Here is a 57,671-nt window from a genome sequence, read left to right as displayed (position 1 = left end):
GGGCCGAGGTGCAACGGCCTTGCCGGGGTGGGTTCACGTTCAGCTGCCGGAGCTCGCGGCTGATGCGAACACGATGTCTTCGGCCTGGTGAAGCCATACCTGAGTTTCGAAGAGGGCCGGCTGAGCGCGGCCGGTGTAGCACAGGGCTTCGCCCGGCTGCAGCTGCAGCAGCAGGCCCCCGCACCAGTCGACCCGTGCGCCACCACCACGGCTCCGACCACCACGACCACGACGGCGGCCCCGTCGACCACCACACCGGCGGCGCCGACCTCCTGCGCCGAAGTGCCGACACCGGCCCCGGCCACCTCGCAGGCACCCACCACAGCGTCCGAGGCACCAAGTGTCGTTGACGCCCCGGCACCCACCCCGGCGGGAACGACGACACCGACCACCTCGAACTGATGATGGAGCTCTTCATCGTCGAGGCCTGAGCACAGTCGATGACTCCTCACGGCTTACTGGCGCACGTCGTCCGTGAGCCCCGCACTCATTTGTAACCGAGGGTGGAAGGAGACCACCTAAGGTACGGACGCCAGAACACACAGCGTGGCCACGGTGACTCATTACCGTGGCCACGTTGTGCTTGCTGCACGATGTAAATCGCGTCCGCGTGGTCGAACCTTGCGGGTTACGGTGGTGCAGCTAGTCACGGCAAGCCAGAGCACACTGCGCGTGGCTACCACCGAGCCGAACGGTTCGCTCTTGAGAACGCCAGCCAAATTGTGCCCGCACCGGTCGCCAAGTTGGTCGCTGGTCCGGTCCCGATGCATCAACCGAACTTTTCTCACAGCGCCGCTGGCGGAATCACTATTGCAGTGGGGAGAAACCAACGTCCGAGAATGTAAGGCTTCCAGCTACGTTCAGCACGTCTTGAATAGGCCTATAGAACGCGAAGTTATGCGGCACCGCGCTCACCGCATCTTCACACGGGATATCAAAATTGCGGCCTAGGTCGCCCCGGTTACCAACGTTTCCCAGATTCATTCCGACTAGTTTATCGTTGAAGTACACCGGGGCGCCGGAGTCTCCTGGCAGCGAGCAATAATTTGCAAGCACACGCCTTTCTATCTCGTCGATTCCACCAACAAAAGAACAATTCGTACCGGTTTCCGGTGAGACTTGGCACACTGTGTCACCGACCGCAGGTGCCGTTGCTGCTAATGCGGACACAGAGGCGGCGTCGGGAGCAGAGAGGACACTGCCGTCAAACGTTATCAATCCAACGTCGATCAATAAATCGCTCGCCGACAGTGTTCCCAACGCACGACCCGGGATCGCTGACGTGAATACGGCTGATCCGACTTTTCCACAATGGCCCGCTGTCAATCCCGCGAGACGTCCGTCGCTGGTTTTGCCGAGCAACGCGAGGCTGCACGTCTTACCACCATCTATACGAATCTGTGTGGACGGCGCAATAGACTGCTCGTACGAAGCGCCTTTGTCGTGGTAGGTCACCGGCAACGACGTATCACCGCATCCAGCCAGCAGCAGGAGCGAGAGGAAGCCGGCTCGTCTCGCTCGCAAAACGGATCCTACCCCCCGTTCTCGGTTTCAAGCTCGGCAATCTCTGCCCTCAGGCTGCTCTTCTCTGCTGCCGAGAATCTCCTGACCTGCATTGCAAGTACAGCTCGCGCCTGAAGTTCGTCAAAATCGAAGTGCGCCTGAAGTGCGCGTACCGCATCGTGATCGTCAACCGAGTCGGCCACCAGCGTCATGACCTGAGCAGTGCTGTTCAGACACGTATCCAGGGCACGAAGGATCCTCAGTCGTTCCGACTCCCGACTTTCGTTTTCGGGCAAAGGGTGTCCCTTCCTCTTGGCGAAGATTAAGACGCCATCCAGTTGATAGTACGCCCGGAATCCGATGCAAAGTTCTGCGACTCGTAGTTCAGATTCTTGGGAATCTTCAATACAGCATTGGAGTTTCCTGTCCCTGGCATCAGCACGACATTAATTCTTATGTAATCGTTTGTTCGTGCCAGATAAGACGAACTCGATGATTCAAGTATCTGGTAGCTAGCTGCATCCGTAAAGGTCTGACAAGAGGAGAAAAACCCTACTTGCGGATCCACGAAGTACGGAATGTCTTGATATACTTCACAACTGTGGTTTGTTACCGTGACTTTTTTACCGCCTTGCGACGCAATTTGGCCGGCAAGCAAAAGCTCACCAGTTCGGTATCCGCTAACCCGGTACTGAATTGACACCGTATCAATAATTGTACAGGTATCGAAACAGACCTGGAGATCTTCCGTTGTATTCAGGTTCCATTCACGGGAGTTAATTGGCGTCCCATCCGAGCCGCCGTTAAAGTGAACAGTCAGATCAGCCGTCAACAAACTTTGCAGCTCCGCCTGAAGTGCTGGCGTGCGACTGCTCGCGTAGCGTTGAACATATTTCAGTGCGGCGTCGGCGTATCCCCCATGATCGCGCTTTTCACCACAGCAGCTTCCGGACTTTCCCCTGGACTGACATACCCCACGAAGCACTCACCCGCGAGTGATTGCGCCTCCGAGCACTCGGTAGCGGCTGACTGCGCACCCGCACTTGGTGCTGCTGCCACAGATGCAGCTAGGACCGTCAAGCCGACTGACGCGATCAACTTTTTCCAGTTTTGCATTACGCAAACCCCTCCCATGGAAATCCGGATTTTCCGGTCCCATCGGTTCATCGTCAACTTACAGGCGGGTGTTACTCAGTTGCGCCCTTTTGCCAGGACAGGAGACCCAAGCTCGCGACACGATTGGATCTAGCGTTCTGCGCCGGGGGATCGGACCGGGCAATCCGACCAAACGGGGCGTTCGAACCCAGCGTGTGCGTTCAATTCGACTGTCAAACAGTCGGATAGCGCGAAATAAAAGCGGCTAGCTGCCGCTGAGTTTGCCATGCCCCGACGATTCGGTAAGCCTCAGCTGCGCTGGGCAGATAGTTCGTCATGGCGGTCCGCGCCCTTCTTCACTAGGCCACCCGCGCCTGCCGGGTGTGTTCGCGATTGCTGGCACTTGTTCCTTACATTCAGGATGGTCCGATACGTGCAGGACCGTCAGGATGCGGTAGATGGACCCGTGCCCCTGATGGGTGCGAAGGTCGTACCAAGTGCGTGGACGGCGAACTCAAGACCGCAGAGCAGTCATCGAAGACGCACCCGCGGCCACGAGGGCTACCGCAAGAGCTAGGAGTGGGCCCCGCCATGCGCGGCGCGCAAAGGCGCTAGATCCGGCCGGAGGGTGGTGGTGGCGACGTTGAGCCACTGGGTGTACGCGCCAGCGCTTGAACAAGACGTCAAGGAGCAGGCTCCGGCTTCCTGCCACCGTCGATAGCTACCCACACGATGCATCTCGGATGCTCACGAGAACTGATCTGCCGATAATTTATATTATGACATAGTTGCTGCTAGAAACGTGATCGTTGTAATCGCTCTGCCGGTGGCGGGTACCCCCCTCGCCGATCGGTCCCGAGAACGGTTCCAGCGGCGGCAGGACGCCGTCAGGTGCGGGTGCCGTCGACAGCGAACGCGTAGGTGACGTCGGTGGGTTCCGCCGCGGCAGCGAGACCGGGAGTGGCGAGGGCCAGGGGAATCGCTGCTGCAGTGCCGAGAAGGGTTCGGGTGAGTTTCCGCACGGCATGTCCTCTTCGTCGTCGATGGTCGCTTCCAGGGGAAGTGTGCAACGGAAGCGGACCGTTCGGCACCTTTCGTACCGGGTGCCCCCGTGGGGGTGTGGTTCCGGGCGAGACCACGGTTTCCGTCGACTTGCCGCCGGAGTGGAGGTGGTGGTCCAATGGGAACATACGTTCGAACACAAGTTCTCCAGCAAGCGGACGAGGGTGCGTCATGGGATGGAACGACGGACCGCCCACGTGGACCGAGATGGAGCGGTTGCTCTCGGGCAAGCCTCGTGTCATCGATCCGCTGGCGATGGGTGACGGCGGTGACAGTCCGGCCTGGTCGCGCAAGCGTGATCCCTACGAGGGTGCGGTGGTGCGGCCGCGCGACACCGTTCCCTACGCGGAACTGCACGCCCACTCGTCCTTCAGCTTTCTCGACGGCGCCTCCCAGCCCGAGGAGATGGTCGAGGAGGCCGTACGGCTGGGTCTGGACGCCATCGCGCTGACCGATCACGACGGCATGTACGGCGTCGTGCGGTTCGCGGAGGCGGCACGTGAGTTGGAGATGAAGACCGTCTTCGGGTCCGAGTTGTCGCTCGGTGATCCAGGTATGCCGACCGAATCACGCACCGGCGCAGCCGATCCGGACGGAACGCATCTGTTGGTGCTGGCGCGCGGACAGGAGGGGTACCGGCGCCTGTCCCGCCAGATCGCCGCCGCGCATCTGGCCGGTGGGGAGAAGGGTCGTCCCAGATACGACATCGATTCGCTGGCCGAGGCGGCCGGGGGGCACTGGCAGATCCTGACGGGGTGCCGCAAGGGCAGCGTGCGTCGCGCGCTGAGCGAGGGTGGTCCCGCGGCTGCCGAGCAGGCGCTGCGCGACCTGGTGGACCGGTTCGGCGCAGACCGTGTGACGGTGGAACTGACGCGGCAGGGCGTCGCCGAGGACGACGATCGCAACGACACCCTGGCGGACATCGCCGCGCGCCTCTCGCTCCCGGTCATCGCGACGACGTCGGCACACTTCGCGCGGCCGAGTCGGCGCCGGCTCGCGATGGCCATGGCCGCGGTCCGTGCGCGGCGCAGTCTCGACGACGCGTCGGGCTGGCTTCCGCCGCTGGGTGGGACGCACCTGCGCTCCGGCGCAGAAATGGCACAGCTGTTCTCGGCGTATCCCACTGCCGTGTCCCATGCCGCGGCACTGGGGGAGGACTGCGCGTTCGACCTGCACCTCATCGCGCCGCAGCTTCCGCCCTTCGATGTCCCGGAAGGCCATACCGAGATCACGTGGCTCCACGAGTTGACGATGCGCGGTGCCGAGCGGCGCTACGGTCGACGCGAGGACGAACCTGCGGCCTACGCCCAGATCGACCGCGAACTCACCGTCATCACCGAGTTGGATTTCCCCGGGTACTTCCTGGTGGTCCACGACATCGTCGACTTCTGCAAACGCGCCGACATTCTGTGTCAGGGGCGAGGATCCGCGGCCAACTCGGCGGTCTGTTACGCCATCGGCATCACCAACGTCGACCCCGTGCGCAACGGGCTGCTGTTCGAACGTTTTCTCTCCGTCGAGCGCGACGGCCCACCCGACATCGACGTGGACATCGAGTCCGACCGTCGTGAAGAAGCCATCCAGCACGTCTACGCCAAGTACGGGCGCGGGTACGCGGCGCAGGTGGCCAACGTGATCACCTATCGCGGCAAGTCCTCCGTGCGGGACATGGCCCGAGCGCTGGGTGCATCGCAGGGGCAGCAGGACGCGTGGAGCAAGCAGATCACCCGCTGGTCCGGCGTGCCGGGCCGCGACCTGTCCGCCGAGGCCCGCGAGACCACGATCCCGCTGCCGGTGCTGGAGCTGGCCGCGCAGATCGAGAACTTCCCGCGACATCTGGGCATCCACTCCGGTGGCATGGTGATCTGCGACCGACCCATCGCCGACGTGTGCCCCGTCGAGTGGGCGCGCATGGAGAACCGGACCGTCCTGCAGTGGGACAAGGACGACTGTGCCGCAGTGGGTCTGGTGAAGTTCGACATGCTCGGTCTCGGCATGCTCTCGGCGCTGCATTACATGATCGATCTGGTGAAGGAGCACAAGGGACTGCACGTCGACCTCGCCGAACTCGATCTCGGCGAGGCCGCGGTCTACGAGATGCTGCAGCGCGCCGATTCCGTCGGTGTCTTCCAGGTGGAGTCGCGGGCCCAGATGGCGACACTTCCTCGCCTCAAGCCGCGGGAGTTCTACGACCTGGTCGTCGAGGTCGCCCTCATCAGACCCGGTCCCATCCAGGGACATTCGGTGCATCCCTACGTCCGGCGCCGCAACGGACTCGAGCCCGTGACGTTCGACCATCCGTCGCTCGAACGGGCTCTCGAACGCACACTGGGTGTCCCGCTGTTCCAGGAGCAGTTGATGCAGATGGCCGTCGACGTCGCGGGGTTCTCGGCCACCGAGGCGGACCAACTGCGTCGGGCCATGGGGTCCAAGCGCAGTCCGGAGAAGATGGACCGCATGCGTCAGCGTTTCTACGACGGCATGCGCGACCTGCACGGCATCACCGGCGCCAAAGCCGACCGCATCTTCGACAAGCTCTACGCCTTCGCCAATTTCGGCTTCCCCGAGAGTCATTCGCAGAGCTTCGCGTCACTGGTCTTCTACTCGTCGTGGTTCAAGCTGCATCACCCGGCGGCGTTCTGTGCCGGGCTGCTCCGCGCGCAGCCGATGGGTTTCTACTCGCCGCAATCGTTGGTGGCCGACGCTCGACGGCACGGTGTCCTGGTGCACGGGCCCGACGTCCGTGCCAGTCTCGCCCATGCCACGGTCGAGAACGACGGCACCGAGGTGCGCCTGGGATTGTCGGACGTGCGGTCCATCGGGACGGCGTTGGCCGAGAAGATCGTGGCGGCGCGGGAGTCCGGCGGGCAGTTCACGTCTCTGCTCGATCTCACCGGACGTGTCGAACTCTCCGTCACGCAAGCAGAGTCGCTGGCCACCGCCGGCGCCCTGGCGTGTTTCGGTGTGACACGTCGAGAGGCGCTGTGGGCAGCCGGGGCCGCCGCAGCCGAACGCCCCGATCGACTCCCGGCACTGGGTGCGTCCACCCGGGCTCCGTCGCTGCCGGGAATGAGTGCGTGGGAGTTGGCCGCCGCGGACATCTGGGCCACCGGTGTCTCACCCGACAGCTACCCCACCCAGTTCCTGCGCGAGCGGCTCGACGAGATGGACGTGGTCCCTGCCGACCGCCTGCTGTCGGTGGCCGATGGAGATCGGGTGCTCGTGGCCGGGGCGGTCACCCACCGCCAACGTCCGGCCACCGCCGCGGGAGTCACGTTTATCAACCTCGAGGACGAGACCGGGATGATCAACGTGGTGTGCTCGGTGGGACTGTGGCAGAAGTACCGCTCCGCGGCGCAGTTGTCGCAGGCCCTGTTCATCCGCGGCATCGTGCAGAACGCCGAGGGGGTGGTGACGCTGGTGGCCGACAAGCTCGAGACGCTGGACCTGCGAGTGCTGCTGCGCTCCCGAGACTTCCGCTGATCCTGTGGTCTGTCCAGGAGGGTCAGACGCTGCCCTCGAAGTCGCACTGACGCCAGGCCTCGTAGACGACGACAGATGCGGCGTTGGTGATGTTCATCGACCGGCGCCCGGCGAGCATCGGGATGCGTAGGCGGTCGGTCACGTGCTCGTCGGCCAGTACCTCCGGTGCGAGGCCGGTGGGCTCGGGCCCGAACAGCAGCACGTCGCCGGGCCGGTAGGACACCGACGCGTAGGACGTGGTGGCATGGGCGGTGAAGGCGAAGACCCGCTCGGGCGCGAGGGTGTCCCACGCCGCCTCGAGGTTCGGGTGCACCGTGACCGACGCCAGGTCGTGGTAGTCGAGACCGGCGCGCCGCAGCTTGGGCTCGGACAGGTCGAAGCCGAGCGGTTCGATCAGGTGCAGCTCACACCCCGTACCGGCGACGAGGCGGATGGCGTTTCCCGTGTTCTGCGGGATACGCGGTTCGTGGAACATCAGACGGAACACCTGATCAGACTGCCACGTCCCACCCGCCTGCCCGAGCGTGGGAAACTGTGCGGTGTGACCGCAACGCGACTGGACGGCAAACTCACCCGCGACGAGATCTTCGTCGACCTCACCGCGCGGGTCACCGCACTGCGCGAGCGTGGGATCACCCCCGGCTTGGGGACGGTGCTGGTCGGTGACGATCCGGGCTCCGCTGCCTACGTGCGCGGCAAGCACAACGACTGCGCGAAGGTGGGCATCGCCTCCATCCGGCGCGACCTCCCGGCGGACGTGTCCAGCGACGAGCTCGACGCCGTCATCGACGGGCTGAACGCCGACCCGGCCTGCACCGGCTACATCGTGCAGCTCCCGCTGCCGAAGCACCTGGACGAGAACCGCGCTCTCGAACGCGTGAACCCCGAGAAGGACGCCGACGGCCTGCATCCCGTCAACCTCGGCCGACTGGTCCTGGGCGAGGACTCCACCCTCCCGTGCACTCCCCGCGGCATCGTGCACCTGCTGCGTCGCTACGACGTCCCCATCGCCGGTGCCCATGTGGTTGTCGTCGGACGCGGCGTGACCGTCGGCCGGCCTCTCGGGCTCATCCTCACGCGCCGCTCCGAGAACGCCACCGTGACGCTGTGCCACACCGGTACCCGTGACCTGGCCACCGAGGTGCGGCGCGCGGACATCGTCGTCGCCGGTGCCGGCGTCGTCGGACTGATCACCCCGGACATGGTCAAGCCCGGTGCCGCGGTCATCGACGTCGGCGTCTCACGCACCGACGACGGGCTGAAGGGCGACGTGGCCGACGGTGTCGACGAGGTCGCCGGCTTCCTGTCCCCGAATCCCGGCGGCGTCGGACCCCTCACGCGCGCCTTCCTGCTGAGCAACGTCGTCGAGCGCGCGGAGCGCATGCTGGCCGCATCGGAGTCGGTCTCGTCATGAGCGGGAAGGCCGGAGGCCGGTCGGTGACGGGCGGGAAGGCCGGAGGCCGGCCGTTCGTGAGAAAGCCGACGCGGCGGAGGCCGGCGCGGGACATGTTCCGGCGCAGCATTCCGGTGGTCGCCGTCGTGCTGGTGATCGTCGTCGCCGTGGTCCTGGTGCTCGCCGACCGGTGGCGCCGCGGTGCGTTCGTGTTCGGTGTCGCGACCCTGATCGCCGCCGCGTGCCGGTTGTGCCTCGGAAGTGAGCGTGTCGGGATCCTGGCCGTGCGGTCGCGCGCCTTCGACACCTTCTCCCTGGCTGCTGTGGGCAGCGCGGTGGTGTGGCTCGCCGTCTCGATCGATCCGCTCGGGACGGACTAGCCCTCGCGTGAGCGGGTCACCCGCAATGTCAACGGGACGAAGATCGCGAGGATCAGCAGCGAGACGATCACCGAGTACAGCATCGGGTGTGTCGACGCCCAGTTGATCGGTTCGCGGATCGCGACGGACGGTGCGGTGGGATTGCCGAACGACTCGCGCGTCGACCGGGCCACCGAGGTGATCGGATTCCACTGTGCGACAGCGCGGAGCGGACCCGGCAGCGTCGAGGACGGCACGAACGCGGACGAGATGAACGTGATCGGGAACAGAATGATCATGAGCGCGCTCTGGGCACTCTCGGCAGTGCTGGCGACGGATCCGACCACGGCGCCGATCCACGACATGGCGAAGCCGAAGAACATCAGCAGCAGTACGGCGCCCAGCGCGTCGAGAGCGCTCCCGCGGATACGCCACCCGACGGCGTAGCCCGCGCCGATCATCACGGCGATGCTCACCACCGACACGAGCATGTCGGAGAGAGTGCGCCCCAGCACGATGGACAGACGCGACATCGGCAGCGAGTGGAACCGGTCGACGATGCCCTCCTTGCTGTCGGTCGCGAGCCCGATGGCGGTGAACGCGGCGCTGAACACGACGGTCTGCGTGAAGATGCCGCCCATGAGGAACTCGCGGTAGGTGGCACCGCCCAGTGCTCCGCCGAAGACGTAGCTGAAGAGCAGGACGAACATGAGGGGCTGAATCGTCGCTCCGAGCAACAACTGTGGGACCCGCAGGATGGTCAGCAGGTTGCGCTGGGTCATGGTCACGCAGTCGACGAGGAAGCTCGAGGCGTTCTGCTCCCGGACTCCGCGGGGACCGACCAGTTCGGCGGTCATGCGGTGGCCGTCGCGAGGGCGGCGGCGGGGGACGCGCTACCGGTCGACTGGAAGAAGACGTCGTTGAGATCGGGCACGTTCACCCGCGCGTCGCCGACACGGATACCGGTGCCGTGCAGGCGACTCAGCACGTCGACCATGGATTCGCTGCCCCACGGCGCATCCACCGTGAACCACCCGGCAGACGCAGAGGCGCGGTGCACGCGGAAGTTCATCCGCGGGAGCAGATCCGCTGCCAGGCGCAGGTCACGAGGGTCGGCGAGGCGCACCTCGACGGACGGCGGACGGACGCGCGACTTCAGATCGGACGGGGTGCCCCTGGCCACGACGACACCGCCGTCGACGACGACGATCGCGTCGGCCAGTCGGTCGGCCTCCTCGAGATACTGGGTGGTGAGCAGCACTGCCGTTCCGTCCGCCTTGAGGTCGGTGACGATGTCCCACATGTCGTTCCGACTGCGGGGGTCGAGACCGGTGGTGGGTTCGTCGAGCACGATGAGGGGTGGCCGCGCCACCAGCGCGCCCGCCAGATCGAGACGACGGCGCATACCGCCGGAGAATGTGGAGACCGAGCGGGTTCCCGTGTCGTCGAGGCGGAACCGGGTGAGGAGCTCGCGCGCCCGCGCGCGTGCGTCTCTGCTGCTGAGCCCGTAGAGCCGCCCGAGCATACGGAGGTTCTCGTAGCCGGTGAGCCGACCGTCGACGGCGGCGTACTGGCCGGACAGCCCGATGAGTCCACGCACGGTGCGCGGGTCCTTCACGGCGTCCACGCCCGCGACGTGGACGGAACCCGACGTGGGCCGGATCAGCGTCGCGACGATCCGCACCGTGGTGGTCTTGCCGGCGCCGTTGGGGCCGAGTACCGCGGTGACCTGTCCCGTAGCGGCCGTGAGGTCGACGCCGTCGAGGGCCCGGTGCGTGTTACGTCGTCCCGTGTAGTCCTTGACCAACGATTGGACGTCGACGGCGAGAGTCGCTCCTCCGGAGAGTCCGGCGGTCACCGGGCACCGGCGAGCAGCGCCGGACGCACACCGCCGAGGCGACGTGCGACGGCGGCCAGCGCGTCCGGCGTGCCCATCGCGTTGTGCGGGACGTCGACGGGGTAGTCGGTGATCGACCCGGCGATGTAGCGCCGCCATGCCCACGGCGTGAGGGTGGGATCGGAATCGACGGTTGCGGAGAAGAACTGGAGATCGCCCGAGAACCGGGCCGGGGTGTGGTCGTGGCCGAGGTCGACGAACAGCTGGTAGCGCTCGTACAGCCGTCGCATCTGCCCCTCGTCGAGATGGGCGGTCGGTCCCCCCGCGCCGCGGATCATGGCGATGGCCTCGTCGAGATCGATGTCGTCGTCGACGGTCACATCGAGAGGAAGAAACTCACGCATCAGCGACGCCACGGACATCTCGGTGCGCGGGCGGTCGCTGCCGGCGAGGGGATACGCGTCCATGACGAACAGTTCGACCTCGTCGCCGAGCTTTTCGATCTCCACGGCCATCGCGTGGGCGATGAGACCGCCGAGTGACCACCCGAGGAGTCGATAGGGGCCGGTGGGGAACTGGGCGCGCACGGTGTTGACGTAGTCGCGCGCGATCTCCGCGACCGACGCGGGCTCGGGTGCGGGGATGCCGATGCCGCGGGCCTGCAGACCCAGCACCGGGATCGACGGATCGAGGTGTGGCAGCAGTCCGGTGTAGCTCCAGGAGAGCCCGATCGCCGGATGCACGCAGATGAGGGGAGTCACACCGTCGTCGCCGGCACGCAACGGCAGCACCGCGTCGGTGCTGGTGCGGCGGACCGGCGGCTTCGGGGTGCGAGCGGACGGCTCGGCGACGGGCGGGGGTGCCGCGTGTGATCCGGTCCTCGTGGCGGTTCCGTTGGCTGCGGACCCGTTCGTGCCCGAGCCGTTCGTGGAGGAACCGTTCGCGTGGCTGCCGCCGTCGCCTCGGGTGCCGTGATTGTCGTCGAGCATGATCAGCTCCTGTAAGCGAGCGGACAACGCAGCCGGGGTGGCTGCGTCGAAGAACCAGGTGACGTCGATGGAATCGGGGTCGACGTCGGTAGCGATGTCGGCACGGAGGCGCTCACGTAGGACGTCCATGACCCGCACCGCGGCGAGGGAGTTCCCGCCGAGAGCGAAGAAGTCGTCGTCCGGGCCGACGGCGTCCACCCCGAGCACGTCGGCGAAGACGCTCCGGACGGTGTCGAGCAACGACCGGGCGGGCGCGATCGCCGTGGCGGTGGTCGCCCGGGCAGGTGCGGCACTCAGATGATCCGGAGCCAACGGTTCGAGCCGGCCCAGGGGGATGAGCAGTGCGCGTCGGTCGACCTTGCCGTGCGGGGTGCGCGGCAACGACGAATGCACGGTGACCGTCGCGGGGACGAGGGCACGGGGGAGCTTCTCGGCGGCGAAGCTCCGCAGGGCGGCGGAGTCGACGGTGCCGTGCACCGTGACGTGTGCCGCGAGCGCCGCGCCGACGGAGTTCTCCTCGACGACGACGGCCACCGACGTCACGGCCGGATGTGCGGCCAGCACGGCCTCCACCTCGGCGGGTTCGATGCGGACACCGCGGATCTTCCTCTGGGTGTCCGATCGGCCCGTCATCTCGACCATGCCGTCGGATGCGACCCGCACCAGGTCGCCGGTGCGGTACGTCCGGCCGCCCGGGCGGCCGGACGGGTCGGCCACGAATCGTGCCGCCGTGAGCCCCGGGCGTCCCGGATAGCCCTGTGCCACTCCGGGTCCGGAGACGTACAGCTCACCCACGTCGCCGTCGGCGACCTCGGCAAGTGTCGTGTCGAGCACGCGCAGGGCGGTCCCGGGCACGGCGAGTCCGATGTGGGGTGCGCGGCCGGCGCGCTGGACGCCCGTCGTCGCCGCCACCGTGGTCTCGCTGGGGCCGTAGGCGTTGACCATGCGGCGACCCGGGGCCCACGCCTCGAGCAGAGCCGCGGGAAGCGCCTCGCCGCCGGTGCCCACCGACCGCACGCCGGACACGGTGTGAGGATCCAGGGTCGCCAGCGCGGCAGGCGTCAGGAACAGCACGTCCACGCGCTCACGCTCGATCAGGGCCTCGAGCGCCCTGCCGGCGTAGGCGGCGGGCGGCGCGACCACGGACGTCGATCCGCGGATCACCATCAGCAACATCTCGAGGATCGCCGCGTCGAACCCCGGTGACGCCGCGTGCAGGACGCGAGACGTCCGGTCGGTGTCGAACGCGGTTCCGAGGGCGACGGCGAGGCTCTCGATGCCGCGATGGGTGACGCCGACGGGTTTCGGGCGCCCGGTCGTTCCCGAGGTGTAGACGAGGTAGGCGACGTCGTCGAGGCTGCGCCGGACCGCGGCCGGCAGGGCCGCGTCGGGCGTGGAGGGGTGATCGGGCGTTCCGTCGGTGTCGAGGGTCCACCACCTGACGGCGTCCGGCGCGACCACGGGATCCGAGTCTGCTCGCAATGCCAGGACGGGTTCCGCGTCGTCGAGGATGTAGCTCAGACGTTCCTCGGGATATGTCGGATCGAGAGGGAGGATCGTCGCGCCGGTCCTCGCGACGGCCCAGAACGCCGTCACCGAGGACGCGGACCGGCTCATCGCGAGCGCCACGGTGCGTCCGGGCCCGGCGCCGGCCGCGCGGAGGCGGTCGGCGAGAGCGTCTGCAGCGGTGAGGAGTTCACCGTAGGTGCGGGTGCCCTCGGGAGCGACGACGGCCACGCGCTCCGGGGAGTCGCGCGCGACACGCTCGACGAGTACGTCCAGGAACTCCGTCTCGGACGGGAGGCGGGACGGGCCCGTGAGGCTCGCGATCGACAGTGCGGGATCGGACGTGGCGCGGTCCAAGGTGTCCACCACGGCGTCGGCCAGGTGACGAGCGGTGCTGGGCAGGAACAGGTCTCGGGCATAGGTGACCGACACGTCGGCACCACCGTCCGTCCGGGCGCGGACGGTCACGACGAGATCGAAGGCGGATCGCTCCACGGGCAGGCGGAGCGCGGAGACTGTGCGCCCGCCGAGATCGAGGTGCAGCGGCGGTGCGGCGTGGACCGAGAGCATGATCTGGACGATCGGGTGGCGTGCCGGATGACGTTCGGGCTGCAGTGTCGACACCAGCGTCTCGAACGGAACCGCGGCATGGTCGAGCGCCGCGAGATCGCGGTCCCGCACCAGCTCGACGATCTCGTCGAAGGTGGATGCCAACGACACCGGCACCCGGAGCGCGAGGGTGTTCACCGCCATGCCGACCATCGACTCGGCTCCGGCGCGGTCCGCGTAGGGGGTGCCGACGACGACGTCCGCCGTTCCGAGCAGCGGGTCGATCCCGGGGGTGTGCGCGGCCAGCACGGCGGCCAGTGCTGCGTGCACCACCATGAACTCGGTACCGCGGTGATCGGCCGCACAGGCGAGCACGCGTTCGCGGACCTGCGGACTCAGGACCGCGTCGACGACGTCGGCGCGGCCGGTGGGCCGGTCGGGGCGCGGGCTGTCCGGCGGTACCGAGTGCACGGGGGGAGCGCCGTCCAGGGCGGAGCGCCAGAAGTCGACGGCGCGGGTGTGGTCGGCGCTGCCCACCGAGAGTGTGAGTGCCAGCGCGTGATCGATGTACTGCACCGGCTCCGTCGGCCACACCGGTGCGACTCCCGTGCGGCGAGCCTCGTAGGCCAGCAGCAGGTCGGTGGTGAGCGGCGCCACCGATTCGCCGTCGGCGGCGATGTGATGGACCGCGACGCCGACGACGTGGCTGTGCTCCGACAGGCGCACCACGACGGCACGGACGGGAGCCTCGGTCGCGAGATCGAACCGTCGCCGGGCGACCTCGTCGAGTGCCGCCTGCACCTCGGGCGCCGACGGATCGAGGTCGGAGTCGGAAGGTGTGACCAGCTCGACGGAGACGGGAGCGGCGTCGAGGACCACCTGCACCGGCTCGCCCGCGACCGTGGGATACACGGTGCGCAGCGATTCGTGCCGCGCGACCACGTCGTTCACGGCCGCACCGACGGCGTCGACGTCGAGCGGACCCTCCACGAGCAGTCCGGCCACGATCGTGTACGCCGTGGCGGTGCTCGCCACCTTCGACGAGAACCACATCGACAGCTGCGCCGGCGTCAGCGGGACGGGATCGGGTCGCTCCGCGGGTGTCACCGCGGCGGCCGATGGGAGGGTGCCCGGATCTGTTGTCACGTCGGCGAACTCGGGCAGTTCGGCGAGCTCGGCGACCGTCGGTCGATCGAAGATGGTGCGCACGGCGACGGGCACACCGGTGACCTCGGTGATGCGCGCGGCGTAGCGCGTCGCGGTCAGCGACGTTCCGCCGAGCGCGAAGAAGTCCGCTGTGACACCGACCCGCTCGACACCCAGGACCTGCGCGAGTACACCCGCGAGGGCTGCCTCCGCGGCGGTTCCGGGAGCGCGGTCGTCCTCGTCGACGAGGACGGACGGCATCGGCAACGCCGCACGGTCGAGCTTGCCCACCGGTGTCAGCGGAAACGCGTCCACGACGACGATCGCGGTGGGCACCATGTGACGCGGCAGCCGAGTGCGGGCGAGGCGGAGCAGATCGTTCGATCGCAGGGCGGCCGGCTCGTCGACGACGGGATGGACGAAGGAGACGAGCAGGGTCTCGCCGGTCGGTCCGGGCGTCGTCAGCGTGACGGCTCCACCGACACCCGGTGCCGACGCGAGCACGGCGTCGATCTCGCCGAGCTCGATCCGCAGACCACGGATCTTGACCTGGAAATCGCTGCGACCGGTGATGCGGACGACCGGTTCGGTGCTGTCGGGATCGGCCGCGAAGGTCCACCGGGCCAGGTCGCCGGTGCGGTAGGTCCGGCTTCCCGGCGGGCCGAACGGGTCAGCGACGAAGCGTGTCGCCGTGAGGCCCGGCCGGTCGAGGTAACCCCGTGCGAGTTGTACTCCGGCGAGGTGCAGTTCGCCCTCGACTCCGGGCAGCACCGGTTGCAGCGAGGCATCGAGCACGGTTGCCCGCATCCCGGCGACGGGGCGCCCGAGTGCGACGTCGTCACCCTCGTGCAGCGTCCTGGCGTGGGTGCAGATCGCGGTCTCGGTGGGCCCGTAGATGTTGATGACGGTGCGTCCGGGCGCGACCGCATCGAGCAGTTCCGAGCCGAAGTTCTCGCCGCCGACGCCGAGTGCGGACAGTAGCACCGGGTCGCCGGGGACGAGGTCGTCGGCGGAGAGCGTCGACAGGACGGAGGGGGTGAGAAAGCAGTGCGTCACGTCGTGGCGGCGCAGCAGCGTCGCCAGTTCCGTACCGCCCACGACTCCGGGGGGCACCACCACCAGCGCGCCTCCGGATCCGAAGGCGAGGCCCAGTTCCAGCATCGAGGCGTCGAAACTGGGAGAGGCGAAGGCGAGCACGCGGGCGTCGGTGTCCGCCCCGTAGGCGCGCACCAGTTCGCTGGTGATGTTCGCGTATCCCTGACGTGTGACCTGGACGCCCTTGGGGCGTCCGGTCGTTCCCGACGTGTAGGTGACGTACGCCGTGCAGCCGAGCGGAACCACCCAGCCACCGTCGTCGGGACACGTCGGGACGTTCTCCTCGGCGAACAGTGAGTCGGTCGTGGACCACAGGAAGCCGTCGCTCGGGACGTCCGAGGGATCGGAGCACACGGCGTGCAGCGTCTTGCTGTCCCGCACCATGAACGAGCGCCTGTTCGCCGGGTAGTCGGGATCGACCGGCACGATGGCACCGCCGGCGCGTGAGACGGCGAGGATCGCGGCCACCGACTCGGTCGAGCGTCGCAGCAGGCCGATCACACGCGTGTCGGCGGAGACGCCGTTGTCCACGAGGCATGCGGCGCCGCGGGCGACGAGTGCCTCGAGCTCTGCGTAGGTGGTCCGCCGGTCGCCTTCGACCACGGCCACCGCGTCCGGAGAGACCGCGGCGTGATGCGCCACGAGAGCGTCGAGCGCGGAGGTCGAGTCCGTCGACCGAGCTCGCGCTCGTTCCCGCATCGGTACCGTCGCCGCGCGCTCGGGAGGCAGCAGGACGTCGATGTCGGCGACGAGCGCGTCGGGGTCGGCGGCGATCGCGTCGAGCACGGCCAGCAGTCGATCGAGGACTGCCCGCGCGGTGCGCTCGTCGAACAGGTCGGTGGCATAGGTGAGATCGATGCTCGACCGCGGGCCGGCATGCCCGGGTGACTCGTCGAGCACCAGTTCCAGGTCGTACTTCGCCCGCGCGACGTCGATCCCGTGGGCGGTCACCCGTGCATCGCCCACCGCGCCCGACGTGTCCGGCGTGCTGCGGGTGGTGAGCATGACGTCGAACAGCGGGTGGCGGCCCGGAGTGCGCGGTGGGTCGAGGAGATCGACGAGGGTGTCGAAGGGCATGTCCGCTCGGGCCAACGCGTCCAGGTCGGCCGCCCGCACGGCGTCGAGATGGTCGGCGACGGTCGCCGCGCCGTCGACCACGGTGCGCAGCACCACGGAATTGACGAACATGCCGACGACCCCGTCGAGGTCCGGGTGATCGCGTCCGGCGACGGCGGTGCCGATGGTGACGTCGTCGCCTGCTCCGGACCGACTCAGCACCAGGACCAGTGCGGCGTGCACGATCATGAAATGGGACAGGCCGACTCGGCGGGCGAGGGCATCGACGTGCACTCCACGATCGCCGTCGAGGACGACGGACACCGTCGCGCCCTGTCCGGACGGTTCCGCGCGACGCGGGCGATCGGCACCGGGAGTGGGGACGTCGGGGAGATCCGCGAGCGCGTCGGCCCACCAGGCCGCGGACGTCGCGAGAGCCGACTCCGGATCGTCCGCGGACCCGAGTGCCAGCCGCTTCCATTCCGAGGCGTCGGCGTACTGCACGGGCAGCGGGGACCACGCCGGGGTGCGACCCTCGAGCCGCGCGGAGTACGCGACGACGAGGTCCGTGGCCAGCACGCCGAGCGACCACCCGTCGACACACACGTGGTGGAGGACGAGAGCCAGGACGTGATCGGCCGCCGGTCCGGACGTGCCGGCGACGCGGACGATCCGGGCGCGCAGGGGCAGGTCGACGGCGAGATCGAAGGGGCGGGACGCGACGTCCGTCAGCGCCGGGAGGACGGCGTCCGTGTCCGGCGCGTCGAGCACGTCGACATCGAACAGAGCTGTGGCCGTGTCGATGTCGAGGACACGCTGCACGGGTCCGTCGACGGCGTCGTCGCGGTCGAAGAGTGTGCGCAGGCTCTCGTGACGATCGAGGACGTCGAGAAGCGCGGCTCGCGCCGCCTCGACCGAGAACGTACCGGTGACGCGGAGAGCGAGCGGCACGTGATAGGTCGCCGACGGCCGGTACTGCTCGATCCACCACATGCTGCGCTGGGACGGCGAGGCGGGGATCGGCACGGAACGGTCGACGGGCACGGGCCCGTCCTGATCGCCGGTGGACGGGGTGCCGTCGTCCAGGTGCAGTGCGAGCGCTTCGACCACGGGATGCCGGAACACCTCGCGAACCCCGAGGGCATGGCCCCCCACCGCGGAGATCCGGGCGGCGACCCTCGTCGCGAGCAGGGAGTTGCCGCCCAGTTCGAAGAAGTCGTCGGTGGCGGCCACGTCGTCGAGGCCGAGGACGTCGGCGAGGACGCTGGCCACCAGGAGTTCGTTCTCCGATTCCGGAGCGCGCGCGGGACGGCTCTCACGGGCACGCGGTTCGGGGAGGCGTCGCCTGTCGATCTTGCCGTTCGGCGTCAACGGCATCTCGTCCAGGATCGTGAGCCGGTTCGGCACCATGTAGTGGGGGAGCAGAAGAGCGAGATCGTCGAGCAGCGTGTCGGCGACGGCGCCCGCGTGCGTCATGCGCACGTAGCCCTCGACGGTGCGGAGGGTGCCGTCACCGCGGACCACCACGGCGGCGTCCGCGACGTCGGGCAGCGCGCGCAGCGCCTCCTCGATCTCGCCGAGCTCGATCCGGAATCCGCGCACCTTCACCTGGCTGTCCCGGCGCCCGAGGTAGACCAGGGTGCCGCGGGAGGTCCACTTCACCAGATCGCCTGTGCGGTAGAGCCTGTCGGAGTGTCCGAACGGATCGGCGACGAAACGTTCGGACGTGAGGGCGGTACGGCCGAGGTACCCGCGAGCGATGCCGGTACCGCCGAGGTAGAGCTCACCCACACAGCCGGGCGGTGTCAGTGCGAGCGAGCTGTCGAGGACGAAGGCGCGGATACCCGGGAAGGGCGACCCCAGCTCCACCTCGTGTTCGGCGACCAGGGGACCGAACGTCACCGCCACCGTGCTCTCGGTCGGCCCGTACACGTTGACCATCCGGCGTCCGGGCGCCCACTCGTCCACCAGCGCGACCGGGACGACGTCCCCGCCGACTCCGATGGCACGCGGACCCGCGCCCGGCGCCACGGGAACTGTGGCGAGGGCCGAGGGAGTGATGAACCCGGCGTCGATGCGCTGGGCGTCGAGCACCTCGGCCAGCTCCTCGCCCCCGTGCACGTCGGTCGGCACGACGACCAGCGTCCCGCCGGACCCGAAGGCCAGCACCATCTCGAGGACGGAGGCGTCGAATCCCGGTGACACGAAGTGCATCACCCGCGCGCCGCGCGGCAGACGATGCGCCGAGACAGCTGCGTACGTCATCGCGGCGAAGCCCCGGTGCGTCACCGCGACGCCCTTCGGCGTCCCCGTGCTGCCGGAGGTGTAGATCACGTAGGCGAGGTCGTCCGGTCCGGGGCGCCGTGCTCCCACGAGGCCCTCGGCGGTGAGCGGTGCTCTGTCCTCGTCGATGAGGACCCATTCTACCTGCGCGGGAAGCGAATTCACCAGTGCGCTCGTCGTGATGCCGACCAGTGCGCCGCTGTCGCCGATGATGGTGGTGATCCGGTCGGCAGGCAGGGCGGGGTCGACCGGCACGTACGCGCCGCCCGCTTTCGCGATGGACCAGGCCGAGGTGACGGACGCGTGGGAGCGGGGGAGCGCGGACACGACCATGACGTCGGGACCGACACCCAGATCCAGTAACTCGCGGGCCAGGGCGTCCGAGCGGCGGTCGAGCTCGGGATAGGAGAGTACGATGTCGCCGTCGACGACGGCGGGCACCTTCTCGCCCAGCACCAGCCCGTGCGTGAGGATGTCGGCGAACGTGGCGAACGGCGGCACCAGCGGATCGAGTGCCGGCAGGACGGCGGCGCGGTCCTCGTCGGTCACGAGGGACAGCGCGCGCAGCGGTGTGTCGACGTCGGCCTCGGCGAAGTCGACGAGGAAGCGGGCGAACCGTTCGCTGTGGACGACCAGTTCGTCGGCCGTGTACAGGGCGGGGTTGCCCTCGAGGTCCACCCGCAGGCGACCCGTGGTGGTGCTCTCGTGCACCGTCACGGCCATGTCCGCGGTCGGTCCGGAGGTCAGTAGTTCGAGATCGGCCGGGATGTCGCCCAGCACCACACGTTCGCCGAACATCATGAGGTTGATGGTGGGACCGAGGGTGACGCCGGGGGCACCGAGCAGGTGGGCGATCTCCGAGGCGGGAAGCAGCTGGTGACGGAGTGATTCGCTGACGCGGTTCCCGACCTCGCGGACCACCGAGCCGATGTCGACGCCGCCGCCGCAGTGCGCGGGCACGGGTACCGCGTTGGCGGCCATGGACGCCGATTCGCGCATCCACGACGTCACGCGGGCGGCCATCGGCATCGTCAGGACGACGTCGGGTGTGTCGGTGACACGCGCGAGGAACGCGGCGAACGCGGCGGCGACGACGACCGCGACGGTGGATCCGTGACGCTCCGCCGCGTCGTGAACCGTCCGGTCCGCCGAGGTACCGAGCAGCGTGTCGCAGCGGTGGTTGAACGCGGACGGCGGCGCGACCCGCCCGGACATCGAGACCGGCTCGCCGAGGACGTCGCGCAGACCGGCCCAGTGGGCTCGATCGCGCTCGTACCGCGACGACGCCCGGTAGCGCGCCTCGGCCTCGGCGAAGGCTCGGGGATGCCGTGCTCGCGACGGCGGTGGATCCTCGCCGCGTACCAGCGCGGTGTAGATCTCGGCGGTGCGAGCGGCGGCGACCGAGGCTCCGTAGCCGTCGATGGCCACGTGATGGCCGCGGGCGTACCAGTAGTGGTGGTCCTCGGCCAGGGTGATGACGGCGGTGTAGCCCAGCGCGTCCCGATACATGTCGAGGGGACGGGTGAACTCCGTCATGATCTCGGCCGCCGCCTCCTCGGGAAACTCGTCGTCGCTGACGTCGATGCGATCGAGGTCGATGTCGAGGAGCGAGAGGTCGAGCCGCTGGCGGAGCGAGTCGGAGTCGACGCGCTCGTCCTGCGCGTCACTCGTGACGAGTCGGGTGAGCATCGAGCCGGTGTCGAGAGTGGCGAGGCGCATGGCCTGCTCGAGAAGGTCGACGTCGAGCGGGCCGCGGATGTCCATGTAGTGCGCGACGGCGAAGGTGACCTCGGGGTCGAGTTCCTGCAGCAACCACATGTCCCGCTGCGCGCGGGTGAGATCGAAGACCTCCGTGTAGTCGTCCGCTCCCGCGCCCGAGCCCGGGTGATCGTCCGACATGCTGTTCCCCCGGCTCGCTCGCATCCCCACGGTGGGCCCTTCGGTCACCGCAGCGTCGAGCGCTGCGGTGCAGACCACACGATGTCGAACACTAACAAACCAGAAACTTGATTTCCCTCGTCCTCGAGGACTTCAGGTTTCTTTGTGAGAGTTGCCAAGCTCAAGGGAGCGTGAGGGTCAGTCCTTCGCCGCGAGTGCGTCGGAGGCCAACGCCATGGTGGCCACGAGCATCGTGGACACCGCGTCGGGCTCGGTGAGGAAGCCGTCGTGGCCGTCGCGCGAGGAGATGATGCGCAACCCGTCGCACCCGGGGATCAGATCGGCGATCTCCTGCTGCTGCCGCAGGGGGTACAGCCGGTCGGAGTCGACGCCGCCCACGATGGTGGGCGTGCGGACCGACCCCAGGGCCGCCTCGAGCCCGCCTCGCCCGCGGCCCACGTCGTGCCGGTTCATGGCCTCCGACAGCAGCACGTAGGTCCCGGCGTCGAAGCGGTCGACGAGCTTGGTCGCCTGATGCTCGAGGTAGCTCGCGATCGCGTAGCGCCCGCCGTTCAGCGGGTCCTCGCCGATCTGGGGCTCGTTGCCGAACCGGGCGTCGAGTTCGTGCTCGGTGCGGTAGGTGAGGTGCGCGATGCGCCGAGCGACGGCGAGTCCGGCACGCGGAGCGCGACCGGAGGCGTGATAGTCACCGCCCTGCCAGTCGGGGTCGGCGGTGATGGCGGCGATCTGCGTGGTCTGGGTGCCGATCTGGTCCGCGGACGCGCGCGCACCGACGGCGAGCACCAGTGCCGAGGCGACACGGTCCGGGTAGGAGACCAGCCACTCGAGAGTGCGCATACCGCCCATGGAGCCGCCGACGACCGCCGCGAAGCGGTCGATGCCGAGGGCGTCGGCGACCATGCGCTCCGCCGCCACCTGGTCGCGGATGGAGATGGCCGGGAATCGGGATCCCCACGCGACACCGTCCGGATCGAGCGACGCGGGACCCGTGGTACCTCGGCACCCGCCGAGCACGTTCGTCGCCACCACGCACCAGCGATCGGTGTCGAGGGGTGCGCCGGGACCCACCATGCCGGTCCACCACCCGGGCGACGGGTGATCCGGTCCGGCCGGTCCGGTGACGTGCGAGTCCCCGGTGAGCGCGTGCTGGACGAGAACGACGTTGTCCCGCGCGGGCGAGACCTCGCCCCACCGCTGCACGGCGACCGTCGCGTCGGGAACCACGCGTCCGCTCTCGAGGGGAACGTCGCCGATGTGCACGGTGCCCACCTGCCCGTCCGCCGGCGGAAATGCCGACGGACGGGCAGGCGAGTGGAGATCGAGTGTCAAGATGCGGCCCGGAAACCCTTCTCCAGATCGGCCAGGATGTCGTCGATTCCCTCGATACCGACTGCGAGTCGCACCAGGCCCGGAGTGACTCCGGAGGCCAGCTGCTCCTCGGGCGTCAACTGCGAGTGCGTCGTCGACGCGGGATGGATCACCAGTGAACGCACGTCTCCGATATTAGCGACATGGCTGTGCAGCTCCAGCGCATCCACGAAACGCTTGCCCGCGTCGACACCGCCCGCGAGTTCGAACGCCACGATGGCACCCGCTCCGCGCGGGGCGAGTTCCTGTCCGCGCTCGTACCACGGGGAGGAGGGCAACCCGGCGTAGTTCACGCTGGTCACCTCCTCGCGCTGCTCGAGGAACTGTGCGACCGCCGTCGCGTTCTGCACGTGTCGCTCGAGGCGCAGGGACAGTGTCTCGATGCCCTGGCCGATGAGGAACGCGTTGAACGGGGAGACCGCCGCGCCGATGTCGCGCAGCAGTTGCACGCGGGCCTTGAGTGCGAAGGCCGGAGCGCCGAGATCGGCGAACACCACACCGTGGTAGCTGGGATCGGGTGTGGTGAAGTTGGTGAAGCGACCCTGTGTCCAGTCGAAGCCACCGCCGTCGACGATGACGCCGGCGATCGCGGTGCCGTGGCCGCCGAGGTACTTGGTGGCCGAGTGCACCACGATGTCCGCGCCGTGCTTCAGCGGCTGGATCAGATACGGCGTCGCCACGGTGTTGTCGACGATCAACGGGATGCCGTGGCGGTGCGCCACGTCGGACACTCCGCGGATGTCGAAGATGTCGTTCTTCGGGTTGGAGATGGTCTCGCCGTAGAACGCCTTCGTCTCGGGGCGGACGGCCTTCTCCCACTGGTCGAGGTCGTCCGGATCGTCGACGAACGACACGGTGATGCCCAGCTTGGGCAGCGTGTAGTGGAAGAGGTTGTACGTGCCGCCGTACAGACGGGGGCTGGAGACGACGTGGTCGCCGGTCTCGGCGATGTTGAGGATCGCCAGCGTCTCGGCGGCCTGGCCGGACGAGACGAGCAGTGCGGCGACGCCGCCCTCGAGCGACGCGATGCGCTGCTCGACGACGTCCTGCGTCGGGTTCATGATGCGGGTGTAGATGTTGCCCGGCTCGGCGAGCCCGAACAGCGCGGCGGCGTGGTCGGTGTTGTCGAACGTGTACGAGGTCGTCTGGTAGATCGGCAGGGCGCGCGCGTGGGTGGTGACGTCGGGAACCTGTCCGACGTGCACCTGCCGCGTCTCGAAGCTCCAGTTCAGTGCCGGATCCTCGACGGGTGCTCCGGCTGCATCGACGACGTCGCCCTCGGTGGCACCGGTGTCGGATGTGTGATCGGTCATGGGTGTGGTGCTCCTCGTGGGGGTGGTGCTCGAGTGGGATCCACGTCGGCAGCCGCCACGCCCGCAGCACGAGAGGCACCTCACCGTGTGCAGAGCGCAGTAGGCGAGCCGATCTTCGTGGAGAGAAGGGTCGGGGCCTATCGCCGGCTACAACACCGTCGGTGGGAGAACATGGGTACCTCCGAGATCGTCGGTCGGTGGGCCCGAGGAGACGGGCCCGCGCTTGCTCTCGGCCCGTGCGGGCCGAGTAACCCGGTCATCACCCGGGGCACCCCACCGCGGTTGGAGGGTTGCCGGCCAGCAAGCCGGGGCTCGATGCTGGCACTCATGACCTTGGCGGAAATGGTAGCGGGTCGGGTGTCGACGGCACGAGGGTGGCCGAACTCACGATAGTTCGATTGGCGAATGATCTTGCCGGCAGTCAGAATGGTCAGGTGATCGGGCGCCTCTCGGGGCGCCCGTCGTCGTTGACCACCCGAGCGCTTCTGAATCGATCATGAACGATCGACGAGGGGCGCAGACCCGAAAGTGAGCTCGTGACACCCCCCTCCGTCGCGTTCGACGTCCTTCCCGCTGCTGCCGCGGACCCCGCGGCGGATCGGTTGCGGGTGCGCCGCCGACGCGTCGCGATGCTGGCGCTCGCTCTCGGCGGTTTCGGCATCGGCACCACGGAGTTCGTCTCGATGGGCCTGCTCCCGGAGATGGCGACCACGATGGGGGTCTCCGAGCCCAGCGCCGGTCACCTCATCTCCGCCTACGCCGTCGGCGTCGTGGTGGGTGCGCCCGTCATCGCCGCGCTCGCGGCGCGAGTGCCGCGGCGAACGTTGCTGCTCGCCCTCATGGTGGCGTTCACGCTGGGCAACCTCGGCACGGTGTTCGCGCCCAGCTTCCACGAGCTGATGGCCTCCCGCTTCGTCGCCGGTCTGCCGCACGGCGCGTACTTCGGTGTGGCAGCGCTGGTGGCCGCCCACCTCGCCGATCCCGGTGCGCGCGCCAAGTCGGTGGCCATGGTCATGATGGGGCTGTCCGTCGCCAACGTCGTCGGTGTGCCGGCGGCCACGTGGATCGGCCAGGCGTTCGGCTGGCGCAGCGCGTTCGGCATCGTCGCCGTCATCGGTGCACTCACCGTCACCGCCCTCGCGGTGTGGCTGCCGCGACTGGACTCGATGCCCACCACGAACCCGCGGACCGAACTGGGCGCCTTCCGGCGCACGCAGGTCTGGATGACACTCTTCGTCGGCATGGTGGGCTTCGGCGGCATGTTCGCCGTGTACACCTACATCGCCACGACGCTGACGGACGTGGCCGGGCTCTCCAAGGCCGCGGTGCCCCTGGCGCTGATGATCTACGGCCTCGGCATGGTGGTCGGCAACATGGCCGGCGGATGGATCGCGGACCGCATGCTGATCCCCGGGCTCTTCCTGGCGATGACGTCCGTCGCGGTGAGCCTCGCGGTGTTCGTCGCCGCAGCGCACAACCCCGTGACCGCCCTGATCGTCGTGTTCCTCATCGCCGCATCGGGATCCGCCATCGTGCCCGGACTGCAGACGCGACTGATGGACGTGGCCGCCGATGCGCAGACCCTCGCCGCCTCGCTCAACCACGCGGCGTTCAACTTCGCGAACGCGCTGGGGGCCGCCCTCGGCGGCGCCGTCATCGCCGCGGGCTTCGGCTACACGGCGCCGGCCGTGGTGGGTGCCGGTCTCGCGATCGCCGGCATCGCCGTTCTGGCCACGTCGGTGGCGATGCAGCGTCGCACCGACGCTCGTCTCGCCGCCTGACGGTCCTGTCCGCCCTGTCGGATACGGTGCTGCGGTGTCTCACACCATCACGTCGGTCAACGTCAACGGAGTGCGCGCCGCGGTGCGCAAGGGCATGCTCGAGTGGCTCGAGCAGTCCGCGGCGGACATCGTCTGCCTGCAGGAGACGCGGGCGACGGACGAGGAGCTGCTCGCATGCCTCGCTCCCGCGCTGGGCGAGGGCTGGCATCTCGTGTCCGCCGAGCCGTCCGCGAAGGGCCGCAACGGTGTCGCCATCCTGTCGCGGGTTCCTGCGGACAGTGCCGTCGTCGGGTTCGGGAGCGCCGAGTTCGACGACGCGGGGCGCTGGATCGAGGCCTACTTCCCGGCCGTCGGAGCAGATCCGGCCGTCACCGTCGCCAGTCTCTACCTGCCGTCCGGTGAGGTGGGCACCGAGAAGCAGGACTCCAAGGAACGGTTCATGGCCGCGTTCGAGCACCGTCTCGCGGCGCTCGCGTCCTCGGGCGAGCATCACGTGGTCTGCGGCGACTGGAACATCGCGCACACCGAACGGGATCTGAAGAACTGGAAGGGCAACCGCACCAAGTCCGGCTTCCTGGCGAGCGAGCGCGCCTGGCTCGACGCTCTCGTCGGTGAGTCGGGAGCGTGGGTCGACGTGATGCGAGCGCTCCACCCGGACGTCGACGGGCCCTACAGCTGGTGGTCGTACCGCGGCAAGGCCTTCGACAACGACGCCGGGTGGCGCATCGACTACCAGATGGCCACCCGGGACTTCGCGGACCGCGCGAAGGACGCCGTGGTCGAGCGGGCCGACACCTATGACCAGCGGTGGTCCGACCACGCACCGGTCACCGTCGTCTACCGCTGACCGGTCGGCTCACAACGCGGCGGCCAGTCGGTGGTACGCCGCGTTCCAGCGCAACGTGCGCTGGAAGTCTCGTGTGGTGGTGCCCTCCTCGATCGTGAGCAGCTCCACCGCGATCATGTCCGAGAACGCTTCCAGTACCGGCAGATCGAGCGCGGTGCTCAGCACCGTGTGATGCGGTGCGCCGGCTGTGAGCCACGACTCCGCGGACACCGACAGCGAGGGCTGCGGTTTCCACACGGCGCAGGCCACCGGCAGGGAGGGCAGCGCCTCGTCCGGCTCGACGACCTCGATGACGTTGGCGGTGAGGCGGAACCGTTCGCCGACGTCGGAGATGCCCACGACGATGCCGGCGCCGGGATCCGCCGTGAAGCGCAGTCGTACGGGATCCTCGCGCCCGCCGATCGACAACGGATGGATCTCGAGAGTCGGGGTCGCCGTGGTGATGGACGGGCACACCTCGAGCATGTGTGCCCCCAGGATCTTTTCCTCGCCGGGCACGAGGTGGTACGTGTAGTCCTCCATGAACGACGTGCCGCCGGGCTGCCCGATGGCCATGGTCTTCATGGCGCGCAACAACATCGAGGTCTTCCAGTCGCCCTCGCCGCCGAAGCCCCACCCGTCGGCCATCAGCCTCTGGACCGCGAGTCCGGGGAGCTGACGCAGGCCGCCGAGGTCCTCGAAGTTCGTGGTGAAGGCGCCGAATCCGCCCTCGGTCAGGAACTGTCGCATGCCCGCCTCGACCCGTGCGCCGTAGCGCAGCGACTCGTGTCGATCGCCGCCCGGCCGCAACGCGGACGCGACGTCGTAGGTCTCGACGTACTCGTCGACCAGGGCGGACACCGCGGCCTCGTTCACCGCGGAGACGACCTCGACGAGATCGTTGACACCGTAGGTGTTCACCGAGACGCCGAACCGCAGCTGAGCCTCCACCTTGTCGCCCTCGGTGACGGCCACGTCGCGCATGTTGTCGCCGAAGCGCGCCAGCCGGAGCGACCGCATGTCGGCGCGACCGCGCGCCGCACACGTCCACTGTTCGACGCGCCGGACCACGGCGGGATCGTCGACGTGTCCGGCGACGGTGGTCCGCAGCACACCGACGCGGGACTGGATGTGACCGAACTCCCGGTCGCCGTGCGCGGCCTGGTTGAGGTTCATGAACTCCATGTCGATGGTCGACCACGGCAGCGACATCCCGGCCTGCGTGTGCAGATGCAGGAGGGGCACGTCGAGGGCGTCGAGGCCGGCGATCCACATCTTGGCGGGGGAGAAAGTGTGCATCCAGGTGATCACCCCGATGCAGTCGTCGGTCGTGTTGGCCTCGCGCATCCGGTTCAGGATGGACGACGCGTCGAGGAGCACCGGCTTCCAGACCACCGTCACACCCAGTGCATCGTCGAGTTTCTCGGCGATCGTGCGGGACTGCACCGCCACCTGCTCGAGAGTCTCGGGACCGTACAGACTCTGGCTGCCCGTGAGGAACCAGACCTCGGGTCGGGCGACACCGGACGGTGCGGGCGAGGGGGACGGGGCGGACCTGGTTTCGACGATTGACATGGGAACCTCCTGGTCACCGCAGAGGCGGTGGAACGAGTGCGGGTGAAGACGGGTGCGGAGCGAGTGGTGCTGCGGCGGTTCAGCGTTGGCCGTACACGTTCTGGTAGCGGTCGTGCAGCGCGTCGACGGCGTCCGGCGGGATGGGCAGCGGCCGGCCGAGCTGGTGTGCGAGATGCACCGACCGTGCGACGTCCTCGCACATCACCGCTGCCTTGACGGCGGACCGCGCCGTCGGGCCCACCGCGAAGACGCCGTGGTTCTGCATCAGCACGGCGGGCGACCTGCTGCCACGCAGCGTGTCGACGATGCCGCGTCCGATCGAGTCGTCACCGATCGCGGCGAACGGTCCGACGGGGATGTCGCCGCCGAACTCGTCGGCGCACATCGTGGTGACCACCGGGATCGGTTCGCCGCGGGCGGCCCACGCCACCGCGTAGGGGGAGTGGGTGTGCACCACCGCGCCGACGTGATCGAGGTGGCGGTAGACGTAGGCCTGGGCCGCGGTGTCGGAGGACGGGGCGTGATCGCCCTCGACCACGGTGCCGTGCAGATCGCACAGCACCATGTTCTCGGGGGTGAGGTCGTCGTAGGAGACGCCGCTCGGCTTGATCACGAAGAGGTCGTGGCCGGGGACCCGAGCGGACACGTTGCCGGCGGTCCACACCACCAGTCCGTACCGCACCAGTTCGGCGTGCAGCGCGCACACCTCGGCGCGGACCGCCTCCACGGTGCCGCGAGCGCTGTCGAGAACGGTCATCGTCGAACCGCCTTCCGGTCGAGCACGTCGCCGCGGAGGGCCCGCAGGTCGCGCATGGTGGACACCTGACGTCCGAAGTGGTCGTGAAGATCGGAGTAGATGCGGAACAGAGCGTCGTAGGCCTGAGACCGGCCCTCGTCGGGTTGGTACGCGCCGCGGTGCACGCGGCCCATCGCCTTCGAGGCCACGGGCACGTCGGCGTAGCAGCCGGCCGCGACTGCCGCGTGGATCGCCGATCCCAGCGCCGGACCCTGGTCGGACCCGATGACCGAGAGCGGCATGCGCAGCACGTCGGCGTAGATCTGCATCAGCAGTGGGTTCTTCGCCAGTCCGCCGGCGACGACGAACTCCTCGACCGGAACACCGCTGGCGCGGAAGGTCTCGACGATGACCCGCGTGCCGAAGGCCGTGGCCTCGAGCAGTGCCCGATAGATGTCCTCGGGCCTGGTGGCGAGAGTCGCACCCAGCAACAGTCCCGACAGTCGGTGGTCGACCAGGACGGATCGGTTGCCGCTGTGCCAGTCGAGGGCCACCAACCCGTGTTCGCCGACCTCCTGCTCGGACGCCAGCCGGGTCAGGTACTCGTGGACCGACTCGCCGGCCTCGGCGGCGGCGTCGCGGTAGTCGGCAGGAACCCCGGTGCGCGTGAACCATCCGAAGATGTCGCCGACTCCGGACTGCCCGGCCTCGTACCCGTAGGACCCCGCGACGATGCCGCCGTCGACGACGCCGCACATCCCCGGAACCTCCCGCAGTACGTCGGCGCTCATGACGTGACAGGTGGAGGTGCCCATGATCGCCACCATGCGACCGGGTTCCACGGCGCGGGCCGCCGGCGCCGTGACGTGCGCGTCGACGTTGCCGACGGCCACGGCGATTCCCTGGGGCAGTCCGGTCCACGCGGCGGCCTCGGCGGTCAGAGACCCTGCACGAGAACCCAGTTCGCCGATCGGCTGGTCGAGCTTGTCGGTGACGAACGCGGCGAACCCGGGTGCCAGGGCGGTGAGGAACTCGGCCGACGGGTACTCGCCGTCCTGGAGAATGCCCTTGTAGCCGGCCGTGCAGGCGTTGCGGACGTAGCGTCCGCACAGCTGCCAGACGATCCAGTCCGCCGCCTCGACCCACCGCTCCATGGCGTCGTAGACCTCGGGGTCCTCCTCGTGGATCTGCAACGCCTTGGCGAACTCCCACTCGGACGAGATCAGTCCGCCGTAGCGGGGGAGCCACGTCTCGCCGCGCTCCGCGGCGAGGGCGTTGATGCGATCGGCCTGGCCCTGTGCCGCATGGTGTTTCCACAGCTTCACGTAGGCGTGCGGCCGATCGGCGAACTGCGCGACCTCGTCGAGCGGGGTGCCGTCGGCGAGTGTGGGCACCATCGTGCACGCCGTGAAGTCGGTCCCGATACCGACCACTCGGTCGGGTGGGACACCGGCATCGCGCAGGGCGGCCGGGACGGCGGTGCGGAGCACGTCGCGGTAGTCGTCGGGAATCTGGAGTGCCCAGGCGTCGCCGAGCCGCACGGAGCCGCCGGGCAGCGTCGACTCCAGGACTCCGTGTCGGTACTCGTGCACGGCCGTGCCGAGTTCGGCGCCGTCGGAGACCCGCACGACGACGGCCCGTCCGGACAATGTGCCGAAATCGACTCCGAGGGTGTAGGTCTCGTGATCGGGCGTCGTCATGGCTGTTCTCCTGTGGCTCGGGTGGTGCTCGCGCGCACGACGAGTTCCGGAGCGATCTGCGTCTCGGGACCGCCGGTCCCGTCGATCGCCGCTCGCAGGATCTCGATGGCGCGTCGGCCCACCTCGGTGAAATTCTGTCGGATCGTCGTCAGCGGAGGGATGAGATAGGCGGCTTCGGGGATGTCGTCGAAGCCCACGACGCTCACGTCCTCCGGCACCCGACGGCCGTGCTCGTGGAACGCACGCAGCAGGCCCAGCGCCATCTGATCGTTGGCGCAGAACACCGCCGTGACGTCGGGATCGGCCGCCAACCGGGAGCCGCGCTCGAACCCACTGCGCGCGGACCAGTCACCACGGAGCGGAGGGGTCCACGGCAGCCCCGCCTCGTCGAGGACCTCCCGCCACCCCTGTTCGCGCGCGCGAGCCTCGGCCCAACCCAGCGGACCCGCGAGGTGGGCGATGCGTCGATGTCCGGAATCGACGAGGTGACGGGTGGCCAGTCGGGCGCCGCCGACCTGGTCGATGCCGACCGTCCAGCGCGATGTCAGCGGATCGCCCTCCACGACGACGACGGGCACCACCGCCTCCTCGGAGCGCGCCGCGGCCACCGCGTCGTCGGTCGCGGCGATGAGGACGATGCCCTCGACGCCCTGGTCGTGCAGGTGGTGCATCGCGTCGACGAGCTCGTCGCGCGAGAGGGTCGTGAGACTGACCGCGCTGACCGAGAAACCGGCCTCGCGGGCGGCGCTCTGGACGGTGCGGTGGGTGGTGCTCGGGCCCCAGAACCCGAGCTTGGAGCCGATGATGCCGATGGTGGCCGACCGCTTCGTCACCAGGGCGCGGGCGGCCCGGTTGGGCCGGTACCCGAGCTGGTCGATGGCACGCTGGACCCGTTCCCGAGTCTCCGGGCGAAGGTTGTTCTGTCCGTTGATGACTCGGGAGACCGTCTGATGGGACACGCCGGCGAGCCGGGCGACGTCGGCCATGACGGGAGGTCGACCGTCCGTGCCGGTCGTGGTGGTCATGCTCGCCTCGGACGGAAGCGGGCCCGCGGCACCGTGGTCAGACGCTGAGCGACGACGAAGACGAGCAGCAGTGTTCCGACCGTGATCCGGGTCCACCACGAACTCAGGGTCCCGTCGAACGCGATGAACGTCTGGATGGCACCGAGGATGAGGACACCGACGACCGAGCCGAGAACGTAGCCTCGGCCACCCGTGAGCAGCGTCCCACCGATGACGACGGCGGCGATCGCGTCGAGCTCCATGCCGACCGCGTGGAGGCTGTAACCCGACAGGGCGTAGAACGCGAACAGGAGTCCGCCGAGCGCGGCGCAGAAACCGCTGATCGAGTAGACACCCACCTTCACCGCCGCCACACGCAGTCCCATCAGCACGGCCGACGCCTCGTTGCCGCCGATGCCGTAGACCGACCGGCCGAAACGGGTGCATGCGAGGACGTAGGCCGCCACCGCGACGGTCACGAGTGCGATGACGACGCTCCACGTGATCGTGTAGCCGCCCGGGAGCTCGATCACGGCGAACGCGATGGAGCTGAACGTCTCGTCGGTGATGGGGATGGACTCGACGCCGATCATGTAGCAGAGACCACGGGCGAGGAACATGCCGGCGAGCGTGGCGACGAACGGCTGGATCTGGAGGTAGTGCACCAACACGCCCATCGTGGTGCCGAGCAGCGTGCCGCACAGCAGCACGGCCGCGATGACGAGGACGGGGGACCAGCCGAGTTGCAGTGTGCGCGCTGCGATCATGGTCGACAGCGCCACGACGGAGCCGACCGAGAGATCGATACCGCCGGTCAGGATGACGAAGGTCATGCCCACAGCGAGGACGATCAGGAACGCGTTGTCGACGAACAGGGAGAGGAACAGCTGCGGGTCGGCGAAGCCGGGGTAGCGCATCTCGCCGACGCCGAACAGGCCGACGAGCAACGCGAAGGTGGCGATGACCGGCAGGAACCTGCTCGGCGGCGAATAGCGCCGGATGCGGTCCCAGCGGGACGGCGCAGTGGAGGTGGCCGGGGGGCGTGTCAGCAGATCGGTCATGACCGGGCCGCCTTTCGAGTCGTCGGTCTCCTGTGTCGAAGGCCCAGCAGTGACGCTCGGGCACGCGGTGACTGCAGGAGGCAGACGACGATGACGACCAGAGCCTTGAAGAGGTAGTTGGCCTCGGAGGGGATGCCGAGATTCGGGATGGTGCGAGTCAGGGTGCCGATGAGCAGCGCACCGACCACGGTGCCGGCGAGCGAGAAGCGTCCGCCCGTGAGTGCCGTGCCGCCGATCACCACGGCGAGGATCGCGTCGAGCTCGATCCACAGACCGAGGCTGTTGGCGTTCACCGAGTTGGTGTTGGCGGCGATGATGAGACCGGCGATGCCGGAGCATGTCGCCGCGAAGACGTAGACGGTCCACACGATCGTGCGGGCGCTCACTCCCGCGAGGCGACTGGCCTCGGGATTGATGCCGACCGCTTCGACGAGCATGCCGAGGGCGGTACGGCGGGTCAGCAGGGCGGTCACCACGACGACGGCGAGCGCGATCAGCAGTGCCACGGGGAGTCCGAAAACGATCCCCGAGGCGAGCGAGCTGAAGGCCCCGTCCTGCACGGTGGTGATCTGACCGTCCGTGATGAGCATGGCCAGGCCGCGGCCGGCCACCATGAGGACCAGGGTCGCGATGATCGGCTGAATCCCGAACACCGACACCAGCAGTCCGTTCCACAGGCCCAGCAGCACACTGGCTCCCAGTGCCCACACGACGGCCATGACGACGGTGGTGACGGCGCCCTCGTCCGGGGCGGCCGCGATACGGGTGCAGGCCACGGCCGCCGCGATGACGGCGACGGCGCCGACCGACAGGTCGATGCCGCGGGTCGCGACCACGAGCGTCATGCCCACCGCGACGAGGATGAGCGGTGCGGAGTTCCGCGCGATGTCGACGACGTTGCCGAACAGGCCACCGTTCTCGATCCTGATGTCGAGGAAGTCCGGTGTCGCGACGACGTTGACGACGATCAGCGCGATCAGGGCGAGCAGCGGCCAGACGACCGGGTGCGACATCCATCCCGGAGTCCGGCGACCGGCCGGGGCGTCGGACGCCGGCCGTGGCGGGGGAGTCGACGTCGGTCGTACTCCCAGAGTGTCGGTCATGCCTCGGAACTCCTGTCGTCTGCGCGGGTTCCCGCCGCGATGGTCGCGAGGACGTCGTCGACGGAGACTCCTCGGTTGACGCGCTCGTCGATCAGGTGGTGATCGCGCATCACGACGACGCGGTCGCTGAGGCGCAGGATCTCCTCGAGCTCGGCCGAGATGAACACGACCGACATCCCGCGTTCGGCGAGATCGGCCACGAGAGCCTGGATCTGCGCCTTGGCGCCGATGTCGATTCCGCGGGTGGGCTCGTCCAGGATCAGGATCTCCGGTTCCGTGACGAGCCAGCGCGCGAGCAGCACTTTCTGTTGGTTGCCGCCGGAGAGGTTGCGCATCAACGCGTTCGGGTCCGCGGGGCGGATGTCGAGTGCAGTGATGTACTTCTCCACCAGGGCGGTGCGGGTGGCGCGGGGGATCGGGCGCATCCACCCACGAGTGGCCTGGAGCGCGAGCATCATGTTGTCGGCCACCGTCAGGTCGCCCACGACGCCGTCCGCCTTGCGGTCCTCGCTGGTGAGCGCGACCCGTCGATCGACCGCGTTGCGTGGTGTGCGGAAACGTCGACGGGTGGAGTGGATCTCGATGGTGCCGGAATCTGCGCGGTCCGCCCCGCCGAGCAACCTCGCCAGTTCGGTGCGGCCCGATCCCAGCAGCCCCGCGACGCCGACGACCTGCCCGGCGTACAGCCGGAGATCCGTCGCCTCGAGGGCGCCCTTGCGGCCGAGGCCGAGCACCTCCATGACGGGTTCGGTGGTGGGATCGACCACCGTGGGCTCGCGGTCGTCCAACTCGCGCAGGGTGTCGAGCTCCCGGCCGATCATCAGTTCCACCAGGGTCAGTTGCGGGGTGTCCGCCACCGACCGCTCCTCCACCAGGCGTCCGTTGCGCAGGATCGTCATGCGATCCGAGATGCGATAGACCTGGTCGAGGAAGTGGGAGACGAAGACGACGGCCGTACCCGCGTCCCGCAGCCGCTCGATGACCCCGTACAGGGTCTCCACCTCGTCCTTGTCGAGGCTGGAGGTGGGCTCGTCGAGGATGAGCACGCGGGCGTCGACGTCCACCGCACGAGCGATCGCGATCAACTGCTGCACGGCGATGGGGTGATCGCCGAGCACCGACGCGGGATCGACCGCGAGGCCCAGTCGATCGAGCGTCGCACGTGCGCGGCGGTTCATCGCCCGGGTGTCGATACCGCCCACGGCGTCGAGAACGGTGCGCACCGCGCCGCCGGTGCTGCCGAGCAGTCGGTCGAGCCGCCGCGGCTCGCGCCCGAGCAGCATGTTCTCGGCCACGGTGAGGTTGGGCAGGAGGTTGACCTCCTGGTACACCGTGCTGATGCCGGCGGCCTGAGCGGCCGCAGGACTCGCGAACTCGTGCACGGTCCCGTCGACGGTGACGGTGCCGCTGTCGATCGGGTAGACGCCGGTGAGCGCCTTGATCAACGTCGACTTGCCGACACCGTTCTCGCCCATCAGCGAGTGGACCTCGCCCGGGTAGAGCCGCAGGGAGACGCCGTCGAGGGCACGGACGGCGCCGAAGGTGATGGAGATGTCCGTCATCTCCACGATCGGTTCCGTCGCCGTCGTGGTCGGCGGGGGGACGATCATCTCGGTGCTCATGTCAGTACTGGCGGTCGGCGAGCACGGAGGCGGCCTGCTCGCGGGTGAAGGTGGTCTCCTCGGTGACCACGCGCTTGGGTACCTCTTCGCCGGCGACGACCTTCTTCGTCAGGTCCATCAGTTGCGGTCCGAGCAGCGGGTTGCACTCGACGATGTAGTCGATCTTGCCGTCGGCCAGCGCCTGCATGCCGTCCTTGACCGCGTCGACGGTGATGATCTTGATGTCCTTGCCGGGGACGAGGCCGGCCGCCTCGATGGCCTCGATGGCGCCGAGGCCCATGTCGTCGTTGTGGGCGTAGACCACGTCGATGGCCTTGTCGGAGTTCAGGAACGACTCCATGACCTGCTTGCCGCCGTCGCGGGTGAAGTCACCGGTCTGGGACTTGGAGATGGCGATGGTCGGTTGTGCGGCGATGGCCTCGCGGAAGCCCTCGGCGCGATCGATGGCCGGTGCGGCACCAGTCGTGCCCTCGAGCTCGACCACGTTGATGCGTCCGTCGGCGTTGACGTCCGACGTCGCGCTGTTCTCGACGAGCCAGTCGCCGGCCTTGACGCCCTCGGCGACGAAGTCGGATCCGAGGAACGTGGCGTACAGCGACTCGTCCGTCGTGTCGACCGAGCGGTCGGTGAGGATCACGGGGATGTTCGCGCGCTTCGCTTCCTGAAGCACCGGCTCCCAGCCCGTCTCGACGACCGGGCTGAAGGCGATCACGTCCACCTTCTGCTGGATGTAGGTGCGGATGGCCTTGATCTGGTTCTCCTGCTTCTGCTGTGCGTCGGAGAACTTGAGATCGATTCCGGCCTCGCTCGCCGCGCCCTGGATCGACGTGGTGTTGGCGGTGCGCCAGCCGCTCTCGGCTCCGACCTGCGAGAACCCCAGAACGGTCCCGCCTCCGCCGCTCGCGGAGTCGCCTCCGCCGCCGCAGGCACTCAGGATCAGCGCACTGCTCACCAGGAACGTGCTCGCTGCAACGACTCTCTTCGACGTCATCGTGGTCTCCTCTGTAGGCATCACTCCGTGTGACGCGTGACACAGAGTGTGAGCGTTAACATTCCTCCGCGTCAAGAGCTTCGCGAACATTGCCGAAACGTGATGTGAACGCTCACATCAGTGGCATGATGGGCCGGTCGTGTCGCGGCAGGGCCGGACGACCACACCGCGGGAAGGCTGGAGGTGGGCCGGCTATCGCGCGGCGAACCTGTACTCGATCACGCAGCGAGACGTCTCGCCCGGGCGCAGGACGGCCGACGGGAACGCCGACCGGTTCGGGCTGTCGGGGAAGAACTGGGGCTCGAGCGCGAGTCCGTCGCCCTGACGCAGCGCGGTACCGCGTCGGGACACGGTGCTGCCGTCGAGGAAGTTGCCGGTGTAGACCTGCAGCCCGGGCCGATTCGTCCACACCTCGAGCGTCGTGTCGCTGCGATGCGACGTGACACGCGCGGCGCGGCGCAACTCCCCGCCGTCCTCGGCTCCGTCGAGGACGAAGTTGTGGTCCACCCCTCGCGTGGCCGCCACATGAGGATCGTCGGACCGGACGACGTCGCCGATGCGGCGCGGGAGCCGCAGGTCGAGTGCCGTGCCGTCGACCGGGACGACACCGTTCGTGGGAATTCCCGCGGAGTCCACGGGCACGAACGAGGCCGCGTCCACCTGCAGTTCGAGGTCGTCGACACCGTGTCCGTCGAGATCGATGTAGGCATGGCTGGTCAGGTTCACCACTGTCGTACGTGAGGTCTGCGCGAGGTACTCGATGCGCATCGTGTCTCCCCGGACCGAGTAGACGGCGCGTGCCCGCACCTCGCCGGGGTAGCCCTGGTCGCCGTCGGGACTCACCAGGGACAGTTCCACCTCGTCAGCGGTGACCCGCTCCACCGTCCAGGTGCGGGAGTCGAAGCCGTCGACTCCGCCGTGCAGGTGGTTGTCGCCGTCGTTGCGCGACACCTCCACCCGCTCACCGTCGAGGTCGAATCGCCCGTGCGCGATGCGATTGGCGTAGCGCCCCACGGTCGCCCCGAGGTAGTCCGTGCCCGCGCGCAACTCGGCTTCGCCGGCGACGCCGACCGACACGTCGCGGCGCACACCGTCCCCGCCCGTGACGGTCAGGCGCAGCAGGGTCGCACCGTACGGCAGCACCTCCACCTCGATCCCCGGCGCCGAGCCGATGGTCACGGCGGTGTCGGACGTCCTGTCAGTGGTCATGGCGCAGACCCTACGACCAGAGGTGATTGAATCTGTAGATCATGACGACCGACACCGCGACCGACAGCGCAGGAGTCGCACCTCGGCACCGAGTGCTCTCCGGCATCCAGCCCACGGCGGATTCCTTCCACCTGGGCAACTACCTGGGCGCGGTGCGGCAATGGGTCGAACTGCAGGACGAGTACGACGCCTTCTACTTCATTCCGGACCTGCACGCCATCACGGTGCCGCAGGATCCGAAGGAGCTGCGCGCCCGGACTCGCCGCGCCGCAGCGCAGTTGCTGGCCGTCGGCATCGACCCCGCGCGCTCCACGCTGTTCGTGCAGTCCCATGTACCCGAACATGCCCAACTCGCATGGGTTCTCAACTGCATCACCGGATTCGGCGAGGCCGGCCGCATGACGCAGTTCAAGGACAAGTCGGCACGCCAGGGCAGCGATCAGGCGAGTGTCGGCCTGTTCACCTACCCCGTGCTGCAGGCCGCGGACATCCTGCTCTACCGCCCGCAGCGAGTGCCCGTGGGGGAGGACCAGCGCCAGCACCTCGAGCTGACCCGCGATCTCGCCCAGCGCTTCAACTCGCGCTACAAGAAGACGTTCGTCGTGCCGGAGGCGCACATCGTCACCGGTATCGCGAAGATCTACGACCTGCAGGAGCCGACGGCGAAGATGAGCAAGTCCGGCTCCGGCGTGTCGGGTCGGATCGACATCCTGGACGACCCCGCCGTGTCGGCCAAGAAGATTCGCTCGGCGGTCACCGACAACGAGCGTGAGATCCGCTACGACACGGCGGAGAAGCCCGGTGTCAGCAATCTGCTCACCATCCAGTCCGCCCTCACCGGCACGCCCGTCGCGACGCTCGTCGAGGGATACGTCGGAAAGGGATACGGTGATCTCAAGAGCGACACCGCGGATGCGGTGTCGGCGTTCTCCGCCCCGGTGCGCACGGCGTTCACGGAGTACATGAACGACCCGGCCGAACTCGACCGGATTCTTCGGGACGGGGCCGAGCACGCACGCTCGATCGCGTCCAGGACGCTGGCACAGGTGTACGACAGGGTCGGATTCCTTCCACCGAAAGGCTGAGCGCCATGCCGGACTTCGCGGCGATCATCGAGGAACGTCGACGGCGGTGGCCGTGGTTCGATCACCTCGCGCGGGCCGGCTCGGTGTACCAGCAGCAGAAGGGCGACTACTACGCCGCGGGTATCACCTACTTCAGCGTTCTGGCCCTCTTCCCGCTGCTGATGGTCGCGTTCGCCGTGGTGGGCTTCGTTCTGGCCTCCCGGCCGGACCTGTTGACGGAACTGCAGTCCCAGATCGCCGAGAACGTTCCCGGGAGTTTCGCGGGCACCATCAACGAACTGGTCTCGAGTGCCATCGAGTCGCGCACCAGCGTGGGCATCATCGGTCTCCTGGGTGCGCTCTACGCAGGCCTCGGATGGACGGCCAATCTGCGGGAGGCGCTCACCGCGATGTGGGAGACGCCGCACGAGGCGGGCAGCTTCCTGGCCACCAAGGCCAAGGATCTCGGAGCGCTGCTCGGTCTGGGTCTGGCCCTGGTGATCTCGCTCGGCCTGTCGGCGGTGGCCAGCGGGTCGGTGGTCCCCGCACTCCTGAAGGCCGTCAATCTGGACGACGTTCCCGGTGTCGGCGTCGCCGTGCAGATCGCGTCGTTCGCCCTGGCGATCGCCGCGACGTGGGCACTGTTCGTGTGGGTCATCGCCCGGCTGCCCCGTGAGCCCGTGACCGTGCGCAGCGCGGCACGCGCCGCGCTGTCGGCGGCCGTGGTGTTCGAGATCTTCAAGCAGGTCGGCGCGGTCTACCTCGAGAGCGTCACGTCCGGTCCGGCCGGTGCCACGTTCGGACCGATCATCGGCATCCTCGTGTTCGCCTTCACGACGTCACGCTTCCTCTTGTTCTCGACGGCGTGGGCGGCGACGGCCACGGAGAACCTGTCCCTCGCGGCACCCGCCGTGCCCGACAGTGCGGTGATCGCACCGCAGGTGGTGGTCCGCGAAGGGGTCTCACCCGCCGGTGCGGCAGCTCTCGTCGGCGCCGGCGTGCTCACCGTGCTCGGCCTGGGCGGATGGCGCGGCCGGCGCCGACGCTGACGTGCAGCGTGGTCAGGACCGTCTGCGGTGCAGCGTGCGCGCCCACAGGAGGAGCCCGATCACGACGATCAGACCCAGAACTCCCGCACCGACCCTGATCGCCACCTCGCTCTCGTCGTCCACTCCGGCATAGGCGCCGCCACCGCTCGCCTCGGTCCGGCGATCGGTCGGCGCGGTCGAGGCGGGGGTCGACGAGGTCGGCGCCGCCGCCGCGTCCGGGCTCCCGGTCACCAGGGTGCCCACCACCGTGTCGGCAGGCTGCGTGAAGCCGTAGTCGAGCAGGCGGGCGGCCTGCTCCCAGGGCCGGATGGGCAGCACGTCGGCATTCATGAGCGACACGGCCAACCGGCGGCCACCGCGTTCGGCCGCGCCGACGAAGGTCTGGCGTGCGTCGTCGGTGTAGCCGTTCTTGCCGCCCAGTGCATCCGGGTAGTTGAACAGCAGCGCATTGTCGCTGGCGAGGGTGAAGCCCGGCCGGTCCTCGTTGAGCGGCAGATCGGGGTTCACCGGCACGCCGGGCATGTCGGGCCGCGAGGGATTGTCCGGCTTCGACGCGTCCTTGGGATAGCCCGGGAACGGAACCGATTCGGTGGCAATGAGTTCCGCGAAGGTAGGATCATCCATCGCGGCCCGGAAGATGAGCGCCAGATCGTAGGGTGAGCAGGCCATGCCCGGTCCGTCGAGACCCGACGGCGACGCCGTGCGCGTGTCCAGGGCACCGAGCTCACGGGCCTTCGCGTTCATCTTCTCCACGGCGGTGTCGACGCCGCCGAGCTGGACGGCGAGGGCGTGCGCGGCATCGTTCCCCGACGCCATCACCAGCCCCTGCATCAGCTGGCGCACCGAGTACACGCCGCCGGTACCGATGCCCACCGCGCTGCCCTCGGCGGCCGCGTCCTCCGCGGTGGCCACCACGGTGCGATCGAGATCGAGCTCGTCGAGCGCGACGAGCGCCAGCAGGACCTTGATCGTGCTCGCCGGCCGGTACCGGCCGTGCGGATCCTTCGCCGCGATCACCGCGCCGGAGTCGAGATCGGTGAGCACCCATCCCGCCGCCGAGATGTCCGCGGGAAGAGCGGGCGCACCGGCCGCGGTGATCACACCGCACGCCGCCAGTTCCTCGCCGCCGACCGTCTCGGCCGGGACGGGTACGGGCTGCGGTTCCGCGTCGCCGGGAGCGGGGACCTCGGACGCGTCGATGGCCGGTGGTGGCACGTCACGGTGGGGACAGGCGTCGGTGTCGGGCGTCCGGAACGGGGTGGACGTCGGAGGCGGTGCGGGCTGCGCCCCGGCGAGACTCGGAAGGAGTGCCGGCGTACCCACGAGCACGACCGCCGTCGCGATCGCCGAAGCCGTCCGTCGGCCGCGTCCGGTGCGGTCGTGAATGTTCATCACCGGTCACCCTAGGCGGCGCGCTCGCGCACGCCGCCCCGGGTGACCGGGTGTGTCCGGATCGAGAAGTCAGTCGGCGGACGGCCGGAGGTACGGCCGCTGGACCTTCTTCCACGCCTCGTACGTCTCGTACGCCGTCTGCGTGCTCTCGAGCGTCGAGGTGGCGCTGACCGGGACGTCCCACCAGGACTCGCTGTCCGGCGCGGCGATCAGCGGATCGGTCTCGACGTGGATGACCGTGCAGCGGTCCGCCGCCTTGGCCACCTTGACGGCGTCGGCGAACTCGCCGGCGGTGTTCACGCGGATGACGTCAGCGCCGAGACTCTGGGCGTTGGCCGCCAGATCGACGGGCAGCACACCGCCGTCGAGTCGACCGGACTCGGACCGGTAGCGGTACGCGGTGCCGAAGCGCTGGGAGCCGAGCGACTCCGACAGTGATCCGATGGAGGCGAAGCCGTGGTTCTGCACCAGCACCAGGATGACCTTCACGCCCTCCTGGACCGCGGTGACCAGCTCGGTGGCCATCATGAGGTAGCTGCCGTCGCCGACCATGACGAAGACGTCGCGATCCGGTGCCGCCATCTTGACGCCGATGCCGCCGGCCACCTCGTAGCCCATGCAGGAGAACCCGTACTCGACGTGGTAGCCCTTGGCATCGCGTGTGCGCCAGAGCTTGTGGAGGTCTCCGGGCATCGAGCCGGCGGCGCACACGACGATGTCGCGTGGGTCGGACAGCGAGTTGGTGAGACCGATGACCTGGTTCTGGTTCATGCCGATATTGTCGTCGTCCACGGCGTAGACCGAGGCGACCGTGCGATCCCACTCGGCGGCGAGTTCGGTGGCGCGCGCACGGTACTCGGCGCTCACCTCGTGGTCCGCGAGCGCGTCTGTCAGTGCCTCGAGCGCCTCGCGGGCGTCGGCGACCACGGAGAGACCGCCCTGCTTGACCGAGTCGATGGACGCCACGTTGATGTTGACGAACCGCACGTCGGGGTTGGAGAAGGCCGTGCGCGACGCGCTGGTGAAATCGCTGTAGCGCGTGCCGATCCCGATGACGACGTCGGCCTCGGTCGCGAGGGCGTTGGCGGCCGTGGTGCCGGTGGACCCGATCGCGCCGACCGACTGCGGGTGGTCGTACACGAGGGAGCCCTTGCCTGCCTGGCTCTGGCCGACGGGGATTCCGGTCTTCTCCGCGAACGACGCGAGCGCCTCGGTGGCACCGGAGTAGATGACGCCGCCGCCGGCGACGATCAGCGGCGCCTTCGCCGAGCGGATGATCTCGGCGGCGCGGGCGACGACGGACCGCTCGGGCAGCGGGCGGGCGACGTGCCAGGTGCGCGGCGCGAAGAACGACTCGGGCCAGTCGTGTGCCTCGGCCTGGACGTCCTGCGGGACGGCGACCGTGGCGGCGCCGGTCTCCACCGGGTCGGTGAGGACGCGCATGGCGCCGAGCAGAGCCGCGGGCAGTTGCTCGGCGCGCCACACTCGATCGAAGTAGCGCGAGAGCGGCTTGAACGCGTCGTTGACGGTGACGTCGCCGCTGGACGGGAGCTCGAGCTCCTGCAGCACCGGTGAGGAGGCGCGGGTGGCGAAGGTGTCCGCCGGGAGCAGCAGGACGGGCAACCGGTTGATGGTGGCCAACGCCGCGCCGGTGAGCATGTTGGTCGAGCCCGGTCCGACACTGGCGCTGACGGCCCAGGTCTGGAGACGGTCCTTCTGGCGGGCGAAGCCGACGGCGCTGTGCACCATGGCCTGCTCGTTGCGGCCGAGGACGTAGGGAAGCTCCGGCTCGGTGCCCGCCTCGACGGCGTCGATCTCGGCCTGCAGCAACGCCTGTCCGAGACCGGCGACGTTGCCGTGGCCGAAGATGCCGAAGCAGCCCGCGAAGAACTTGGTCCGGACCCCGTCACGCTCGACGTACTGGTTGGCGAGGAAGCGGACGATGGCCTGGGACACCGTGAGGTGCACCATCGGCTCGGCGTTCTCGGTCTTGCTCTGTGACATCGGTGCGGTGGACACCATCGTCAGGCTCCTTTTCCACGGTGCGCTGAGTCCAGCGGAGGTCGGGGGGTGAGGGGGAGGCGTGGATCGACGTCCTGGCCGTCCCACGTGCTGCGGATCCAGGTGTGGTCGGGATCGTCGACGATCTTCCAGGCGCGCTCGCTGCCCGGTCCGGCCATGACGTTGAGGTAGTACATGTGGTAGCCGGGCGCCGCGACGGACGGCCCGTGATACCCGTGCGGGACGAGGACGACGTCACCCGTGCGCACCTCTTCGAGCACCTCGATGGGACGCTCGGGTGTGCCGTACACGCGGTGGTATCCGAAACCGGCGGAACCGTCACGGCCACTGTCGATCTCGAAGTAGTAGATCTCCTCGAGTGCCGATTCGGTCTCGGTCTCCTCGTCGTGCTTGTGGCCGGGGTAGGACGACCAGTTGCCGCCGGGGGTGATGACCTCGCACGCGATGAGCGAGTCGGCCTCGAACGTGTCGGCGGTGCCGAAGTTGTGCACCTGACGGCTGCAGTTGCCCGCGCCGCGCAGTTCGACGGCGACGTCGGCGGCGGGAACGTAGCGGAACGGCAGGGCCCGCGAGGCGCGTGCGCCGCACAGCGCGAAACGTCCACCCTGCTCGCTGCGGAGGGTGTAGCTGCTGTCACGGCCGACGTACGCGAAGTCGGAGGGCCCGTCGAAGACCGACGCGCGCCCCGTCAGTGCGAACGACTCCTCGCCGCACGTGACGGTCGCGGATCCCTGCAGAGGGACCACCATGATCTCGTCGTCGTCGGAGGAGAGATCGACGGACTCGCCGGGTGCGAGAAGCACTGTGCGCAGACTGGACTCGGTCCATCCCGCGCTCTCCGGGGTGACGGTGACTCCGGCACCGGGGACGGCGGGAATGTAGAACTCGCTGTTCACTCGTCCGCCCCGCCCCGCACCATGTCGACTGCGGTCGCCACCGCGGTGGCGACGTCGCCGTCCTTCGGGTAGAGCAGTGTGCGGCCCACGATGAGGCCGCGGACGGCGGGGATCTTCAGTGCACGTGCCCAACTGGCGAAGGTCTCGTCGGGCGCGGTCTGCGGGTCGCCGCCGAGGAGCAGCGTCGGGAGCGTGGTGGCGTCCATGACGCGCTCCATCTCGTCGACCACGGGCAGCTTCATCCAGGTGTACGCCGACGAGGCGCCGAGGCCCTGGGCGATGTGGATGGACTTGATGACGGCGTCGGCACGCAGATCGTTGACCACCTTGCCGTCGCGGCGCGACGACAGGAACGGCTCGACCATGGCCATGAGGCCCTCGGCCGCGAGTTCGTCGATGGCCTGCGCGCAGGCGGTGAGGGTGCCGAGCGTGCCGGGATCGTCGAGGTCGATGCGGGTCAGCATCTTGGCGCCGTTCATCCGCGCCTTCGCGGTGGACGCCGCGGTCGCGCCGGTCATCCGATCGTCGAGTTCGAACGACGCGCCGGCGAGTCCGCCGCGGTTCATCGAGGAGATGACGACCTTGTCGTCGAGGGCGCCGAGCAGTACGAGGTCGTCGAGGATCTCGGACGTCGCGAGGACACCGTCGACTCCCGGGTCGGCCAGCGCGGTACGCAGGCGGTCGAGCAGTTCGGTGCGACTGTTCATGGCCGTCGGGTTCGAGCCGACCGACAGGGCACCGCGGGCGGGGTGATCGGCGGCCACGATCATGAGCCGCCCGTCTCCGCGCACCGTCTCACGGGTGACGCGAGAGGCCCAGGCGCGGTCGATCGCGCCCGGGTCGTGCGCCCGGATCTCGGTGACGTCGGCGTACGTGGTGCAGGTCGCGGTGATGGTCTCAGACATGTGCTTCCTCGGAATCGGCGAGATCGGAACCCGGTGCGGTGACCGCGGACTCGGCGAGGGCGGCGACCTCGTCGGCGGTGGGCATGGCGGTGGAGCATTCGAGGCGCGACGCGACGATGGCGCCGGCCGCGTTGGCGTGGCGGAGGATCTTCTCGAGTGGCCAGCCGGACAGCAGTCCGTGGCACAGCGATCCACCGAAGCTGTCGCCGGCACCGAGTCCGTTGACGACGTCGACGAAGTTCGGTGGCACCTCCACGCGCTCGGTGCGCGTCTTGCCCAGTACGCCCTTGGGGCCCTGCTTGACGATCGCCAGTTCCACCCCCATGTCGAGCAGCGCGTCGGCGGCCCGGTCCGGCTCGGTCTCGCCGACGGCGACCTCGCACTCCTCGCGGTTGCCGACGGCCACCGTGACGTGTCGCAGTGCGCGCTGGACCTGCTCGGTCGCGGCGGCGGGGCTCTCCCAGAACATGGGCCGGTAGTCGAGGTCGAGCACCGTCAGCGGAGCGCGTCCACGCGCCTCCCAGGCGGTGAAGTGTGCACTGCGCGAAGGCTCCTCGGACAGACCGGTGACCGTCGACCAGTACAGAGCGGCGCTCCGGACGGCCTCGGTGTCGATGTCCTCGGGACGCACCTGCAGGTCCGGCGCGGTGGGCTTGCGGTAGAAGTACAGCGGGAAGTCGTCCGGCGGGAAGATCTCGCAGAACGTGACCGGGGTGGCGTACTGGCCGTCGACCACGACGTAGCGGTTGTCGACGCCGAGGCGGGCGAGCTCGGCGCGCACGAAGCGGCCGAACGGATCGTCGCCGGCGCCGGAGATCAGTGCGGTGCGGCGCCCGAGTCGCGCGGCGGCGACGGTGACGTTGGCCGCGCTGCCACCGAGGAACTTGCCGAACGTCTCGACGTCCTCGAGGCCCACACCGACCTGCAGGGGATAGATGTCGACTCCGCTGCGTCCGATGGCGAGCACGTCGAAACGTGCATCACCGGTGGGGCCGGTGTTGTTCACTGTGGTCAAGGTCTGCTCCATCGATACTCGGGGCGTGTGCGTGGGGGCCGGTATCACTGTGCTCCGCGCCACACCAACCTGTCAATAGTTTGTCCTGACATTCTAACTTGCCGTCATATTGCGCACGGTCACTTACACTCTGTTCTCGGGCAGCCCGCCCGCACACCCGCCTAGTTTCGGATCGGAGCTGGTACGTGAGTCAACCGCTCGCCGTGGAGCTCGACAGGTCGAGTCCCGTTCCGCTCTACTACCAACTCGCGCAGGCCATCGAGGGCGCGATCCTCGGCGGCAGTCTGGCCCCGGGTGACCGCTTCGAGAACGAGCTCGCCCTCGCGAAGCGCCTGAACCTGTCGAGGCCGACCACGCGTCGGGCCATCCAGGAACTGGTGGACAAGGGGCTGCTGGTGCGCAAGCGTGGCGTCGGCACACAGGTGGTGCAGAGCCCGGTGCATCGACCGGTGGAGCTCACCAGCCTCTTCGACGACCTGGCGCGCGCCGGCCAGGACCCGACGACGAAGTTGCTCGAGTACTCGGTCGGGCTGCCCACCGAGGACGTGGCGCGCGAGCTCAACATCGGGCCGGAGTCCGAGGTGGTCACCGTGCGGCGTCTGCGACTGACCAAGGGTGAACCGCTCGCGCTGATGATCAACTACATGCCCGTCGACGTGGCGCCGGAGCCCGCCGAGCTCGAGGCGCACGGCCTGTACCAGTCGCTTCGCACCAAAGGAGTCCACATCCGCCTCGCTCGCCAGCGCATCGGGGCGAAGGCGGCCGATCGCGACGAGGCGCACCTGCTGGACGAGAAGCCGAAGGCGCCGCTGCTCACCATGCACCGAACGGCGTTCGACGACTCCGGCAAGGTGGTCGAGTACGGGTCGCACGTGTACCGCGCGTCGCGGTACTACTTCGACACGACCCTCGTCGACCGCTGACCCGGAGGCGTCAGCCTGCGATCGACCGGAGCGTCGGCCGAACCTTCTCCAGCGCGTACGTCAGCGACGCCGGTGACGGTGTGTTCAGCGCGATGATGGTCGCGTAATCCGTGATCAGCATGCCGCCCGAGCGCACCGAGGGCAGATCGGCCCAGCCGGGCAGTGCCTCGAGATCGGCCGCGGTACCGCCGTTCACGAGGATGATCACCAGGTCGGAGTTCAGGATGTCCACGCGCTCGGGTCCGACGACGAGCCGGTTGCCGGCCGTCTCCGCACGCTCGATGGGCGGCAGCGTCATCCCCAGTTCCTGGTAGAACGCCGAGGCGCCGTCGTCGGGGTCGGCGACCACGACCAACTGCTGGGTGGCCGGGATGTACTGCGACAGCAGTGCCGTCTTCCCCGCCAGTCCGGGCAGCGCAGCAGCGGTGTCGGCGAGTGCAGTCTCCGTCCGCGCGATCGCCGCTTCGGCAGCGTCCTCGCGGCCCAGCACCGTGCCCAGCGCCCGCGTCAACGCGTCGTACGGTGAGACCGTGTCGCCGATGACGGGGATGGTCGGAGCCAGTGCGGTCAGCTGGTCGTACTGTGCCGGAGTCGACGCGGCGAAGTCCGCCAGGATGAGATCCGGTGCGTACGAGGCGATCTCCTCGATGGGGAGGGTGCCGTCGACGGGGACGGGAACGAGCGGCACGTCCGCCGCCAGCTCGGTCTGCCAGGGGTAGTGGCCGTCCGGTGATCCCGTGACGTCCGAGGCGAAGGCCACCGGCTGCACGCCCAGGGCGAGCGCGGCATCGGTGGCGGGAACGGTGAGGGTGACGATGCGGGGGTCGGACCCGAGCTCGGCGCGGTCGACCGAGGTGGAACCGAGCGCATGGTCGATGGTGACGGTGCCCGTCGGGGTGTCGGGCGCCGCGTCGGATGTCTGGTCGCTGCTGCACCCGACCGCGGTGAGGAGCGTCAAGGCGGCGACGGCTGTGGCGAATCGTCGTGTCGTCGTGCTGTGCATGCGGTACCCCTGCTGCTCGCGATGCCTCCGGAGACCGCGGAGGTAGGGGTACCCTAAGTCACCCGGGAGGCCGCGTGGGGAGCTACGTGTCGGCCGGCGGTGCCGTGCTTCCGCGCACCTGCAGTGTCGGCGCGATGAGGTCGAGCGTGCCGGCTGCCGTCGGACGAGCGATCCGGTCGATCACCGCCGCTGCGGCCCGGTGACCGACCGACGCGCTGGCGTTGTCCACCGACGTCAGGGAGACGTGGCGCAGTTGTGCGATGGAGGTGTTGTCGTATCCGACGATCGAGATGTCCTGCGGCACGGCCAGTCCCGCTTCCTGACAGGCCGTCATGACGCCGACCGCGGCGATGTCGTTCACCGCGTACACGGCGGTCGGGCGGGGGGTGCGGGCGAGGAGTCTCCGGGCGGCGTCGTATCCGCCGTCCTCGGTGAGGTCGCACGCTTCGACGAGGCCGTCGGTGTCCAGACCGCGCGACGCCATCGCGGCGCGGTAGCTGTCGGCGCGCAGGGCGGACACGGCGCCGAACGACCCGGCCACGTGGGCGATCCGGCGGTGTCCCAGTTCCGCGAGATGCGCCACCGCCAGCGCGGATCCCGCGGTGTCGTCGTTGGCCACGACGTCCGCGCGGGGGAGTTCGAGGTCGCGGCTCGCGACGATCACCGTCGGCATGGACGTCGCGGCATCGGCGACCAGGGGAGTGGGCGACCGGGTGCCGACCAGGACGAGCGCGTCGAGTCGCAGTTCGGTGAACTTGCGGACGACGGTGTCGTCCCCGCTCCGGTCGGCTCGACCGTCGCCGAGCATCATGGTCAGCCCGTGTGCCTCGAGCACCGGGGCCATGCCCTCGAGGCAGTCCACGAACCACGGGTTGCGGAGGTCGTTGATGAGGACCCCGACGATGTCCGTCCGTTGCCGGGACAGGTTGCGGGCCGACAGGTTCGGCCGGTAGCCCAGCTCGTCGATGGCGGCGTGCACGGCCGCACGCTTCTCGTCGCTGACATTGGGGGAGTCGTGCAGGACCAGGGAGACGAGCGACTTGGACACGCCGGCGCGTTCGGCCACGGTGCGGATCGTGGGTGGCCGCTCGATGTTCGTCACGGCTCGCTCCGTCCGGTGAGGCGGCCCCGCCGAGTTGGACCGTGCCAAACGCAGCCTAGCGGGACGGACGCGGTGAACGGAAGAGCGTTGACAGCGCGATCGGGCGACGGGCAGACTGCGGGCGAGCTTCCGTTTGGAACGGTCCAACAACCCCCTCGTCTGGAGTGCACCCATGTCCGACCCTCGCCTCACCACTCTGCCTGTCGCCGTCGTCGGCTTCGGCTGGATGGGCCGCGTCCACACGCAGGCCTACAGCCGCGTGCGTCACCACTACCCCGCGCTCCGACCCCTGCCCGTTCTCGCGACCGTGGCCGACGAGGTGCCCGGCCGCGCCGCCGAGGCTGCCGAGCAGTTCGGCTTCGGCTCGTCCACCGAGTCGTGGTGCGACGTCGTGGCCGACCCGTCCATCGGTGCCGTGTCGGTGACGTCGCCGAACTTCCTGCACCGGGAGATGGGTGTCGCGGTGGCCGAGGCCGGGAAGCACCTCTGGATCGAGAAGCCCGTGGGACTGTCGGCGGACGATGCCCGTGCAGTGGCGATCGCCGCTGAGAAGGCAGGCGTGCAGACGGCAGTGGGCTTCAACTACCGCAATGCACCGGCCGTGGAGCAGGCGCGCGTCATCATCGCGTCCGGCGAACTGGGCGACGTGACGCATGCACGCTTCCGGTTCTTCAGTGACTACGCGGCCCACCCGGACGGCGCATTGAGCTGGCGTTTCGAGCGTGAGCGCGGCGGTAGCGGCGTGCTCGGCGATCTGGCGTCCCACGGCGCGGATCTGATCTGGTACCTGCTCGGCGACATCGCCTCACTGGTGGCGGACACCGCCGTCTTCATCCCGCAGCGTGCCAAGCCGACGGGGGTGACCAGCGGCCACATGCGCGCCTCGGGCGGTGCGCAGGGCCCGGTGGAGAACGAGGACTTCGTGTCCGCGCAGCTGCGCATGGCGACCGGCGCCCGGTGTGTCCTCGAGGCCAGCCGCGTGGCGGTGGGTGACCAGAACTCCTACGGGTTCGAGATCCACGGGACCAAGGGCTCGGTCTCGTGGGACTTCCGTCGGATGGGGGAGCTGCAGCTGGGCCTGCGGGCGGCCGGCGAGGATCAGCCGCTGTATCAGGACCAGCCGCAGTCGACGCTCTTCGTCGGTCCGGGAGCGGGCGAGTACGGCGTCTTCCAGCCGGGGTCCGCGTCCGCGATGGGGTACGACGACCTGAAGGTGGTCGAGGCGGCGCGCTTCCTGCAGTCGATCGCCGAGAACGCCTCCGTCGGCGCGACCGTGCGGGATGCTGTCCGCAGCGCCTCGGTGCTGGACGCGATGACGGAGTCGGTGGAGTCGGGAAGGTGGGTCACGCTCTAGCGGGTACGTCCGGCTGCAGTCCTAATGTCCGAACAAAGTATTGACTTCTGGCTGTGATGCGTATTACATCGACATCACACGGAACGTTCGCCGCTCGCCTCCCTCACGGGGTGTCATCCGAACGAATGCTCCGCCAGCGCAGAGAATCCCCCGTCAGGTAAGGAAGTCCATGTCCACTCAGGCAGATCTCGATCTCGCCACGCATACCGTCGTGACCGACGAGCGGGTGAAGAAGCAGAAGCCGTTCCAGCGTCTGCTGGTCCGTCCGGAGATCGGTGCCCTCTTCGGCGCCATCATCATCTTCGTGTTCTTCGCCATCGTCGCCCCGCCGTTCCGGAGCCCCGAGGCCCTGGCCACCGTGCTGTACGCCTCGTCGACCATCGGCATCATGGCGTGCGGCGTGTCGGTCCTCATGATCGGCGGCGAGTTCGACCTGTCGACCGGTGTGGCGGTGACGTTCTCCTCGATCGCCGCGTCCATGCTGGCCTACAACCTCCACCTCAACGTGTGGATCGGCTCGGTCCTCGCCCTGGTGCTGGCACTGGGGGTGGGATTCCTCAACGGGTACCTGGTGATGAAGACGAAGATCCCGTCGTTCCTCATCACCCTGTCCTCGTTCCTGATGTTGACGGGCATCAACCTCGCGGTGACCAAGCTCGTCACCGGCCAGGTCGCGACGCAGTCCATCTCCGACATGGACGGGTTCGAGTCCGCCAAGAAGGTCTTCGCCTCGTCGTTCTCGGTCTTCGGTGTCTCGGTCCGCATCACCGTCCTGTGGTGGCTCGTCTTCACGCTCATCACCACCTACGTGCTGATGAAGACGCGCGTCGGCAACTGGATCTTCGCCGTCGGCGGCAACCAGGACTCGGCTCGCGCCATCGGTGTGCCGGTGACCAAGGTCAAGATCGGCATGTTCATGTTCGTCGGCTTCTGCGCCTGGTTCGTCGGCATGCACCTGCTCTTCGCCTTCAACACCGTCCAGTCCGGCCAGGGTGTCGGCAACGAGTTCCTCTACATCATCGCCGCGGTCATCGGTGGCTGCCTGCTCACCGGAGGTTTCGGTACCGCCATCGGTGCGGCCATCGGCGCCTTCATCTTCGGTATGACCAACCAGGGCATCGTCTACGCCGGCTGGAACCCGGACTGGTTCAAGTTCTTCCTCGGTGCGATGCTGCTCTTCGCCGTCATCGCCAACAACAGCTTCCGTTCCTACGCTGCGAAAAGGTGACACCTGACATGAGTGCAACCATCGAGACTCCCCTCGAATCGAACAGTGGCGGCAAGACCCCGCTGATCGAGCTGAAGAACGTCGGCAAGAGCTACGGCAACATCATCGCCCTCGGCGGGATCAACCTGCGCGTCGGCGCCGGCGAGGTCACCGGTGTGCTCGGCGACAACGGTGCCGGCAAGTCGACCCTCATCAAGATCATGGCCGGCCTGCACCAGCAGACCGAGGGCCAGCTGCTCGTCGACGGCGAGGAGGTCAAGTTCTCCTCACCCAAGGACGCGCTCGACAAGGGCATCGCGACGGTCTACCAGGACCTCGCCGTCGTGTCCTTGATGCCGGTGTGGCGCAACTTCTTCCTGGGCCAGGAGCTCCGGAAGAAGGGTGTCTTCCGCACCCTCGACGCCGCCGCGATGCGCGCGACGACCAAGGAGGAACTCCACAAGATGGGCATCGACCTGCCCGACGTGGACGCCCCCATCGGTTCGCTCTCCGGCGGTCAGCGCCAGTGTGTGGCCATCGCCCGCGCCATCTTCTTCGGCGCCCGTGTCCTCATCCTCGACGAGCCGACCGCCGCGCTGGGCGTCAAGCAGTCCGGCATGGTGCTGCGCTACATCTCGGCAGCCAAGGAGCAGGGCTTCGGCGTCGTGTTCATCACGCACAACCCGCACCACGCGTACATGGTCGGTGACCACTTCGTGCTGCTCAACCGTGGCCGCCAGAAGCTCGACTGCTCCTACGACGAGATCAGCCTCGACGATCTCACCAAGGAGATGGCCGGCGGCGACGAGCTCGAGACGCTCACCCACGAACTGCGCCGCTGACGCTCGACTCCCGGGCCCCGCACCTCACACGAGGTGCGGGGCCCGTGTCGTGTCGGCACCCGGACCGCGCGCGCGAGTGCTCGTGAGCAGAACTGCACCGACGACGACGGCCCCGCACCCCAGGTTTTCGCTCAGGGGTGCGGGGCCGTCGTTCTCGGGGTCTAGCGGAGAGGGAGACCTGCCGCCGTGTACGCGGCATCGACGAGCTCCATGGTGGCCACCGCGTCGTCGGCGTCGAGGGGGATCGGAGCGCCGCTCTGCACGTGCGCCGTGAAGGCCTCGAGCTGGTACTCGTACGACGGGCGGGTGCCGAGGTGCTCCACCGTCGTCCCCGACGCATCCGTGACGGAGACGCGGTCGTCGGTGTTCGGCTTGATGTGGTTGTGCGCGAACGCCGTTCCCTCGGAGAAGGTCAGCAGCACCGTGAACTCGTGCTCGGCGTGCTCCATCGAGTTCGTCACGGTGCCGGTGGCGCCGTCGGGGAACGCGAGTTCGATGGTCGACGTCGCGTCGACGCCGGGGTCACGTTCGGTGGCGACGGCGGAGACCACGCGGGGAGGCCCGCCGGCGACGTCGGCGAGCAGGCGGTGCACGTGGAGCCCGTAGCAGCCCAGGTCCATGACGGAACCGCCCGCGAGGTCGAGCGACCATCGCGGATCGTCGTCGGCGGGTGCGGGCATGGCCATGACGACCTCGACCCGCGTGAGTCGACCGAGGGTGCCGTTCGCGGCGATGTCCAGCAGCCGCCGCGTCACCGGGTGGAAGAGGTAGTGGAACCCCTCGACGATCACTGCGCCCGTCTCGCGAGCCACATCGCGCACTGCCCGCGCCTCGGCGGCGTTGCGCGCGAACGGCTTCTCCGTCAGGACGGCCTTGCCGGCGCGCAGTGCGCGCATGTTCCACTCGGCGTGCAGGGCGTTGGCGAGCGGGTTGTAGACGGCGTCCACCTCGGGATCGTCGATCACCGCGTCGTAGTCGTCGGCGACGCGCTCGACGCCGTACCGCTGTGCGAAGGCCTCGGCGCGGCCGCGATCGCGTGCCGCGACGACCACCAGTCGATGACCGAGCGCGTGAGCCGGTCCGATGATCGCCTGCTCCGCGATGCGCGACGCGCCGAGGACCCCGATGCGCAGAGGTGCCGTCACACCGCGGCCGTTCGGGCGGCGACGATGTCGTGGAGGTGCTGCACGCTGGCGACGACGTCTGTGACCGGGCCGCCCACCTCGCCCGGCTCCTCGGACAGGATGGTGTCCTGCTCGAGCACGAACCAGCCGGTGTATCCGGCGTCGAGGAGCGAGTCGACGACGCCGCCGATGCCCACGTCCCCGGTTCCGAGCGGCGTGTACATGCCGGCGCGGACCGCGTCGGTGTAGGTGAGCTCGCCGGCCTGGACCCGTGCTGCGAGGGCGGCGTCGACGTCCTTGAGGTGAGCGTGCGCGATGCGATCGGCCGCCGCGGTGGCCAGTTCGGCCGGATCGGTGCCGCCGATCATGAGGTGCCCGGTGTCCAGGCACAGCGGGATGGAGGAGCCGTCGAGCACGCGGTGCACCTCGTCGCGCTGCTCGATCATGGTGCCGACGTGGGGATGCACGACGGCGAGGATTCCCCGCTCGGCGGAGGCGGCGGCGAGACGATCGAGGTTGCGCAGCAACACGGTCCACTGATCGGCGGTGAGCGTCGGACGGGCGTCGTAGCCCTCCTGGCCGGTGGACGCGGCGAGGACGATGACGTCGGCGTTCGCGGCCACGAAGCCGTCGAGCAGCGAGGCGATGGTCGGCACCGGATCGTGCGACTCCTCGTGCAGCAGAACGGGAGCGAAGCCCCCGACGGAGGTGAGGTCGTGACCGGCGAGCACTGCGGCCAGGGATGCCGGATCGGCCGGGAGAAAGCCCTCGGGACCGTTCTCCGTCGCGGTGAGTCCGGCGCCGCGCATCTCTCGGAGCACGCGGTCGTTGTCCATCTGGTATCCCCAGCCGGGGACCTCGCAGACGCCCCACGAGATGGGTGCTCCGGCGATACGTACGGGTGCGGCGGTCATGAGCGGACCTCTTCCAGGGTGACGGGTGCGCCGCGGCGCAGGGATTCGGTGGCGGCCTCGGCGATCCAGGCGACCTCGAGGGCGTCCTGCGCGGTGCAGGGGGACGGGCGGGTGCCGGCGCAGACCTCCAGGAACGCGGACAGCTCGGCGCGGTAGGAGGCGGCGAACCGGTCCATGAAGAACCCGTGGGGCGTGTCCGACGGGAACAGCTCGCCGTTCGGGAAGAGCTGGGGCGCTTCCATGTTCCGGACCGGGGTGTGGGGATCCCAGCCGGCGACGACCGTGTCGTCCCGGCCGTGGACCTCGAGGCGGCAGTCGTAGCCGCGGCCGTTGTAGCGGGAGTTCGACACGACACCGACGGCGCCACCCTCGAACGTCAGGAGCACGGTGGCGGAGTCGACGTCGCCGGCGGCGGCGAACGCGGGATCGCCCTGGTTCGAGCCGGTGGCGAACACGGACACGACCTCGCGACCGACGATCCAGCGCACGACGTCGAAGTCGTGGACGCTGCAGTCGCGGAAGATGCCGCCGGACTCCGCGATGTACGCCATCGGCGGGGGAGCGGGGTCGAGAGTGGTGGACCGCACGGTGTGCAGGAACCCGAGATCCCCACTGCGCACGGCACGTTCGGCGGCCGCGACGGCCGGATCGAACCGCCGGTTGAACCCGATCTGGACGGGCACGTCGGAGGTCGCGATGCCGTCGACCACGGCCTTGCTCTCGGTGGCGGTGAAGGCCAACGGCTTCTCGCAGAAGACGGGGATCCCGGCGTCCACCGCGGCCAGCAGCAGCGAGGCGTGCGCGGGCGTGGCCGCCGCGACGACGATGCCGTCCACGCCGGCGGAGAGCATCGCGTCGACCCCGTCGACCTTCTCCGCGCCGTACTTCGCGGCGACGGCGTCGGTGACCTCCGGCCGTCCGTCGGTGACCACGAGGCTCGAGACCCCGTCGAGTCCGGCGAGAGTCTCGGTGTGGAACGCACCGATGCGTCCCAGTCCGACGACTCCGATTCGCTGGTTCCGAACGTCGTTGCCCATCAGTCCTGCCCTCCTACTACCTGTTGATCCCATTCGATGACCGAGCCGGTGACGACGCCGCTGCGCGGCGACAGCAGGAACACCACCATGTCGGCGATCTCGTCGGGCTGTCCGAGCTTGCCCATCGGCATGCGCGCGGCCGCGTCGGCGGCCCAGTCGTCCGGCGCGTCGTGGAACGTCCTCTGCGTCACGGCTTCGCCCTCGGTCTCGGTCCAGCCGATGTCGAGTGCGTTGATGCGGATCCGGTCGAACCGGTGAGCGTGTGCCGCGTTCTTGGTCAGCCCCGACAGGCCGGCCTTCGCCGCCACGTACGGGGCGAGGTACGACTGCCCGCCGCGGCCGCTCACGGAGCCGATGTTCACGATGGTGCCGGGAGCCGAGCGCGAGAGCATGTCTCGGACGGCGGCCTGCATGACGAAGAACGGTCCCCGCAGGTTGACGGCCATGTGCTGGTCGAACAGCTCGGGGGTGGTGTCGAGCAGTGACCCTCGGGAGGTGAGTCCGGCCGCGTTGCACACGGCATCGACGCGGCCGTAGTGCTCGACGGTGCGCTCGACGCTCGCGATCGCCTCGATGGGGTCGGCGATGTCGGCGCGCACGAAGGTCGCGTCGTGGCCGTCGGCGCGCAGCTCGCGTTCGTACGCGGTGCCCACCTCGTCACGTCGGCCGCTGAAGGCCACGCGTGCGCCCGCGGCGAGGCTCGCTCGCACGACGGCGGCGCCCACACCGGACGTGCCACCGCTGACGAGAACGACGGTGTCGTCCAGAAGAGTGCCCACACCGGGAAGTCTTGCGGTCCCGGCGCCGGTGATCAACACTCTGAACGCATCAAAAACACCTCGAGAGGACACCGCTGTGGGACATCGCTACAAAGTGCGGGAGATCGCGCAGCAGTCGGGCCTGAGCGAGGCGACCGTGGACCGGGTGCTGCACGAGCGGCCCGGTGTCCGGGAGGACACCCGAGCGGAGGTGCGCCAGGCCATCGCCGACCTCGACAAGCAGCGCACCCAGTTGCGGTTGTCGGGGCGCAAGTTCTTCGTCGACGTGGTCATGCAGGCACCCGAGCGGTTCTGTTCCCAGGTGCGGTCCGCCCTCGAGGCCGAGTTGCCGATGCTGTCACCGGCCGTGGTCCGGTCGCGGTTCCACTTCCGGGAGACGGAGTCGGTGCCCGCGATGCTCGAGACGCTCGACGGCATCCGCGCGCGCGGCTCGCACGGACTGATCGTCAAGGCGCCGGACGATCCGCAGGTGTCCGACGCGCTCGACGCCGTCGTGGCAGCCGGCATCCCGGTGGTGACCTACGTCAGCGACGTGCCGTCGAGCGCGCGCACCGCGTACGTGGGCATCGACGACGGCGCCGCGGGCGCCACCGCGGCGTACCTCGTCGATCAGTGGCTGGGGGAGTCGACGTCGAGCGTGCTGGTCACCTTGAGCCACGACACGTTCCGCAACGAGGGTGAACGGGAGATCGGGTTCCGTCGGGCCCTGCGCCGCACGGCGTCCGGGGTGCCGCGGGCCGTGTTCGACATCGCCCGCAGCAGCGGACTCGACGACACGGTCGAGGACCTGGTGGTCGAGGCATTGACGCAGCACCCCGACATCGAGGCGGTCTACTCCATCGGCGGCGGCAACGTCGCCACCGTGCGGGCCTTCGAGCGGGTGGGTCGTCGGTGCCGGGTGTTCATCGCCCACGACCTCGACGCGGACAACCGTCGGCTGCTGGCCGAGCGCTCCATCTCGGCTGTGCTGCACCATGATCTGCGTGCCGACGCGCGGTCGGCGTGCCGGTTGCTCATGCAGGCCGCCGGTGCCCTGGACGGTGTTCGGGACGAGCCGTCACCCGTGCACGTGGTCACTCCGCACAACACTCCCCGATGACGCGCTCCGGCCGAGGAGCCAGATGGCGAGTGCGGCGAGGGAGATCGCTGCCCCGGTGAGGCACAGCACCGCCCACCCACCGACGGAATAGCTGACGGACGCAGCGACGGAACCGAGGACGCCGCCGCCGAAGTAGCTCACCATGTACGCGGTGTTGAGACGGTTTCGCGCCGGCGGATCCAGGACGAACACGACGTTCTGATTGCTGATGTGCGCGCCCTGGGTGCCCAGGTCGAGAGCCATGATGCCGACGATCAGGACGACGACGGCCCACACGGCGGAGCTGCCCGATCCGAGGAAGAGCAGCGCCCAGCTGGCCAGCAGGATCGTCAGGCACAGCGTCGTCGCGCGCCGTCCGTGTCCCTTGTCGGTCATGCGCCCGGCGATGGGTGCCATCAAC

At 68.8% G+C, this 57,671-nt stretch carries 43 protein-coding genes and 1 riboswitch (1 of these 44 running past the window's edge); of the genes, 12 read left to right on the top strand and 31 right to left on the bottom strand.

Annotated elements, in window-relative coordinates; all coding sequences use genetic code 11:
- Window positions 1-807 precede the first annotated feature (807 nt).
- From HQ306_RS01515 to HQ306_RS21975, 4 genes are all read right to left on the bottom strand, one after another.
- Window positions 808-1,455 carry a S1 family peptidase gene (locus HQ306_RS01515; protein ID WP_222627253.1) on the bottom strand — a complete coding sequence of 216 codons (648 nt, stop codon included), beginning with the start codon at window positions 1,453-1,455 and terminating at the stop codon, window positions 808-810.
- Between the two features lie 77 nt (window positions 1,456-1,532).
- On the bottom strand, window positions 1,533-1,715 hold the full coding sequence (locus HQ306_RS01510) for a hypothetical protein (protein ID WP_222627251.1): 183 nt from the start codon (window positions 1,713-1,715) through the stop codon (window positions 1,533-1,535).
- Window positions 1,716-1,825: 110 nt separating this feature from the next.
- Window positions 1,826-2,488 (bottom strand): hypothetical protein, encoded by a 663-nt coding sequence (locus HQ306_RS01505; RefSeq protein WP_222627249.1) that lies wholly within the window; start codon window positions 2,486-2,488, stop codon window positions 1,826-1,828.
- Between the two features lie 997 nt (window positions 2,489-3,485).
- The gene (locus tag HQ306_RS21975; RefSeq protein ID WP_261769653.1) at window positions 3,486-3,620 is read right to left on the bottom strand and encodes a hypothetical protein; all 135 of its coding nucleotides are present in this window, start codon (window positions 3,618-3,620) and stop codon (window positions 3,486-3,488) included.
- Window positions 3,621-3,831: 211 nt separating this feature from the next.
- Between HQ306_RS21975 and HQ306_RS01500 the strand changes: the two genes are divergently transcribed.
- Window positions 3,832-7,143, top strand: a complete 3,312-nt coding sequence (locus HQ306_RS01500) for an error-prone DNA polymerase (protein ID WP_222627247.1) — start codon at window positions 3,832-3,834, stop codon at window positions 7,141-7,143.
- 22 nt (window positions 7,144-7,165) lie between these two features.
- On the opposite strand, the gene HQ306_RS01495 is transcribed toward HQ306_RS01500, so the two are convergent.
- On the bottom strand, window positions 7,166-7,630 hold the full coding sequence (locus tag HQ306_RS01495; protein ID WP_222627246.1) for a tRNA (cytidine(34)-2'-O)-methyltransferase: 465 nt from the start codon (window positions 7,628-7,630) through the stop codon (window positions 7,166-7,168).
- Between the two features lie 54 nt (window positions 7,631-7,684).
- Between HQ306_RS01495 and HQ306_RS01490 the strand changes: the two genes are divergently transcribed.
- Entirely contained in the window at window positions 7,685-8,557 is an 873-nt protein-coding gene (locus tag HQ306_RS01490; protein ID WP_027503763.1) for a bifunctional methylenetetrahydrofolate dehydrogenase/methenyltetrahydrofolate cyclohydrolase, read from the top strand.
- 92 nt (window positions 8,558-8,649) lie between these two features.
- Window positions 8,650-8,916: a DUF3017 domain-containing protein gene (locus HQ306_RS01485; protein ID WP_222628594.1), complete on the top strand. Its 267-nt coding sequence runs from the start codon at window positions 8,650-8,652 to the stop codon at window positions 8,914-8,916.
- Here HQ306_RS01485 and HQ306_RS01480 read toward each other — a convergent pair.
- The 5 genes from HQ306_RS01480 to HQ306_RS01460 all read right to left on the bottom strand — a co-directional run bounded on the left by HQ306_RS01480 (window position 8,913) and on the right by HQ306_RS01460 (window position 23,936).
- Window positions 8,913-9,752: an ABC transporter permease gene (locus tag HQ306_RS01480; protein WP_056447645.1), complete on the bottom strand. Its 840-nt coding sequence runs from the start codon at window positions 9,750-9,752 to the stop codon at window positions 8,913-8,915. The genes HQ306_RS01485 and HQ306_RS01480 overlap by 4 nt on opposite strands.
- Window positions 9,749-10,753: an ATP-binding cassette domain-containing protein gene (locus HQ306_RS01475; protein ID WP_222629419.1), complete on the bottom strand. Its 1,005-nt coding sequence runs from the start codon at window positions 10,751-10,753 to the stop codon at window positions 9,749-9,751. Before HQ306_RS01475 ends, HQ306_RS01480 begins: the two co-directional genes overlap by 4 nt.
- Window positions 10,750-21,255, bottom strand: coding sequence for a non-ribosomal peptide synthetase (locus HQ306_RS01470; RefSeq protein ID WP_222627244.1), 10,506 nt, complete (start codon window positions 21,253-21,255; stop codon window positions 10,750-10,752). Before HQ306_RS01470 ends, HQ306_RS01475 begins: the two co-directional genes overlap by 4 nt.
- A 177-nt stretch (window positions 21,256-21,432) precedes the next feature.
- Window positions 21,433-22,524, bottom strand: a complete 1,092-nt coding sequence (locus HQ306_RS01465) for a homoserine O-acetyltransferase (RefSeq protein WP_222627242.1) — start codon at window positions 22,522-22,524, stop codon at window positions 21,433-21,435.
- Between the two features lie 56 nt (window positions 22,525-22,580).
- Window positions 22,581-23,936, bottom strand: a complete 1,356-nt coding sequence (locus HQ306_RS01460) for a bifunctional o-acetylhomoserine/o-acetylserine sulfhydrylase (RefSeq protein WP_081821014.1) — start codon at window positions 23,934-23,936, stop codon at window positions 22,581-22,583.
- Window positions 23,937-24,150: 214 nt separating this feature from the next.
- Window positions 24,151-24,269, bottom strand: a riboswitch (SAM riboswitch).
- A gap of 296 nt (window positions 24,270-24,565) precedes the next feature.
- On the opposite strand from HQ306_RS01460, the gene HQ306_RS01455 reads away from it, so the two are divergent.
- A complete protein-coding gene (locus tag HQ306_RS01455) occupies window positions 24,566-25,717 on the top strand; it encodes an MFS transporter (protein ID WP_204870314.1) in 1,152 nt (383 codons plus the stop codon).
- 94 nt (window positions 25,718-25,811) lie between these two features.
- Window positions 25,812-26,564, top strand: a complete 753-nt coding sequence (locus HQ306_RS01450; protein WP_261769760.1) for an exodeoxyribonuclease III — start codon at window positions 25,812-25,814, stop codon at window positions 26,562-26,564.
- 9 nt (window positions 26,565-26,573) lie between these two features.
- Here the strand turns inward: HQ306_RS01450 and araA are convergent, their stop codons facing one another.
- The 9 genes from araA to HQ306_RS01405 form a co-directional block, all read right to left on the bottom strand.
- Complete coding sequence (araA, locus tag HQ306_RS01445; protein ID WP_222627240.1) at window positions 26,574-28,118, bottom strand: L-arabinose isomerase; 1,545 nt, start codon at window positions 28,116-28,118, stop codon at window positions 26,574-26,576.
- Between the two features lie 79 nt (window positions 28,119-28,197).
- Window positions 28,198-28,875 carry an L-ribulose-5-phosphate 4-epimerase gene (locus HQ306_RS01440; RefSeq protein ID WP_222627238.1) on the bottom strand — a complete coding sequence of 226 codons (678 nt, stop codon included), beginning with the start codon at window positions 28,873-28,875 and terminating at the stop codon, window positions 28,198-28,200.
- Window positions 28,872-30,554 carry a ribulokinase gene (gene araB, locus HQ306_RS01435; protein ID WP_222627236.1) on the bottom strand — a complete coding sequence of 561 codons (1,683 nt, stop codon included), beginning with the start codon at window positions 30,552-30,554 and terminating at the stop codon, window positions 28,872-28,874. Before araB ends, HQ306_RS01440 begins: the two co-directional genes overlap by 4 nt.
- On the bottom strand, window positions 30,551-31,579 hold the full coding sequence (locus HQ306_RS01430; RefSeq protein ID WP_027503751.1) for a LacI family DNA-binding transcriptional regulator: 1,029 nt from the start codon (window positions 31,577-31,579) through the stop codon (window positions 30,551-30,553). The genes araB and HQ306_RS01430 overlap by 4 nt, the downstream gene beginning before the upstream one ends.
- Window positions 31,576-32,619: a galactofuranose ABC transporter, permease protein YjfF gene (gene yjfF / locus HQ306_RS01425; RefSeq protein ID WP_037183810.1), complete on the bottom strand. Its 1,044-nt coding sequence runs from the start codon at window positions 32,617-32,619 to the stop codon at window positions 31,576-31,578. The genes HQ306_RS01430 and yjfF overlap by 4 nt, the downstream gene beginning before the upstream one ends.
- Window positions 32,616-33,722 (bottom strand): ABC transporter permease, encoded by a 1,107-nt coding sequence (locus tag HQ306_RS01420; RefSeq protein ID WP_231476089.1) that lies wholly within the window; start codon window positions 33,720-33,722, stop codon window positions 32,616-32,618. The genes yjfF and HQ306_RS01420 overlap by 4 nt, the downstream gene beginning before the upstream one ends.
- Window positions 33,719-35,344, bottom strand: coding sequence for a sugar ABC transporter ATP-binding protein (locus HQ306_RS01415; protein WP_261769649.1), 1,626 nt, complete (start codon window positions 35,342-35,344; stop codon window positions 33,719-33,721). The genes HQ306_RS01420 and HQ306_RS01415 overlap by 4 nt, the downstream gene beginning before the upstream one ends.
- Window position 35,345: 1 nt before the next feature.
- Window positions 35,346-36,335 carry an ABC transporter substrate-binding protein gene (locus HQ306_RS01410; protein WP_056447659.1) on the bottom strand — a complete coding sequence of 330 codons (990 nt, stop codon included), beginning with the start codon at window positions 36,333-36,335 and terminating at the stop codon, window positions 35,346-35,348.
- Window positions 36,336-36,527: 192 nt separating this feature from the next.
- Entirely contained in the window at window positions 36,528-37,544 is a 1,017-nt protein-coding gene (locus HQ306_RS01405; protein ID WP_222627234.1) for an aldose epimerase family protein, read from the bottom strand.
- Between the two features lie 41 nt (window positions 37,545-37,585).
- Here HQ306_RS01405 and trpS point away from each other — a divergent pair, with 41 nt between their 5' ends.
- Window positions 37,586-38,629 carry a tryptophan--tRNA ligase gene (gene trpS / locus HQ306_RS01400; protein ID WP_056447663.1) on the top strand — a complete coding sequence of 348 codons (1,044 nt, stop codon included), beginning with the start codon at window positions 37,586-37,588 and terminating at the stop codon, window positions 38,627-38,629.
- A gap of 5 nt (window positions 38,630-38,634) precedes the next feature.
- Window positions 38,635-39,657, top strand: a complete 1,023-nt coding sequence (gene yhjD / locus HQ306_RS01395; RefSeq protein ID WP_222627232.1) for an inner membrane protein YhjD — start codon at window positions 38,635-38,637, stop codon at window positions 39,655-39,657.
- A gap of 12 nt (window positions 39,658-39,669) precedes the next feature.
- On the opposite strand, the gene HQ306_RS01390 is transcribed toward yhjD, so the two are convergent.
- The 5 genes from HQ306_RS01390 to iolC all read right to left on the bottom strand — a co-directional run bounded on the left by HQ306_RS01390 (window position 39,670) and on the right by iolC (window position 45,899).
- Window positions 39,670-41,049, bottom strand: coding sequence for a D-alanyl-D-alanine carboxypeptidase family protein (locus HQ306_RS01390; RefSeq protein WP_222627230.1), 1,380 nt, complete (start codon window positions 41,047-41,049; stop codon window positions 39,670-39,672).
- A 69-nt stretch (window positions 41,050-41,118) separates the two neighbouring features.
- Window positions 41,119-43,071 carry a 3D-(3,5/4)-trihydroxycyclohexane-1,2-dione acylhydrolase (decyclizing) gene (gene iolD / locus HQ306_RS01385; protein WP_222627228.1) on the bottom strand — a complete coding sequence of 651 codons (1,953 nt, stop codon included), beginning with the start codon at window positions 43,069-43,071 and terminating at the stop codon, window positions 41,119-41,121.
- Window positions 43,072-43,073: 2 nt separating this feature from the next.
- A complete protein-coding gene (gene iolB, locus HQ306_RS01380; protein WP_222627226.1) occupies window positions 43,074-43,967 on the bottom strand; it encodes a 5-deoxy-glucuronate isomerase in 894 nt (297 codons plus the stop codon).
- The gene (locus HQ306_RS01375; protein WP_027503740.1) at window positions 43,964-44,872 is read right to left on the bottom strand and encodes a hypothetical protein; all 909 of its coding nucleotides are present in this window, start codon (window positions 44,870-44,872) and stop codon (window positions 43,964-43,966) included. Before HQ306_RS01375 ends, iolB begins: the two co-directional genes overlap by 4 nt.
- Window positions 44,865-45,899 (bottom strand): 5-dehydro-2-deoxygluconokinase, encoded by a 1,035-nt coding sequence (gene iolC / locus HQ306_RS01370; protein WP_051612912.1) that lies wholly within the window; start codon window positions 45,897-45,899, stop codon window positions 44,865-44,867. The genes HQ306_RS01375 and iolC overlap by 8 nt, the downstream gene beginning before the upstream one ends.
- A gap of 173 nt (window positions 45,900-46,072) precedes the next feature.
- On the opposite strand from iolC, the gene HQ306_RS01365 reads away from it, so the two are divergent.
- Window positions 46,073-46,810 (top strand): GntR family transcriptional regulator, encoded by a 738-nt coding sequence (locus tag HQ306_RS01365; protein ID WP_027503738.1) that lies wholly within the window; start codon window positions 46,073-46,075, stop codon window positions 46,808-46,810.
- A 10-nt stretch (window positions 46,811-46,820) separates the two neighbouring features.
- On the opposite strand, the gene HQ306_RS01360 is transcribed toward HQ306_RS01365, so the two are convergent.
- Window positions 46,821-47,813, bottom strand: coding sequence for an ABC transporter substrate-binding protein (locus tag HQ306_RS01360; protein WP_222627224.1), 993 nt, complete (start codon window positions 47,811-47,813; stop codon window positions 46,821-46,823).
- Between the two features lie 82 nt (window positions 47,814-47,895).
- Window positions 47,896-48,915, bottom strand: coding sequence for a LacI family DNA-binding transcriptional regulator (locus tag HQ306_RS01355; protein WP_308115396.1), 1,020 nt, complete (start codon window positions 48,913-48,915; stop codon window positions 47,896-47,898).
- Between the two features lie 172 nt (window positions 48,916-49,087).
- Between HQ306_RS01355 and HQ306_RS01350 the strand changes: the two genes are divergently transcribed.
- From HQ306_RS01350 to HQ306_RS01340, 3 genes are all read left to right on the top strand, one after another.
- The gene (locus HQ306_RS01350) at window positions 49,088-50,269 is read left to right on the top strand and encodes a Gfo/Idh/MocA family protein (protein ID WP_222627220.1); all 1,182 of its coding nucleotides are present in this window, start codon (window positions 49,088-49,090) and stop codon (window positions 50,267-50,269) included.
- 169 nt (window positions 50,270-50,438) lie between these two features.
- Window positions 50,439-51,497, top strand: a complete 1,059-nt coding sequence (locus HQ306_RS01345; RefSeq protein WP_222627218.1) for an ABC transporter permease — start codon at window positions 50,439-50,441, stop codon at window positions 51,495-51,497.
- An 8-nt stretch (window positions 51,498-51,505) separates the two neighbouring features.
- Complete coding sequence (locus HQ306_RS01340; RefSeq protein WP_027503733.1) at window positions 51,506-52,318, top strand: ATP-binding cassette domain-containing protein; 813 nt, start codon at window positions 51,506-51,508, stop codon at window positions 52,316-52,318.
- 161 nt (window positions 52,319-52,479) lie between these two features.
- Here HQ306_RS01340 and HQ306_RS01335 read toward each other — a convergent pair whose 3' ends face one another.
- The 4 genes from HQ306_RS01335 to HQ306_RS01320 are packed head-to-tail and all read right to left on the bottom strand — an operon-like array spanning window position 52,480 to window position 56,172.
- Complete coding sequence (locus HQ306_RS01335; protein WP_308115397.1) at window positions 52,480-53,463, bottom strand: Gfo/Idh/MocA family oxidoreductase; 984 nt, start codon at window positions 53,461-53,463, stop codon at window positions 52,480-52,482.
- Window positions 53,460-54,356 carry a sugar phosphate isomerase/epimerase gene (locus HQ306_RS01330; RefSeq protein WP_027503731.1) on the bottom strand — a complete coding sequence of 299 codons (897 nt, stop codon included), beginning with the start codon at window positions 54,354-54,356 and terminating at the stop codon, window positions 53,460-53,462. Before HQ306_RS01330 ends, HQ306_RS01335 begins: the two co-directional genes overlap by 4 nt.
- Complete coding sequence (locus HQ306_RS01325; RefSeq protein WP_222627216.1) at window positions 54,353-55,393, bottom strand: Gfo/Idh/MocA family oxidoreductase; 1,041 nt, start codon at window positions 55,391-55,393, stop codon at window positions 54,353-54,355. Before HQ306_RS01325 ends, HQ306_RS01330 begins: the two co-directional genes overlap by 4 nt.
- Entirely contained in the window at window positions 55,393-56,172 is a 780-nt protein-coding gene (locus tag HQ306_RS01320) for an SDR family oxidoreductase (protein WP_222627214.1), read from the bottom strand. The genes HQ306_RS01325 and HQ306_RS01320 overlap by 1 nt, the downstream gene beginning before the upstream one ends.
- 76 nt (window positions 56,173-56,248) lie before the next feature.
- Here HQ306_RS01320 and HQ306_RS01315 point away from each other — a divergent pair, with 76 nt between their 5' ends.
- The gene (locus HQ306_RS01315; protein WP_027503728.1) at window positions 56,249-57,271 is read left to right on the top strand and encodes a LacI family DNA-binding transcriptional regulator; all 1,023 of its coding nucleotides are present in this window, start codon (window positions 56,249-56,251) and stop codon (window positions 57,269-57,271) included.
- Here HQ306_RS01315 and HQ306_RS01310 read toward each other — a convergent pair.
- Window positions 57,230-57,671 carry the 3' portion of an MFS transporter gene (locus HQ306_RS01310; protein ID WP_222627212.1) on the bottom strand. 800 nt of this gene lie beyond the right edge of the window, so only the last 442 of its 1,242 coding nucleotides appear in the window; its start codon lies beyond the right edge, outside the window — the gene reads right to left on this strand; it ends in the stop codon at window positions 57,230-57,232. The genes HQ306_RS01315 and HQ306_RS01310 overlap by 42 nt on opposite strands.

The sequence above is a fragment of the Rhodococcus sp. BP-160 genome (assembly GCF_019836205.1).
Lineage (GTDB): Bacteria > Actinomycetota > Actinomycetes > Mycobacteriales > Mycobacteriaceae > Rhodococcoides.
Note: the sequence above shows the minus strand (reverse complement) of the source record. Positions and strands in the feature narration are given on the sequence as shown.

Bases quoted from the DNA above. Each gene is read 5' to 3' on its own strand.
- HQ306_RS01510 (WP_222627251.1), bottom strand. From the start codon at position 1,715: ATGACGCTGGTGGCCGACTCGGTTGACGATCACGATGCGGTACGCGCA.
- HQ306_RS01500 (WP_222627247.1), top strand. From the start codon at position 3,832: ATGGGATGGAACGACGGACCGCCCACGTGGACCGAGATGGAGCGGTTG.
- HQ306_RS01485 (WP_222628594.1), top strand. From the start codon at position 8,650: ATGTTCCGGCGCAGCATTCCGGTGGTCGCCGTCGTGCTGGTGATCGTC.
- HQ306_RS01480 (WP_056447645.1), bottom strand. From the start codon at position 9,752: ATGACCGCCGAACTGGTCGGTCCCCGCGGAGTCCGGGAGCAGAACGCC.
- HQ306_RS01470 (WP_222627244.1), bottom strand. From the start codon at position 21,255: ATGTCGGACGATCACCCGGGCTCGGGCGCGGGAGCGGACGACTACACG.
- HQ306_RS01460 (WP_081821014.1), bottom strand. From the start codon at position 23,936: ATGACCGATCACACATCCGACACCGGTGCCACCGAGGGCGACGTCGTC.
- HQ306_RS01455 (WP_204870314.1), top strand. From the start codon at position 24,566: ATGCTGGCGCTCGCTCTCGGCGGTTTCGGCATCGGCACCACGGAGTTC.
- HQ306_RS01450 (WP_261769760.1), top strand. From the start codon at position 25,812: ATGCTCGAGTGGCTCGAGCAGTCCGCGGCGGACATCGTCTGCCTGCAG.
- araA (WP_222627240.1), bottom strand. From the start codon at position 28,118: ATGTCAATCGTCGAAACCAGGTCCGCCCCGTCCCCCTCGCCCGCACCG.
- HQ306_RS01440 (WP_222627238.1), bottom strand. From the start codon at position 28,875: ATGACCGTTCTCGACAGCGCTCGCGGCACCGTGGAGGCGGTCCGCGCC.
- araB (WP_222627236.1), bottom strand. From the start codon at position 30,554: ATGACGACGCCCGATCACGAGACCTACACCCTCGGAGTCGATTTCGGC.
- HQ306_RS01430 (WP_027503751.1), bottom strand. From the start codon at position 31,579: ATGACCACCACGACCGGCACGGACGGTCGACCTCCCGTCATGGCCGAC.
- yjfF (WP_037183810.1), bottom strand. From the start codon at position 32,619: ATGACCGATCTGCTGACACGCCCCCCGGCCACCTCCACTGCGCCGTCC.
- HQ306_RS01420 (WP_231476089.1), bottom strand. From the start codon at position 33,722: ATGACCGACACTCTGGGAGTACGACCGACGTCGACTCCCCCGCCACGG.
- HQ306_RS01415 (WP_261769649.1), bottom strand. From the start codon at position 35,344: ATGAGCACCGAGATGATCGTCCCCCCGCCGACCACGACGGCGACGGAA.
- HQ306_RS01410 (WP_056447659.1), bottom strand. From the start codon at position 36,335: ATGACGTCGAAGAGAGTCGTTGCAGCGAGCACGTTCCTGGTGAGCAGT.
- HQ306_RS01405 (WP_222627234.1), bottom strand. From the start codon at position 37,544: ATGACCACTGACAGGACGTCCGACACCGCCGTGACCATCGGCTCGGCG.
- trpS (WP_056447663.1), top strand. From the start codon at position 37,586: ATGACGACCGACACCGCGACCGACAGCGCAGGAGTCGCACCTCGGCAC.
- yhjD (WP_222627232.1), top strand. From the start codon at position 38,635: ATGCCGGACTTCGCGGCGATCATCGAGGAACGTCGACGGCGGTGGCCG.
- HQ306_RS01390 (WP_222627230.1), bottom strand. From the start codon at position 41,049: ATGAACATTCACGACCGCACCGGACGCGGCCGACGGACGGCTTCGGCG.
- iolD (WP_222627228.1), bottom strand. From the start codon at position 43,071: ATGGTGTCCACCGCACCGATGTCACAGAGCAAGACCGAGAACGCCGAG.
- HQ306_RS01375 (WP_027503740.1), bottom strand. From the start codon at position 44,872: ATGTCTGAGACCATCACCGCGACCTGCACCACGTACGCCGACGTCACC.
- iolC (WP_051612912.1), bottom strand. From the start codon at position 45,899: ATGGAGCAGACCTTGACCACAGTGAACAACACCGGCCCCACCGGTGAT.
- HQ306_RS01360 (WP_222627224.1), bottom strand. From the start codon at position 47,813: ATGCACAGCACGACGACACGACGATTCGCCACAGCCGTCGCCGCCTTG.
- HQ306_RS01350 (WP_222627220.1), top strand. From the start codon at position 49,088: ATGTCCGACCCTCGCCTCACCACTCTGCCTGTCGCCGTCGTCGGCTTC.
- HQ306_RS01345 (WP_222627218.1), top strand. From the start codon at position 50,439: ATGTCCACTCAGGCAGATCTCGATCTCGCCACGCATACCGTCGTGACC.
- HQ306_RS01340 (WP_027503733.1), top strand. From the start codon at position 51,506: ATGAGTGCAACCATCGAGACTCCCCTCGAATCGAACAGTGGCGGCAAG.
- HQ306_RS01330 (WP_027503731.1), bottom strand. From the start codon at position 54,356: ATGACCGCCGCACCCGTACGTATCGCCGGAGCACCCATCTCGTGGGGC.
- HQ306_RS01325 (WP_222627216.1), bottom strand. From the start codon at position 55,393: ATGGGCAACGACGTTCGGAACCAGCGAATCGGAGTCGTCGGACTGGGA.